Below are 42,984 nucleotides of genomic sequence, written 5' to 3'. Positions count from 1 at the left end.
CCTCCCCGCCGCCACCGGGCCCGTACCGCGCCGCGTCGCCGCCCTCCTGGCCCACCCCCCGACCACCCCCCACCTGCGCGCCCGCGCCCCCCGCGCCATAGCCCTCGTCCTCGCCTCCTGCCTCGCCCTCTCCGCCGCCAGCGCCTTCCAGGCCGCCCACGACCTCCACGGCTCGATCGAGGTCGCCCAGGGCGAGCGCTGACCGCGCCCCGCCGGGGAACGGCGTTGGCGGGGGCCGGAGTTGGTGCCGGAGCCGGTCGAGCACCTACGCCGCACGCCACCGACAGCGCGTACCCGGACGCGAGGCACGAGGCGTGTTCCCCTACCAGAGCCTCCCGGACATCTACGAGTTCTGCTGTGAGCGGCTTGACGAGGTCCGCGCTGAAGGCGGCCAGGAAGATGCCCACGCTCGCGAGCGCCTGGAGAGCGGCGTGCACGCTCTCCGTGCCCTGGACCCCGACGCCTGGTGGCAAGCCGAGGCTGACATCCGAGAGATAGCCGGTCGCTTCGAGGCCCACCCCGAGTACGCGGCGCTTGGACTCGACGGTGACGAGGAGGGTGAGTGGGACGAGGACGAAGGGGATGAGTGAGCGGGCGCGAACCGGTCACCGCTCACCGGATTAATGAAGTGTGCACTTCGGTCCGGTCAGTTGGGCGGTCGCCATGGCCGCAGCCCCATCGCAGCTACCAACAGCAGTACGGCGGCGCCCCACATCGGTGCGCGCAGGCCAGCTTCGCGGGCGACGAGGCCGCCTGTCAGGGCGCCCAGCCCCGCGGCTCCGACGCCGAAGAGGCGGAATGCGGAAACCACCCGTCCGAGGAGATCGTCGGGTGTGAGCGCCTGCCGTGCGGAGCCCGCCGCGACGCTGGTGAGGGTGGAGGCGGCGCCCAGTATCGCGAGGAAGCCTCCTGCGGCGAAGGCGTTGGGGACGGCGGCGATGCCGCTCCAGGCGAGGGCTTGCAACGCGCTGGCGATGGCCATCATCTGCCGGTAGCTGAGCGGGCGGGTCAGTGGGGCGGCACGCCAGCCCGCGGCGATTCCGCCGAGGGCCGCGACCGCGAGCAGGAGTCCGTAACCGGCCGTCGCGACATGCAGGTTGCTGGTCGCGTACAGCACGAACGTCGCCATGGAGAGGTTGTAGGCGAAGTTGTACGCAGCCATGCTCGCCGCGAGCGTGCGCAAGTCGGGGGTCGTGCGCAAGTGGTGGAGTCCGGCACGGATCGCCGTGATGAGCGACGCGGTCTGCTGCGTGCTGGGGGCCATCTTCGGTAGGCGGGTGATGCAAGCGGCCGAACACACGAAGGAAGCGGCATCGGCCGCGAAGGGCACGGCGGCGCTGAGCGCGAAGGCGCCGGAGCCGAGTGGCGGTCCGGCCAACGAACGCCCGACGGTGTCGATGGCCCAGTAGCGCCCGTTCACTTTGGTGAGTGATTCCTTGTTGCGGCCGACCAGAAGCGGGATGACGGCTTGTGAGGAGGCGTCGAAGAAACACTGCGCGACACCGACGATCAGGATCGTCGCGGCGAGCAGCGGCAGCCTGGCGTGACCACTCACCACGACCACGGCGAGAGCACCCAGGACCACGGCGCGCAGAAGGTCGGCCGTGATCATGACGGTCCGGCGCGGCCAGCGGTCGGCGAGTGCCCCGGCGGGCAGGCCGACGAGCAGCCAGGGGAGGTAGAAGGCGGCCGTGACCGTAGAAATCGCCAGCGGGTTACGGGTGAGGGAAGCCGCCAACAGCGGGGCTGCGGCCATGAAGGCACCGTCACCGGTGACGGAGATTCCGGTGGAGGCAAGCAGCGGACCGACCCGGCCGACTGTGGTCACGGGTGAATCCGCTACGCTGGTCGCACGGTCCTGCGGGCTCGCGCTCAGGTCGTGCTCTCCTCGGCCTCGAAATCGCCCCCGCGCACACCGTCCAGAAAGGAAGTCCATGCCGAGCGGCTGAAGGAGAGTATGGGCCCGGTGCCGCGTTGCTTGGTGTCGCGGACGCCGATCGAGGGGGTGTTCAGCGCGACTTCAACGCATCCTGTGTCACCGCTGTTGTTGCTCTTGCGCCACAGGGCGGTCTCGAAGTTCATGTCGGCCACAACTGCCTCCGCCTTGGGGTGATGGCGAGCTTCACCACACAACCCGACCGGGCCGCGGCACGCAAGGTAGTCAATAGGGCGATTGTGAGCCAATATCGCCAGGCGCCCGGTCCAGGACATCGCGAACTGGTGGACTGGGTGCAGCGGAGTCACGTCGCAGTGGAGGGTTGGATGGATCCGGAGATCGCTGCGCTGGCCGGCACGGCGGGAACCACGGTGGTCACGCTGATGGCTAGCGATGCCTGGCAGCGCACCCGCGAGGGACTTGTCGCCATGTGGCGGCGGGTCCACCCCGATCGCGCGGATGCCGTCGACGCCGAACTGGAGGCAACGCGAGCGGACCTGATTGCGGCCCGTGCCGCCCACGACGACCAATCCGAAGACGAGCTGCGCGCTGAATGGCAGGGACGGCTCCGCAGGCTGCTGGCCGCCGACCCTGCCGTGGCCGATCAACTGCGGCTCTTGCTGGAGGATGTCAGCCCGCAGGTTCCGGCCGATGTCCCGGGGGTTCGGATGAGGGCGACCGCGACCGGACACGGCCGGGTGTATCAGGCGGCCCGCGATCAGCACATCACCGAGGCGTGAACCCGGCAGGCTCGGACGACTTCCCGGCGTCCAGCACCTCCGTCGAAGGCCAGGCGTCCGACCAGGGCCGCGTCTACCAGGCGGCCCGCGATCAGCTGATTACCGAGCATCATCACCACTACCCACAGCCCACCACAGGTGGCCGCTGGCCGGGGCCGGATTCCGTACGTGTCGCCCTGGCCGAAGGGGCCCCGAAGGTCCTCCGCAATCGATCGGGCCTGCGTGCCGCACTCACTGCGGCGATCGGCGAGGGCCACGGCATCCACGTCGTCCATGGCATGGGCGGCTGCGGAAAGACCACGCTTGCACACTGGGCCTTTCAGGAGGCCCTGAACCAGGACCGAGTGGCGCTATGGGTGAGCGCCTCGGACCGAACGACGCTACGCGCGGCGATGCTCGCTGTCGCCGCCGACCGTGGTGCGGCTCCGGGGGAGGTGGCCGCCGCCCAGCTCGGCCAGCGCGCCGCTGCCGACTTGGCGTGGCACTACTTGGACCGCTCCTCCCGACCCTGGCTGCTGGTCATCGACAACGCCGACGAGCCCGGTCTCCTGGAGGAAGGCGGTTGGCTGCGTGCGAGCGCGGCCGGAACAGTCCTGGTCACCTCCCGCCGCTCCACCGCCGCGCTGTGGCGCGACGCCAGGCTGCACCGGCTCGATGTCCTGCCGTTGGACGACGCCGCGCAGGTCTTGTGCGATCTCGCCCCGGACGCGGGAAGCCTCCAGGATGCGAAGTCCGTAGCCCGTCGGCTGGGCTGCCTTCCGCTGGCGTTGAGCCTCGCCGGTTCCTATCTGGCCCACCAACTCCTGGAGTCGTGGACGATGAGCGACTACCACGATCGCCTACAAGACGACGCCGCCGGCCTGATCGACCAAGGCGCACAGACTCGGGACTCCCGGCATCTGGTTTCCCGAACCTGGCAGCTCACTCTCGACAACCTCACTGCTCAAGGTGTGCCCGAGGCCACCACGTTGCTGAGACTCCTGTCCTGTTTCGCCGCGGATCCCCTGCCGTTGACGGTCTTCGCCCGCGGTGCCGTCAGCACAGCCGACCTGGAATCGCTCGAACCCCCTTTACAAGCAGCTCAGTTGGAATCAGCGCTACGAGGTCTGCTGGATCACTCCCTGGCATCCTTGTACGGGGGCTCCGGTGAGGTTCGCTGCATCCAAGTGCACGGCCTCCTGCTGGAAAGCGTGCACGGCGGCATCCCAGCGGCGCTGCGTCCCGGCTACCTACGCGTCGCCACCACCATGCTGCGAGCGGTCGCCCCGACGCAGGACGCCGCGCCCACCGATGTTGAGCAACTCAGGCTCATCACTCCGCACATCACCGCGCTACTGCGACACGTCGATGAGATCACCGTCTCCCCGGCTGTCGGCACTGCCGTGCAGGTCGCCCAATGCGTCCATGAAACAGGCGACTACGCCGCCGCGATCGCCCTCGCGACCCTCGCAGGCGACACCTCCCAACGCCTCCAGGGGGCGGCGCACCCCGACACCCTCACCGCCCGTCATCAGCAGGGTGATTCACTCCGCCGACTGGGCAGACTTTCCGAAGCCGAACAGCTCCTGCGCAGCGTCCACCACGAGCGTACGGCGGTCCTGGGCGGTGAACACCCCGACACCTTGCGCACGGCCGCGCTGCTGAGCCTGCCGCTCTTCCTCCTGGGTCGGCACGACGAAAGCCTGAGGTGCCTCAGCGGCGCTATTGACGGCCAGCGCCGAGTCCTGGGCGACGACCACGTCGACACCCTGAAGAGCCGCGCCCTGAATCTGGAATTCCTCGCCGAAACAGGCCACACCGACGCCTTCGCACGCGAAGGCCCCGACACTGTGGCCAGTTGCGAGCGCACCCTTGGCCACGAACACCCCGTAACCGTCATCGCTTACAGTAATTACGCCTTGGGCCTGCTCCACACTGCCACTCCTGAAGAAGCCGAGGCCGCAGCGTGCCGGGCCGTGGAGGCCCGCGTCCGCCTTCATGGCGCAGACCACCCACTGGTTTACTCCGCCAAGCTGGTCCTCAGTTGGGCCCTGATGCTGGGCGAGCGCTACGAGGAAGCGGTAATCATGATGCGCGAAGCCGTAGCGGGCCGCGAACGCCTCCTCGGACTCGAGCACCCCCTCACGACGAAGGCCCGCATCCTTCTCGCCGAACGCCTCGCCGCAGCCGGCGAACACTCCGAGGCGCAGCAGCTTCTACGCGAGAATCTCACTGCCGCAGAGGGCACGTACGGCGTGGCCGACCCGGACTTGATTCGGGTACGGGCGCTGTACGCCGACTGACCCGCTCCATGGAGGGATTGGGGGCTCTGGGACTTCCAGGCGCAGTCCAGATCCAGTGGCAAGCCCTGGGTTTCGTGGACAGTGGGCCACTTGGCTACCGGGCCCTTGACCACACTCCCGCCTCATCGGTCGGAAGCCGTCTTCGGCGCGCTGCGTGAGCGCGATGTGCACGGGCTCCGGCCCGGAGCCGACCGTGGTCTGCCGCCTGCCCGGATCACGTACCGGCAGCTCGTCCTCGACGAGGAACGGCGGCTGCGCCGGTTCCGTGAGCGTCAGTTCGGACCAGACGATCTTGCCGCCGACCGCGGGGCGGTGGACGCCCCACCGCGTGCTCAGCGACGCCACGAGAAAGAGGCCGCGTCCGCCCTCGGCGTCGAGGGTCTGCTCCGGAATGCCGGGCGTCCCGTCGCCCCCGTCCCACACCTCGATGTACAACGCGCGCTCCACGGAACGGAGTTGTACTCCAATGTCCCTGGCCATGGCGTCGGCGCTCTTGACCGCGTTGGTCGCCAGCTCCGAGACCACCAGCTCGGCGATGTCGATCTGATCCGCGACCTGCCAGTCCCCCAGCGTCTTCCGGACGAACTCCCGCGCCAGCCCGACCGACCCGAACGCCGCCTTCAGCGTGGCGCGGGCGACGCGTTGGCCTCGCGGCGCGGGTGGCGTTGGCGGCGTAGTCATCGCGGACCCACCGCCTCGAACACCTCGGCGTTGGCGGTGTGCACGACGTACGCCCACAGGTGCTCCTGGAGCAGAGAGCTGTCACCGAAGTGCTCGACGGACGGCACGACCACCATGCGGTCGCCGTTGCGCTTCAGCTCTTCGACCAGCTCGGTCAGCACGGCGATGCTGCCTTCCTCTAACTCCTGGTAGACGGCCGCCAGGTCGTAACCCTCCACCTGCGCCCACCGGAAGAGCCGCAGCTCGTCCCTCATGACCTCGTCCTCCGGCGTGCTGTCGTACGCCCGCATGTAGCCGTAGATGGGCGGCCTGCCCTTTACGTCTCGGGCAGGGGGAGCGAGTGGTTGCATGGCGAAGCCGCCTTCCCTGGTGCTGGAAACCGGGGGTGATCGGCATGCGGCTGAAGGCCCGTGCCACCAACCCGGCGTAGTACGAGCCAAACACCGGGGTCTCTCAATGTGCAAGGCTTCAGCTTGCGATCACCCCTGCGGGTGGCCACCATTGCGATGCCACGGCACAGGTGCTTGCATATCGAGGGAACGCGCACCATCAAAATGAGGGAGGGTGGATGGCGGACGGAATGGGCGGGTCAACCGTGCCCCGGCGTCAACTGGGGCGCTACCTGAGGGAATTGCGCGGCAAGGCGCGAATGACGGTCAAGGTGGCGGCGGAAGCCTTGGAGTGGTCGGAGGCGAAGATCTGGCGGATTGAGACGGGCCAGACATCGCTTCGTAGCCACGACGTTGAGACCATGGGCCGTGTCTACGGAGCGGGCGACGACCTCACGGCCGCGCTCATGGCGCTCGCCAAGGAGACGAAGGCCAAGGGGTGGTGGCACAGTTACGGCGACGTCATCCCGGCGTGGCTCGACGTGTACATCAGCTTGGAAGAGTCGGCTACCGCACTGTCCATCTACCACTCAGAGTTGGTGCCAGGGCTTCTTCAGACCGATGACTACGCCCGGACGCTGATTCAGACAGACCACCCGGAACTGACCGAGCAGGATATCGAGCGACGAGTTCAACTCCGCATCGAGCGGCAGGCACTCCTCACCCGGGTGACCGACCCGCCCGGTCTGGGGGTGGTGCTGAACGAAGCGGTGATCCGGCGGCCGATCGGCAGCGAGCAGATCATGGCTGACCAACTGGCCCACCTGCTTGAGGTGGGCGAACTGCCCAACCTGGCGGTGCGGGTGATGCCGTTTGCGCTCGGCATGCATCACGGCGTCACTTCCGGTCCCTTCATCATGCTGGAGTTCCCGATCAACGGCACTGGGATGCCGACCGAGCCGACCACCATCTACATCGAAGGGCATGTCGGAGCCCTTTACCTCGAGAAGCCGCACGAAGTGGAACGGTACGAGCAGGCGTTCAACCACATCCAGCGCACCTCGCTAAGCGAGGCCGCAAGTAAGAAGTTCATCGCTGACGCTGTTAGGGAGTGGCGCAAGTGAGTAACGGCGATCTGACCACGGCGACGTGGTTCAAGTCGAGCTATAGCAACGGCACCGGCGAGTGTGTCGAGATAGCGTTCGTCGGTGAGGCGGTCGCGATGCGCGACAGTAAGAACCCGACCGGTCCGGCGCTGGTGTTCGCGCCGGGTGAGTTCGGTGCGTTCGTGCGGGGCGTCATGGACGGCGAGTTCGGCGAGTAGTGGCGGCAGCACGCGTGCCGCATGGCATCAACAGCGTCCGACGTCCAAGTGGGCCGGGCGCTGTTGTGCTTCAGGGCAACTGGCCTACCAGTAAGGGGGTTACGGCAGTGAAGAGTTCAGAGCTGACGGGCGTGGTGTGGCGTAAGTCCAGCCGTTCGCAGAACAACGGTCAGTGTGTAGAGGTCGCCTTCCTGGGCGACCGCCGGGTCGCGATGCGCGACAGCAAGAACCCGACCGGTCCGGCGCTGGTGTTCGCGCCGGGTGAGTTCGGTGCGTTCGTGCAGGGCATCGCAGACGGCGAATTCGGCGAGTAGCGGCGCGCATGCCGTAAAAGGAGTGGTCCAAGTGAGCGACGGCGATCTGACCACGGCGACGTGGTTCAAGTCGAGCTACAGCAACGGCCAAGGCGAGTGCGTCGAGATAGCGTTCGTCGGTGAGGCTGTCGCCATGCGCGACAGTAAGAACCCGGCCGGTCCGGCGCTGGTGTTCGCGCCGGGTGAGTTCGGTGCGTTCGTGCGGGGCGTTATGGACGGCGAGTTCGGCGAGTAGTGGCGGTAGCACGCGTGCCGCACGGCATCAACAGCGTCTGACGTCCAAGTGGGTCGGGCGCTGTTGTGCTTCAGGTCACCCAAGTGGCAAGGGAGCTACAGCAATGATGAGTTCAGAGCTGACGGGCGTGGTGTGGCGTAAGTCCAGCCGTTCGCAGAACAACGGTCAGTGCGTAGAGGTCGCCCTCCTTGGCGACCGCCGGGTCGCGATGCGCGACAGTAAGAACCCGACCGGTCCGGCCTTGCTCTTCACGCCGGGTGAGTTCGGTGCGTTCGTGCGGGGCGTCGCGGACGGCGAGTTCGGCGGGCGGTAGAGAGTGAGCGCGGCACCCCGGTCGCAGAAAAGCGCGGATCGGGGTGCCGGGTGCTTGCGGGAGGTTCGGGTCAGGAGACTAGGGCCTGCCAGGTGTTGGGGCCGACGACGCCGTCCGCGGAGAGGCTGTGGGCGGACTGGAAGGAGCGGACGGCGGTGTTCGTGCCGGCGCCGAAGGAGCCGTCGACGGCCAGGGACGAGCCGTGGGCGTTGAGCTGGCTCTGGACGGCCTGGACCGCGGCGCCCGACGAGCCCTGCTGCACGGTGACGATCAGGGCCTGCCAGGTGTTGGGGCCGACGACGCCGTCGGCGGTGAGGCCGTGGGCGGACTGGAAGGAGCGGACGGCGGTGTTCGTACCGGCGCCGAAGGAGCCGTCGACGGCCAGCGACGAGCCGTGCGCGTTGAGCAGGTACTGGACCGTCTTGACGCGCTCGCCGCTCGCGCCCTGCTGGACGGTCGGCCAACTCGTGGTCGGCGGCGGGTTGTAGCCGCTGCCCTTGGCGAAGTTCTGGAGGTCGGCGAGGGAACCGTTGAAGGTGTCCTGGTCACCGGGGAAGGTGCCGGAGTCGGCGTACTGCCAGATCGTCTGGGCCGACCAGCCGGCCGGCAGCGCGCCGGGGCTGCTGGTGTAACGGGCCACCCACAGCGGATTGGTGGCGCCGAAGCCGCTGTTGTTGCCGGTGCACGAGGTCCACCAGTCGGTGGTGGTGTAGATCGTCGGGTAGCGCCCGGTCTTGGTGCGCACCTCGTTGCTGAAGTCCCGGATCCAGCTCACCATCGCGCTTTGGCTCAGCCCGTAGCAGGTGGCCCCGTACGGGTTGTACTCGATGTCCAGCGCGGGCGGCAGCGTCTTGCCGTCGGCGCTCCAGCCGCCTCCGTGGCCGACGAACCAGTCGGCCTGTGCCGTACCGCTCGAATTGTTCGGCAGCGCGAAGTGGTAGGCGCCGCGGATCAGCCCGGCGTTGGAGGAGCCGGTGTACTGCTGGGAGAAGTTCGGGCTCGTGTACGTGGTGCCTTCGGTGGCCTTGACGTAGGCGAAGGCGGCGCCCTTGCTCTTGACGGACGCCCAGTCGACGTTGCCCTGGTAGCCGCTGACGTCAAGACCGGCCGGACCCGTACTGACGGCCGCCTGCGCGGACGCCGACATCGTTCCCGTGCTCAGATGCGCAAGTCCTGATCCGGCGTGGTCCTGATCCGGGTGCGTCATACGGGTCGGGGTGCCGCGGCCGTCGGCGGCGGGGCTCGACGCCGAGGCGGTGCCCGGCAGCGCGAGCAGGGTCACGGCGGCGGCCAGCAGCCCGGCCGCGCGCGCGAGGGTGGATGCGGACATGATGCTCCCAGGGGTGTGGGTGTTGCGTGTGGGGGGGGGTGGGGGATGGGGGGACACGCTGTGGCGCGCTCGGGCCGGGTCGCCGCGGTGCGGTCGCCGCGGTGCGGTCATCGACGTTCGGCGGTGGGAGAACGTCAACTCCTCTGCGCGCAGGCTGTGTCAACGCGCGTAAACCTAGGGGCCTGTTGGCATGACCGCAACAGTTTCTGCCGCCTCGGCGCTCATGAGAAGGATCACGGCCCAGCCCGTGAACCGGCAGCCCGGGGAGGGCTGGCGAAGCGGCGCCCGGCCGCGTCGGCGACGATAGGTCCGTGGACGAGTTCGAGCGGGCGTATGCGGAGGCGGTGGCGTCCGGCGCGGGCGAGGCGGCCGGGGACGAGGCGGCCGTGGACGCGGCGGCGTCGGTGCTGGCCGCCGCCGGTGAGCGGTGGGAGAGCGCGGCCGGGACGCTGGCCGGGCGGGTGGTGCGCGAGTGCGGGGCGCGCGGGTGGGAGCCGCGGGACCTCGTACGGATGGCGGGGCGGGAACTCGACGCGCGGCACGAGCGGTTGGCGCGGGCGGTGGGCGACGGCGGCCAGCCCTTTCTGGCCGCCTTCGCCCGGACCGAGCGGCTCGACAGATTCAGTACGGCGACGGCTCTCGTGGAACTGCTCTGCCTCTACGGGCGGCTGCCCCGCATCACCCCCTTGACGCCGGGCCCCGCGTCGGCGCCCCCGGCCGGCGGCCCGCACTCCAAGATGCTCGCCCGCATCCGCGCGCTGCTGGCGAAGGCCGAGTCCACCGGCTTCCCCGAGGAGGCCGAGGCGCTGTCGGCGAAGGCCCAGCACCTGATGGCCAGGCACAGCATCGACGAGGCGCTGGTCGCCGTGTCCGGTGGCGTACCCGGCGACGGCCCCGGCGCGTGCCGGATCGGGGTGGACCGCCCCTACGAGGGCGCGAAGGCCCTGCTGCTGGACGCCGTCGCGGCGGCGAACCGCTGCCAGGCGGTGTGGGCGGCCGACTTCGGCTTCTCGACTGTGGTCGGTTTCGCGACCGACCTGGAGGCCGTCGAACTCCTCTACACCTCGCTGCTCGTCCAGGCCGACCACGCCCTGCGCGGCGGCACCTCGCGCTCGCGTGACTTCCGGGAGTCCTTCCTGATCGGTTACGCGGGCCGCGTCCGCGAACGGCTGGCCGCCGCCACCCGCGACGCCCAGGCCGAGACCGCCACCCCGTCCGCCGACCTGCTGCCCGTCCTCGCCGCCCGCGAGGTCGACGTACGCGACGCGACCCGCCGCATGTTCCCCTCCACCACCACCTCGCGCCTCAAGGGCCGCGACGCCGAGGGCTGGCGCCACGGCGAGGCAGCGGCCGACCGCGCCCGCTTCTGACCCGGCCCCGCGTGCGGGGTTACGCGGAGACGGTCCGCCGCTGACCGCTGACGGGCCGGCCGGTGCAACTGGCCGGGGGGCGGGGGGCGTCTTGGGGTGAGAGGGCGGGCGGGATCACCGGGGGGTGGCATGAGCGGGTGGGTGCCGGACGGGGTGGCGGACTGGCTGCGGGGGAGGGACCCGGCGCCGGGCGGGTCGAGGACGACAGGGCCGAAGCCTTGGCTGCGGGCCGACGCACCGGGAGCGTGTCCCGTACCGGAGAAACAGCGGGCCTGGACCGAGCGGTGGCTGCGGTGGTGTGCCGAGGAGTTCGGGCCCGCGACGCCGCGCCGTGAGATCGCGCTCCCGGGCTTCGTCCCCGCGGACTTCACCGGTACGCGGGAGCGGGTCGAGCCGCTGGTGCGACGGATCGGTGCGGTGATGGGCGCGGACGTCTCCGGTATCCGTGTGCTGCTGGTGGACTCCCCGGAGCAGGCCCCGGGCGGGCGGCACACGGTTGGTGAGTACCGCAAGGTGCTCGGCCGGGCGGTGATCGAACTCGACCGTGGTGTGGCCGCGCGGCCCGACGCGTTCGCGGGGCTCGTCGCCCACGAGCTGGCGCACGCCCGGCTGGTCGGCGAGCGGCGCACGGTCGCGCTGGGCATCTCCCACGCCGAGGAGGAACGGCTCACCGACCTGGTGACCGTCCACCTCGGCATGGGCGTCCTGACGGCCAACGCCGCGGACGACTACGTGAAGGCGGCCGGGTACTCGGTGCTGCCGGTCGGCGATCTCACCGACCGGATGCTCACCGGCCGCAGGGACGAGCCCTGGCAGCGGATGGGATACCTGAGCCCGGGGGAGTACGGCTACGCCCTCGCCTGCTGGAGCACGATGCGCGGCGAGACCGACCCGCCCTGGACCCGGCATCTGAGGGCGAGCGTGCGGGACACCCTCGTACGGGGTCTGGCGTACCGGACCGCGCGCTGACCCCCGGCGCCTCCGGAGAGGGCACCCCCCGTGGGGGAGGGCACCCCGGAGCAGAGGGTGCCCTCGCGCGCGGCCTAGACCGTCAGGGGGTCCAGGACCATGGGGCGGACGCGGCCCTCGATCATGGCGCCGAGGCCCTGGACGGCGACCGTGTCGGGGCGGGGGGCGATGTGGACGGGCATGCCGGTGGCCTGGCCGAGCATGAGGTCGAGGCCGGGCATGAGGGCGCTGCCGCCGGCCAGCATGATGCCCCGGTCGGCGAGGTCGGCGACCAGGTCGGGCGGGCAGGCGCGCAGCACGGTGGTGATGGCGTCGAGCACGGAGGTGAGCGGGGTGCGCATCGCGTGGCGCACGCCCTCGGTCTCGACGAGGACGGAGCGGGCGAGGCCGCTGACGACGTCGCGGCCGTGGACCTCGGTGGTGACGGTCCCGCCGGTGCCGGGGGAGCCGAGCATCTGGTGCAGCGGCCGTACCGACTGGCTGGGCAGCATCAGCTCGTGGTGGTTGCGCAGGTGCTGGACGACGGCGCGGTCGATGGCGTCACCGCCGACCGGCACCGTCTCCGCGGCCACGATGGACCCCAGCGACAGGACGGCGACCTGCGTCGTACCGGCGCCGCACACCACGATCATCGTGGCCTCGGGGTGTTCGACGGGCAGCCCGCAGCCGACCGCCGCGGCGATCAGCGTGTCCACCAGCTCGACCTTGCGCGCGCCGAGCCCGTACAGCGTCTCGATGGCCGCGCGCCGCGCGATCGGCTCGCTGCCGTGCGGCATGCACACCGCGGCGCGCAGCACCGGCATCCGCCGCCACCGCCTGCCGAGCTTGTCGCCGAGCACGTGCTTGAGCATGCGCCGCGCCATCTCGATGTCGACGACCGCGCCGCCCGCGACCGGCCTGGCCACCCGGATGTGCCCGGGGGTGCGCCCGGCCATCTGCTCGGCGCGCTCGCCGACCGCGATCAGGGCGCCGGTGCGCACGTCGACCGCGGCCACGCTCGGCTCGTCGGCGACGACGCCGACGTTGCGGACGTAGACGCGGGTACGGGCGGCGCCGATGTCGACGGCGACCGTGCAGCGGCGGAGCTGTTCCAGCGTGGGACTCGTGTACGTCACAGCCGCCCCCCGGCGCTCGTCGGGGCGCCGTGCCGCCCGCTGCCGTGGTGGGCCGGTTCGTACGTGGCCAGCGCCCAGATGATGAAGATGTCGATGGCGATCATGACCACGGCCCAGACCGGCTGGTACGGCAGGAACATGAAATTCGCCACCAGGTTGAGCCCGGCGATCAGGATGCCGCCCCAGCGCGCCCAGGCGGAACCGGCCAGCAGGCCGAAGCCGACGAGGACGGCGACCACGCCGAGCGCCAGGTGGATCCAGCCCCAGGACGTGACGTCGAACTGGTAGACGTAGTCCCGCGTGGAGACGTACACCGAGTTCTTCCTGATGCCGACGATCCCCTCCAGGATCGCCAGCGCGCCGCCGAACACCAGCATCATCCCGGCGAAGACGGTGCCCCCGGCGGCCCACGCGGACTCCCGGGGGGTGGGCGGCGGGGGTGTGTACCCCGGCGGGGGCGACGGCGGGGTGGGCGTCTCCTGGCTCATGCGGGCTCCCGAGAATGCGTCAGCGTCCACGGCGGGGGCCGAATCCGGCTATGACCCGCCTTAATGACAAAAGGATCTGACGCTCTGTCGGATACGGCGACCGGTGATACGCCGAACGGGGTGCCCGGGGAGAAAACAAAAAAGGAAAGAAGCCGCCCGCTCCTTTCCACTCTCAACTTATAGCGCACAGGGGGCCTTGCGGCAAGGCCCCCCTCGTGCCGCACAATCGCTCACCGAAGCCCACCACCTGGGGAAACGGGAGATTCACGCAGTGCGTACGACCAGTAAGGCCACCCCTGGAACCAGCGGCGGGAGCCGCCGCGCCTTCGACCTTCCCGACCGCCTTTCCGCCAAAGCCGACCCGGCCCTGATCGCCGCCGACGAAAAGCACTTCGCCGCCATCGCGGAGAGCCTGGAGCGGACCGTCGCGGAGATCTCCGCCCGCCTGGACGACGTCCGCAGGGCGCCCGGCGGCATCGGCCGGGCCGCGATGGACCGCGACCAGGAGGTGCACCGGCTCACCGCCCGTCTGCGCGCGCTGCGCCGCTTCGGCCTCGACCTGTGCCTCGGGCACATCGTCGAAGCGGACGGCGCGGACAGCGCGGACGGCGCGGGAGCTACGTACATCGGCCGCCTCGGCCTGACCGACAGCACCGGCCGCAGGCTGCTGCTCGACTGGCGCGCCCCGGCCGCCGAGCCCTTCTTCGCCGCGACGCACGCCCGGCCGATGGGCCTGGCGAGCCGCCGCCGCTACCGCTGGACCGGCGGCCGGATCAGCGACTACTGGGACGAGGTCTTCACCGCGGACGGCCTGGAGGTCACCGCCGACGGGCTCAGGCACCGCGCGGCCCTGGACGACCAGTCCGCCTTCATCGCCAGCCTCGGCGCCAATCGCTCGGCCCGGATGCGCGACGTGCTCGGCACCATCCAGGCCGACCAGGACGCCGTCATCCGCGCGGGCTCGCGCGGCGCCCTCGTGGTCGACGGCGGCCCCGGTACGGGCAAGACCGTCGTCGCGCTGCACCGCTCGGCGTACCTGCTCTACTCCGACCCGCGCCTGGGCCACCGCCGCGGCGGTGTGCTCTTCGTCGGCCCGCACGAGCCGTACCTGGGATACGTCGCCGACGTGCTGCCCAGCCTCGGCGAGGAGGGCGTGCGGACCTGCACCCTGCGCGACCTGGTCGCCGAGGGCGCCGACGCGGCGCCCGAGGCCGACCCGGAGGTGGCCCGGCTGAAGTCCACGGCCGACATGGTGCGGGCGATCGAGAAGGCCGTCAGGTTCTACGAGGAGCCGCCCACCGAGGCCCTGACCGTCTCGACGGCCTGGTCGGAGGTACGGGTGAGCGCCGCCGACTGGGCGGAGGCGTTCCGCGCCCCCGGCCCCGGCACCCCGCACAACGAGGCCCGCGAGCAGGTCTGGGAGGAACTGGCCGCGATCCTCAGGGACAAGCAGGGCATGGGCGCGGACGGGGACGACGAGGAGGAGGGCGGTGTCTCGGCGGAGCGGTTTCTGCGCTCGCTGCGCCAGGACCGGGAGCTGGTCACCGCGCTGCACCGCGCGTGGCCGCTGCTCGAACCCACCGACCTCGTCTCCGATCTGTGGACCGTCCCCGCCTACCTGCGCCTGTGCGCGCCCTGGCTCGACGCCGACGAGGTGCGCGCGCTCCAGCGCGAGGACGCCCCGCGGGCCTGGACGGTCGCCGACCTGCCGCTGCTGGACGCGGCGCGGCAGCGGCTCGGCGACCCGGAGGCGGCGCGGCGCAAGCGGCGGCACGACGCCGCCGTGGCCGCGGAGCGCGAGCGGATGTCCCACGTCATCGACGACATCCTCACGGCGGCCGACTTCTCCTCCGCCGGTGACGAGAGCGAGGGCGCGGTACGGATGCTGCGCGGCAAGGACCTCCAGGACAGCCTGATCGACGAGGACGCGCTGCCCGCCGCCGACCCCGACCGGCTCGCGGGACCCTTCGCGCACGTCGTGGTGGACGAGGCGCAGGAGCTGACCGACGCGCAGTGGCAGATGCTGCTGCTGCGCTGCCCGTCCCGCAGCTTCACGATCGTCGGCGACCGTGCCCAGGCCCGGCACGGCTTCACCGAGTCGTGGCGGGAACGCCTGGAGCGCGTCGGCCTCGACCGGATCACCCTGGCCTCGCTGAGCGTCAACTACCGCACGCCCGAGGAGGTCATGGCGGAAGCCGAGCCGGTCATCCGGGCCGCCCTCCCGGACGCCAACGTGCCCACCTCGATCCGCGCCACCGGCGTCCCCGTCACCCACGGCCCGCTCGCCGACCTGGACGCCGTCCTCGACGGCTGGCTCTCCGAGCACGACGAGGGCGTGGCATGCGTCATCGCCGCCGCGGGCTCCGCCGGCTCCTTCCGGGGCTCGCCCCGCGTCCGCTCACTCACCCCCGAGCTGGCCAAGGGCCTCGAATTCGACCTCGTCGTCCTCATCGACCCGCAGTCCTACGGCGACGGCATCGAGGGCGCCGTCGACCGCTACGTGGCCATGACGCGCGCCACCCAGCGGCTCGTCATCCTGACGGGTGGGTGACGTGCCCTCGCGGACCCCACCGCCCCGGGCGGCACGCCGATCTTTTAAGGGGCGCGGGGAACTGCGCGACCAGCCACGTCCGTGGCGCGGGTAAAGAAACCGGCCCAGCGGGGCAGACGCTGTTGTTCTTGGGCCGCAAGCCCGGACGTGGCTGGCCGCGCAGTTCCCCGCGCCCCTGACGGGGCGCTATCCGGCGGAGCCGTCCGTGTCGTCCAGGCGGAAGCCCACCTTCAGCCCCACCTGGTAGTGCTCGACCTCACCGTCCACGATGTGCCCGCGGACCTCGGTGATCTGGAACCAGTCGAGGCCGCGCAGCGTTTGCGCGGCCCGCTTGACGCCGTTGCGGACGGCGGCGTCCACGCCTTCGTGCGAGGTGCCGACGATCTCGGTGACCCGATAGGTGTGCTCGGCCATGACGGACCTTTCCTTCGGAGGTCCCTCCACCGTGCCGCAGACGGGCCCGCCGCGCATCACCGCGGGACGCGCCCGTCCCGTTCCGTCCCGGACGGCTCTTCCGGGGCGCCCCTCTCACCCCGAATCGGGCATATCATCCTCAAGTGGACGAAGTGCGGATGACGACCCCTTGGCCCAACGCGTTGGTGCGCTGGGTCCCGGCCGTCATGATCGTCGGCGGAGTCGTCTTCGACCTCGTCACGCCCAACCCGTACACCGGCGACACCATGCTGGCCGGTGCCTGCGTACTGGCCGGTGCGATCCAGTCCGCCCGGATCGCGATCCTCACCTGCCTGGTCTCGCTGGCGGGCGTCCTCGCGCTGACCATCCACAGCGGCATCATCCGGCAGGGCGCCGGCACCGCGGAGATCATCAATGTGGTGCTCTCCGGCGTCATCGGCCTCGCCGTCAACCAGGCGCTGACCCGTTCGGGGAGGCGGCTCGCCACCGTGAGGGACGTCGCCGAGTCGGCCCAGCGCGCCCTGCTGCCCGACCCGCCCCCCCCGGATCGGCCCGCTCGCCATCGCCGCCCGGTACGAGGCCGCGCAGAGCGGGGCGCGGATCGGCGGTGACGTGTACGCGGCCGAGCAGACCCGCTACGGCGTACGGCTGCTGATCGGCGACGTGCGCGGCAAGGGGATGGGCGCGGTCGCCAGCGTCGCGGTGCTGCTCGGCGCCTTCCGCGAGGCCGCCGACGAGGAACCCGACCTGCCGGGCCTCGCGCGGCGCCTGGACCGGGCGCTGGACCGGGACCGGGAGCGGCGGGACGGCGGCGGAGAGGAGTACCTGGAGGGCTTCACCACCGGGCTGCTGGCCGAGTTCGTCCACAACCCCGACGACCCCGACGAGGTGTGCGACACCCTGCGGCTGCTCAACCGCGGCCACCCGCCGCCGTACCTGCTCGACGGCGGCACCGTACGTACCCTCGAAGCCGCCGCCCCCGACGTGCCGTTCGGCATGAGCGACCTCGGCGGTGTGCGCACGGTGCCCGACGAGGTGGCCTTCCCGCCGGGCGCCACGCTGCTGCTGGTCACCGACGGCGTGACCGAGACCCGCGACCGCGAAGGCGTCTTCTACGACCCCGAGGTCCGGCTCTCCGGCCTCGGCCCGGTGACCGGCCCGCAGCAGGCCGTCGACGTCCTGCTGCGGGACCTGGTCACCTGGACCGGCGGCGCGCCCGTCGCCGACGACCGCGCGGTGCTGGCGGTGAGCCTCAGCCAGCGGTGAGGCCAACGGGCAGGTGCTCGTGCCCGGCCCAGGGCCTGTCCGCCCATGATCCGCCGGACACGCTCTAGTGGTGGAAGGCGGTCGCCACGTTCTCCGGGCGGTTCAGCGGGCGCGGCTGGTGGCGCAGCTCCGGCAGCAGGCGGCCCAGGTCGTCCATCAGCAGGTCCGCCAGGTCCTCGGAGAAACCGTTGCGGCACACGATGCGCAGCACCGCGAGATCCGTGCGGTCGGCCGGATAGGTGTACGCCGGGACCAGCCAGCCGCGTTCGCGCAGCCGCCGCGACACGTCGAAGACGTCGAAGTTCTCCACCCCCGGCGCGGTGGTGAAGGCGAAGACCGGCAACTGGTCACCCGCGCTGACCAGCGTGAAGTCCTCCAGCTCCGCGATCCGCGCCGCCAGCGACATCGCCACGTCCCGGCTGGCCTGCTGCACCGCGCGGTAGCCGTCCCAGCCCAGCCGCAGGAAGGAGTAGTACTGCGCCACGACCTGCGCGCCCGGCCGCGAGAAGTTCAGCGCGAAGGTCGGCATGTCACCGCCGAGGTAGTTCACCCGGAAGACCAGCTCCTCCGGCAGCGCCTCGGCGTCCCGCCACAGGGCCCAGCCCACGCCCGGGTACACCAGACCGTACTTGTGGCCCGAGGTGTTGATCGACGCCACCCGCGGCAGCCGGAAGTCCCACACCAGGTCCTCGTCGAGGAACGGCGCGATCATGGCGCCGGACGCGCCGTCGACGTGCACCGGGATGTGCGTACCGGTCCGCTCCTCGTACGCGTCCAGCGCCGCGCAGATCTCCGCGACCGGCTCGTACGACCCGTCGAAGGTCGAGCCCAGCACGGCCACCACACCGATGGTGTTCTCGTCGCACAGCGCGAGCGCCGACTCCGCGTCCAGGTGCAGCCGGTCGCCCTCCATCGGCGCCAGCCGCGCCTCGACCTCCCAGAACGCGCAGAACTTCTCCCAGCAGACCTGCACGTTCGCGCCCATCACCAGATTGGGCCGCGCGGTCGCCGGGTAGCCGGGCGTGCGCTTCATCCAGCGGCGCTTGAGCGCCATCCCCGCGAGCATGCACGCCTCGGACGAGCCGGTGGTCGAACAGCCGACGACGGAGCCGGGGTCCGGCGCGTTCCACAGGTCGGCGAGGATCGCCACGCAGCGGCGCTCCAGCTCCGCCGTGCGCGGGTACTCGTCCTTGTCGATCATGTTCTTGTCGGCGCACTCCGCCATCAGCACACCGGCCTGCGGCTCCATCCACGTCGTGACGAACGTCGCCAGATTCAGGCGCGAATTGCCGTCCAGCATCAGCTCGTCGTGCACGATCTGGTACGCGGTGTGCGGCGGCATGGGGCCGTCCGCCAGTTTGTGCGTGGGCGGAGCCGTCAATCGGCCGTTGACCGGGTCCGCCTCGCCGAAGAAGGGGTTGACGGCGATGTTGCGGGCGGAGTCCGTGCCTTTGTGCAGTGACATGTCAGCCTTCCGTGGCGAGCCCGGTCCTGCGTGGGCGGGCGTCTTTTCCGACGCCCCCAGCCTGCACCTGGCTGCTCGATCTTTCTCGCCCGCCCGCCCACCCGTGCGGGTGTTTTCTTCGTCTGCGGGTGCCGCTTGTGCCTGGTCGGTGCCGGGCCGGGGTACCTCCTCGAAATGCGTCCACCGCGCCTTGCGCATGCGTCAACTTCTTGTCGACGCATTTCTGCGGGGGCACCCCGGCCCGTCCCCTCCCGGTCCGTCGGCGTCCGCCTGCCCGTGGGGGTGGGCGGGAGGGGGTGGGTGGGGGTGAGGCCGTCGGCGTCCGCCTGCCCGTGGGGGTGGGCGGAAGGGGGGTGGGTGGGGGTGAGGCCGTCGGCGTCCGCCTGTCCGGTGGGGGTGGCGGAGGGGGGTGGGTGGGTTTGGGGGCGTCGGTGTTCGACGGTTTGGTGGGGGACCGGGTTGCCGGCTATTCGCGGGTGAGGACCACGGCGGTGCCGTAGGCGCAGACCTCGGTGCCGAGGTCGGCGGCGTCGGTGACGTCGAAGCGCATCATCAGGACGGCGTTGGCGCCGCGCGCCTTGGCTTGTTCGACGAGGCGTTCCATGGCCTGGTTGCGGGTCTGGACCAGGGTCTTGGTCAGGCCCTTGAGCTCGCCGCCGACCATGGACTTCAGCCCGGCGCCGATCTGACTGCCCAGGTGCCGCGAGCGGACGGTGAGGCCGAAGACCTCACCGATGACCTGCTCGACCCGGAAGCCGGGCACGTCGTTCGTCGTGACGACAATGATCTCGGCGCCCTGCTGCTGGCCGCCGCCGTACTCTTCGATACCCATACCGGCAGCCTGCCCCGCACCTCCCCGCCCCGCACCCGCGAATACGCCGATGCGGCTATTCCAGGCGGGGGGCCTGGACCGGGGCGGGGCAGATGCGCTGGCCCTCGTGGTCGAAGACGTACAGGTGGGCGATGTCCACCAGCAGGGGCACGCGGTCGCCGCGGCGGACGCGGATGTCGGGGCCGGTGCGGACCACGAGGTCGCCGGTCTGGGTCTCGGGCGCGCCCAGGGGGCGGTCCATCACCGTCACCGGAGCGCGGCCGGGCGCGTGGCTGGGCCGCGGCGGGACGCCGCCACCGCCGTTGGAGCCGCCGTCCCGGGCCGGCACCGACGCCTGGATGCGCCGGGCGGCCTTCTGCGCGAGCTTGCCGAGGCTGGTGCCCGAGCCGTTCGCCGCGCGCCGGGCGCCCGAGCGGGACGGCGCCTGCGCGGGCCGCGGGGCCTCCAGTTCGGGGACGACGGCGGGCCGCGACCCGGTGTTGAGGTGCACCAGAGACTCGTGGCCCTGGTACTCCACGTGCTCGACGATCCCGCTCAGCACGACCTCGCCCGCGTGCGCCTGACTCGGCTGCGCGATGCGTACGGCCTCCGAGCGCAGCCCGACGATGATGCGGCGCCCCTGCTGGATGCGGAGCATCTGGTGGTCGAGGCTGAGCGGTTCCGGCATGCCGAGCCGCTGGCGGCCGAAGTCGATCCACATGCCGCCGCCGAGCGGGGCCAGGACCGTCGCCTGGAGGAGGTTGATCCGGGGCGTGCCGACGAAAGCGGCGACGAACACGTTCTCCGGCAGGTGATACGCCTCACGCGGAGTGCTGATCTGCTGGAGGACGCCGCTGCGCATGATCGCGACGCGGTCGCCGAGCGACATGGCCTCGGCCTGGTCGTGGGTCACGTACACCGTCGTGACGCCCATGCCGTGGGTCAGCCGGGCGATCTCGGCGCGCAGATGCGCGCGCAGCTTCGCGTCGAGGTTGGACAGCGGCTCGTCCATGAGGAAGACCGAGGGGTGCCGGGAGATCGCCCGGCCCATCGCGACCCGCTGCCGCTCGCCGCCGGAGAGCTGCCCGGGGTAGCGGTCCAGGATCTCCTCGATGCCGAGGATGCGGGCGGTCTCGTCGACCCGCGGCCCGTGCTCCTCACCGGGCATCTCGAAGCGCAGCGGGAACCCGATGTTCTCCCGGCTGGTCATGCTGGGGTACAGCGCGAAGTTCTGGAACACCATCGCCATCCGGCGGTCGCCGGGTGCGAGGTCGTTGGAGTACTCCCCGTCGAGCAGCAGCTCGCCGGTGGTGATGTCCTCCAGACCCGCGATCATGCGCAGGACCGTGGACTTGCCGCAGCCGGACGGGCCGAGCAGCACCAGGAACTCTCCGGGCGCGATGTCGAGCGAGAACCGGTCCACAGCAGGCGACGGCTGCTTCGGGTAGTACTTGGAAACTTCGTGCAGTGCGATGGCGCGAGTCATAACGGGAGCCGCCAGGTGGTCGGACGCGGTGACGGGGCACGTGGGGGGAGAGATGCCAGACTTGCGAAACTTAGGGTGGTGCGTGGGTGACGCTGCGGAGAAGGTAGTGCACCGACCGCAGGTTGCGGAACGTTTGTATCAACACTGGATTGATAGTTTTGGTCCGTGACGACCATCGCGCTCGGCCCGAGCTGGCTCGACCCGGACCATCTGATCAACACGTACGGCCTGTGGGGCGTACTGCTGATCGTGTTCGCCGAGTCCGGGCTCCTCATCGGTTTCTTCCTGCCCGGAGACTCACTGCTGTTCACGACCGGTCTGCTGGTGGCGACCGGCACACTGCACCAGCCGCTCGCGCTGGTGGCCGCGTTGATCGCGGTGGCGGCGGTGCTCGGCGAACAGGCGGGATATCTGTTCGGCCGCAAGGTCGGACCCTCGCTGTTCAACAGGCCCGACTCCCGCTTGTTCAAGATGGAGAATATCGAGAAGGCACATGCCTTTTTCGAGCGCCATGGACCCAAGGCGATCGTGATGGCCTGCTTCGTGCCCATCGTACGAACGTTCACCCCAATCGTCGCAGGCGTCAGCCGAATGAACTACCGCACCTTTGTCACCTTCAACCTCATCGGCGCGACGCTGTGGGGTGCGGGTGTCACCGTACTCGGATACTGGCTCGGCCAGATCGAATTCGTGAACAAGAACATCGAAGCGATGCTCGTCCTGGTCGTGCTGCTCTCGGTGGTGCCGATCGGCATCGAATACCTGCGGTCGCGCGGCAAGGCGAAAAAGGAATCCGCGATTCCGGGTGCGGGCGACGGTACGGGTGCCGGTACGGGTCCGGCCGCGGGCGGCCCCGAGCCGGTGCCCGCCGCGCCGCGCAGCGCCGGAAGGCACCGCGCACAGAAGCGCTGACCTGCGGGGACCGACGCCACAACGGGGGAACGGGGGGCGTCGGCGGGATTCCCGCGACGCCCAGATTTCACAGGATTCACAGAAACGCGGATTGCGGAAAGGAGAGCACGACCGGTGTCCGACGACGGAAAACCTGAGTCGGACGAGGTCCGCTCCGAATTCACACCCCCCACAGGCACCACATTCCCCCCGGTCGTCACGGGCAGCGCATTCGCCCCGCCGACGGGCACGACAAGCCACACCAGCACCACCGGGAGCATTCCGATGGTCGTCCTGCCGCCCACCGACGCGCGGTGGCAGGACCGGATGCGGGCCATGGTCCGCATCCCCGTCACCGAGCGCCCCGCGCCCGAAACACCCGCGGACCGCCAGGAAACCGCGCACCTGGTCCCCGTACCGCGCGTCCTCGACCTGACCCTGCGCATCGGCGAACTGCTGCTCGCGGGCGGCGAGGGCGCCGAGGACGTCGAGGCGGCGATGCTCGGCGTCAGCTACGCGTACGGACTGGCCCGCGTCGAGCCGAACGTCACCTTCACGCTGCTGGGCATCTCCTTCCAGCCCTCGCTCACCGACCCGCCGCTGACCATGAGCCGCACGGTGCGCCGCCGCGGCACCGACTACACCCGGCTCGCCGCGGTCTTCCAGCTCGTCGAGGAGATCACCGCGCACGAGGCGACGCTGGAGGACGCGTACCGCCGGCTCGCCGAGATCCGCCGCAACCGGCACCCGTACAGCTCCTGGGCGCTCACCGGCGCCGCCGGGCTGCTCGCGGGCGCGGCCAGCGTCCTGGTCGGCGGCGGTCCGGTCATCTTCGCCGCCGCCGCGCTGGCCGCGATGCTCGGCGACCGGCTCGCGTGGCTGCTCGCCGGGCGCGGGCTGCCGGAGTTCTACCAGTTCGCGGCGGCGGCGATGCCCGCCGCCGCGATGGGCGTCCTCATCGACCGGTACGCGCACTGGATTCCCGGCGCCAACGGCGTCCAGGCGTCGGCGGTGATCACCGGCGGGCTCTTCGCGCTGCTGCCGGGCCGCGCGCTGGTCGCCGCCGTCCAGGACGGCCTCACCGGCTTCTACATCACCGCGTCCGCCCGGCTGCTGGAGGTGATGTACCTCGTCGTCGGCATCGTCATCGGCGTCACCGTCATCCTCTACGCGGGCTTCACCACCCTCGGCGCCGACCTCAACCCCGACCAGGCGCTGCGCGCGTACGACCACCCGTGGGTGCAACTGCTGGCCGCGATGGTGCTGACCCTCGCCTTCGCGGTGCTGCTCCAGTGCGAGCGCGGTGTGCTGCCGCTGGTCACCCTCAACGGCGGCATCGCCTGGACGGTCTACGGCGTCCTGCACCAGCAGGCGGGCGGGAACCAGGTCGCGGCCACCGCCGCCGCGGCCGGACTCGTCGGCCTGTTCGGCCAGTTGATGGCCCGCTACCGGTACGTGTCCGTGCTGCCCTACGTCACCGCCGCGATCGGCCCGCTGCTGCCCGGGTCCGCCACGTACTTCGGGCTGCTCGCCCTCACCCACAACCACTCCGACCAGGCGTTCACCCTGCTCACCCGGGCCGCCGCCCTCGCCCTGGCCATCGCCGTCGGCGTCAACCTCGGCGGCGAGCTGGCCCGCCTGGTCCTCAAGCCGCCGGGCCCGGCCGCCCCGCGCGGCGCGGCCAAACGCACCCGCGGCTTCTGACCCCACGCGGACAGGGCGCGGACGGAAAACGCCGGGCGGCCGGCACGTCATCAGCGACGTGCCGGCCGCCCGGCGTTCAGGGGCGGCGGGGCTTCAGTGGCCCGGCCCCTGCTCCTTCAGACGGCGGAAGGACTCCTCGATCTCCGTCTCGGCCTCGGTGCGGCCGACCCAGTTGGCGCCCTCGACGGACTTGCCGGGCTCAAGGTCCTTGTAGACCTCGAAGAAGTGCTGGATCTCCAGCCGGTCGAACTCGCTGACGTGGTGAATGTCACGCAGGTGCTCCACGCGCGGGTCCGACGCGGGCACGCACAGCACCTTGTCGTCGCCGCCGGCCTCGTCCGTCATACGGAACATGCCGATCGCCCGGCACGTGATGAGGCAGCCGGGGAAGGTCGGCTCGTCCAGGATGACCAGCGCGTCCAGCGGGTCGCCGTCCTGGCCGAGGGTGTTCTCGATGAAGCCGTAGTCGGCCGGGTAACTGGTCGAGGTGAAGAGCCTGCGGTCCAGGCGGATACGACCGGTCTCGTGGTCCACCTCGTACTTGTTCCGCGAACCCTTCGGGATCTCGATCGTGACGTCGAACTCCAAGGCCCTACTCCTCCATGATCAGCGCATACTGCGGGTGATTAAGTGTCTCCCACGCATGTGGGTGGTCGCGAAAGGGGCTGGTCGGGGGTGCCGCACGGCAGGACGTGGCAGGTCGTGGCGGGGTCGGCCGCGATAGGTCTGGCGGTGGCGGCCGGGGCGGTGGCCGCGGCGGGCCCGTGGGACGCAGGCCAGCGTACGGCCGAGCGCGGGCACGCGGCCGACCGGGACCGTGTGCTCTCCGCCACCGGACCGCACTCCGCGCCGCGTTCGCCCGCGCCGACGCCGACCGTCACCCCGCCCGCGCCGTCCGCCGCGCCCGTACTGGCCCCGGTGCCCGCCGCCGCACCCGGTACGGGCAAGGGCTCGACCGCCGGTACGCCGCCGGACCCGGCCGCCCTCAAGGCCCTCCTCGACCCCCTGATGAACGCCGACGGGCTCGGCGCCGTACGCACCGGGACCGTCATCGACGTGGCCACCGGGACCGTCCTGTACGACCACCGGGCCGGCACGCCGTCCACCCCCGCCTCCACCACCAAGCTCGCCACCGCGACGGCCGCGCTCGGCACGCTCGGGCCCGGCCGCCGCCTGACCACGACCGTGGTGGTCACCGCGGCCGGCCGGGTCGTCCTGGTCGGCGGCGGCGACCCGACCCTCGAACTCGGCGGGCTCGCCGACGACACCGCCGCCGCGCTCACGGCGCGCGGCACGACGTCCGTACGGCTCGGCTACGACACGTCGCTCTTCAGCGGCACCGCGCTCCACCCCATCGGGCCCAACGAGAACCTCGCGCCGGTCACCGCGCTCATGGTCCGCGAGGGGCGGCTCGACCGCAGTACGAGCGGGCCCTCGCAGCGCGCCGACGACCCGGCCGAGTCGGCCGCCGACGCCTTCGCGGACCTGCTGCGGGACCGGGGGATCAGGGTCAAGGGCGAGGCGGCGCCGGCCAGCGGGCGCGGGGGCACGCGACTGGCGGCCCATCAGTCCGCGCCGCTGTCGGAACTGGTGGAGCGGATGCTGACCGACAGCGACAACGACGTGGCCGAGGCGCTGGCCCGGCATGTGGCCCGCGCGCTCGGGCGGCCCGCCAGCTTCGCCGGGGCGGCGGGCGCCATTCCCGACGCCCTGCGGCGGCTCGGGGTGCCGCTCGCCGGTGCGGCCTTCCACGACGGGAGCGGGCTCGACGGGGACGACGCGCTGTCGGCCACCACGCTGGCGCGGATCCTCGCGCTCGCGGCGAGTCCCGCGCATCCCGAGATGCGGTCCGTTCTGACCGGGCTGCCGGTCGCCGGATTCACCGGCACGCTCGCCGACCGCTTCCGGGGCGGTGCGGGTGCCGGGGTGGTCCACGCCAAGACCGGGACGCTCACCGGGACCAACACGATCGCCGGCACCGCCGTGTCCCCCACGGGGCGGCTCCTCGCCTTCGCGTTCCTCACCCACGGCACCGATTCGCCTGACGGCGCGCAGAAAGCCCTCGACCACCTCGCCGCCGCCCTCACCACCCACCCCTAGCCCGCGTCCCCGATGTCCTCAAACGCCGGACGGGCTGAATCGGTGCTTCCAGAGGCAAAACCAGAGGCAGAAACAGCTCCGCTGGCGTGTGAGGCGGCGTGAGCCGGAGGGGAACCTGTTGGCGGGGGAGCCCAAAGCGGGAGCGGCAACGTACCGTGAAGGCATGACGAGCATCGGTGGAAGCGAGATGGTCGACTGGAACCTCGCCGTGGCGACCGCGCAGCGGTTGACGCGGCCGGGGCCTGAGGTGAGCCGGGACGAGGCTCGGGCCATCGTGGCGGAGCTGCGGGCGCACGCGCAGGAGTCGGAGGCGCACGTCAGGGAGTTCACCCGGATGTACGGGGACGCGGAGGCGCCACCGCACGGCACGCCGGTGCTCATCGTGGACCGGGCGGGCTGGGTGAAGGCCAACGTGGCCGGGTTCCGGGAGGTGATGAAGCCCCTGCTCGGGAAGATGCAGGCGCGCCGCCCCGGCGGCCCCGGCGGTGTCGTGCTCGGCACGGTCGGCGGCAAGGTGACCGGCGTCGAGGTCGGCATGCTGCTGAGCTTCCTGTCCTCGCGGGTGCTCGGCCAGTACGAGACCTTCGCGCCGCCGAGCCGCGACATGCCCGCGGGACCGGTCAAGCCGGGCCCCGGCGAGTCCCGCGCCGGACGGCTGCTGCTGGTCGCGCCGAACATCGTGCACGTCGAGCGCGAGCTGGACGTCGATCCGCACGACTTCCGCCTGTGGGTGTGTCTGCACGAGGAGACGCACCGCACCCAGTTCTCCGCGGTGCCGTGGCTGCGCGACCACATCGAGGGCGAGATCCAGGCGTTCCTCGGCGAGACCGAACTGGACGCCTCGACGGTGATCGAGCGGGTCAGGGAGGCGGTGCAGTCCTTCACCGGCTCCGGCGGCGGCAAGGAGACCGACGCGGCCGACGCGGCGGACGACGACCGCAGCCTGGTCGACCTGGTGCAGACCCCGTCCCAGCGGGAGATCCTGGCCCGGCTGACCGCCGTGATGTCGCTGCTCGAAGGCCACGCGGATTACGTGATGGACGGTGTGGGGCCCGAGGTCGTGGCGACCGTCGCCGAGATCCGGGAGAAGTTCAGCCAGCGCAGGGCGAGCGGCGCGGGCCGCCTGGACCAGGCGCTGCGCAAGCTCCTCGGCCTGGACGCCAAGCTCCGCCAGTACCGCGACGGCGAGCGCTTCGTCCGGGCGGTCGTCGACGAGGTCGGCATGGACGGCTTCAACCGGGTGTGGACCTCGCCCAACACGCTGCCCACCAAGGCGGAGATCGCCAAACCCGCCGAGTGGGTCGCGCGGGTGCACAGCCGTAGCGAATCGTGAGGCCGTAACCGCTCATGAAGGCCGTGTCCGCCCTCGGGTTCACCCGTCCGAGGGACCGTAGGCGCAGGGTAGCGCGTGCGATGCTCGGGTAAGCCCCGAGCTTCTGTCACCATCTGGATACCCTGCGTCACTTCGGCGCTTTCCCCATAGCCTCCTCAGGAGGGAAACCGGACATGGGACCCCACCCCACGGTCGCGGCGATACGCCTGGCGGTCCGCCGCGTCCTGCACGACGTCCTCACCGCGTCCACCGACCCGCACCCGTTGGTGCTCGCCGCGTGCAGCGGCGGAGCCGACTCCATGGCGCTGGCCGCCGCCCTCGCTTTCGAAGCACCCCGGCTCGGCGTGCGCGCCGGAGCCGTCACCGTCGACCACGGCCTCCAGGCGGGCTCCGCCGGCCGCGCCCAAGAGGTCGCCGGGCGGCTGCGCGGCCTCGGCCTCGACCCGGTCGACGCGATCGGCGTCACCGTCGGCCGCCAGGGCGGGCCCGAAGCCGCCGCCAGAGACGCCCGGTACGCGGCGCTCGACTCCGCCGCCGAATCGCACGCCGCCGCCGCCGTCCTGCTCGGCCACACACGTGACGACCAGGCAGAAACGGTGCTCCTGGGCCTCGCCCGCGGCTCCGGCACCCGCTCACTGGCCGGGATGGCCGCGGTCTCCGGCACCGGCGGCCGCTACCGGCGCCCCTTCCTGCTGCTGGACCGCGACACCGTACGCAAGGGCTGCCTCGCCCAGGGCATCACCGTGTGGGAGGACCCGCACAACCACGACCCCGCGTACACCCGCTCCCGCGTCAGACACGAAGCCCTGCCCGTCCTGGAGAAGTCCCTCGGCAAAGGCGTCGTCGAGGCGCTGGCCCGCACCGCGCAGCTCTCCAGGGACGACGCCGACGCGCTGGACCAGTGGGCCGCGGACGCCGAGGCCGGCGCGGCGGGCGACGACGGCAGCCTGGACGCGCTGCGGCTGCACGGCCTGCCCGCCGCCGTACGCCGCCGCGTCCTGCGCCGCGCGGCCATCGCCGCGGGCTCGCCCCCCGGCTTCCTCTTCGCCCGGCACATCGAGGAGGTCGACCGCCTGGTCACCGGGTGGCACGGGCAGAAAGCCCTCAACCTGCCGGGCGGCGTCGCCGTTCTCAGGGCCAATGGCAGACTGGTGTTCTCGCCGTCGTAGAGCTGCCGTCGCCCAGCGACCCGGGAGCCGACTACTTGAGGGACATACCGCGCAGTGAACGAGAACGACATGGGCGCCGATCTTGAGAAAGTGCTCATCTCCAAGCCAGAGATCGACGCGAAGCTCACCGAGCTCGCCGCGCAGATCGACCGGGACTACGCGGGCAAGGACCTGCTGATCGTCGGTGTCCTCAAGGGCGCCGTGATGGTGATGGCGGACCTCGCACGGGCGCTGTCGAGCAACGTGACGATGGACTGGATGGCGGTGTCCTCCTACGGCGCCGGCACCAAGTCCTCGGGTGTGGTGCGCATCCTCAAGGACCTGGACACCGACATCGCGGGCCGTGACGTCCTGATCGTCGAGGACATCATCGACTCCGGGCTGACGCTGTCCTGGCTGATCAGCAACCTGGGCTCGCGCGGCCCTGCCTCCCTGGAGGTCTGCACGCTGCTGCGCAAGCCCGAGGCGGCCAAGGTCCAGCTCGACGTGAAGTACACCGGGTTCGACATCCCCAACGAGTTCGTGGTCGGATACGGCCTGGACTATGCGGAGAAGTACCGCAATCTCCCGTTCGTGGGCACACTCGCCCCGCACGTATACGGTGGCTGACTCCCGTCGGCCCGCCGCCGGTGGTCCGGCACGGCACACTCATGACGTCGGCCACACCCCGTTCGGCCCCGGGAACCCCAGTCGGATTCCCGCCGTTGGAGCAGGGGAAGGCGGGATTGTTAACGGTCGGCGGCAACCTCGGGTGACAATGCTGGGGTACCGTCCGAAGGTCGGGTCATACACCGGCATGCACGCGCGGCCAGCAGGCGGCGGTGCCTCACTGTGGCAGGAGGGACGGGGCGACTTCGCCCCGCATGGATGGACGTGAAGCGCTATTTCCGTGGGCCAGTCATGTGGATCGTGCTGGCTGTCCTCGCCGTGGTCGTGTTGATGCAGGTCGTCGGGTCCGGCGGCGGCTACAAGACGGTGGATACCGGCGAGGTTCTACATGCGATCGAATCAAACCAGGCCAAGTCCGCCGAGCTGACGACAGGCGACGACAACTCCATCAAGATCCAGCTCAGGGACGGATCCAAGGTCGAGGGCAGTTCCAAGGTCCGGGCCAGCTACATCGGCAACCAGGGCTCGGCCATCGCCGCGGAGCTGCAGAACATCGTCGACGGCAAGGTGAAGGGGACCACCCTTCCCGACGGTTACACCGTCTCGCCGTCGAAGCAGAACGCTTTCGTCGGCATTCTGCTGTCGCTGCTCCCGTTCGTCCTCATCGTCGTGGTCTTCCTGTTCCTGATGAACCAGATGCAGGGCGGCGGCTCGCGCGTCATGCAGTTCGGCAAGTCCAAGGCGAAGCTGATCACCAAGGACACGCCGAAGACGACGTTCGCCGACGTGGCCGGCTGTGACGAGGCGGTGGAGGAGCTCCAGGAGATCAAGGAATTCCTCCAGGAGCCCGCGAAGTTCCAGGCCGTCGGCGCCAAGATCCCCAAGGGCGTGCTGCTGTACGGCCGTCCGGGTACCGGCAAGACCCTGCTGGCCCGCGCTGTCGCGGGTGAGGCGGGCGTGCCGTTCTACTCGATCTCCGGCTCCGACTTCGTCGAGATGTTCGTGGGTGTCGGCGCCAGCCGCGTCCGCGACCTGTTCGAGCAGGCCAAGGCGAACGCCCCGGCCATCGTCTTCGTCGACGAGATCGACGCCGTCGGCCGGCACCGCGGCGCGGGTCTGGGCGGCGGTCACGACGAGCGCGAGCAGACCCTCAACCAGCTCCTGGTCGAGATGGACGGCTTCGACGTGAAGGGCGGCGTGATCCTCATCGCCGCCACGAACCGGCCCGACATCCTGGACCCGGCGCTGCTGCGTCCCGGCCGTTTCGACCGGCAGATCGCGGTCGACCCGCCGGACCTCCAGGGCCGCGCGCAGATCCTCAGCGTGCACCAGAAGGGCAAGCCGGTCGCACCGGACGTCGACCTCATGGCCGTCGCCCGCCGCACTCCCGGCTTCACCGGCGCCGACCTGAGCAATGTGCTCAACGAGGCGGCGCTGCTGACCGCGCGCAGCAACAAGAAGGTGATCGACAACCTCATCCTCGACGAGGCCATCGACCGCGTCGTGGCCGGTCCGCAGAAGCGCACCCGGATCATGTCGGACAAGGAGAAGAAGATCACCGCGTACCACGAGGGCGGACACGCCCTGGTCGCGGCGGCTTCACCGAATTCCGACCCGGTCCACAAGGTGACGATCCTGTCCCGCGGCCGTGCGCTGGGCTACACGATGGTGCTGCCCGACGAGGACAAGTACTCCACGACGCGCAATGAGATGCTCGACCAGCTCGCCTACATGATGGGCGGCCGGGCGGCGGAGGAACTGGTCTTCCACGACCCGACCACCGGCGCGTCGAACGACATCGAGAAGGCCACCGCGACCGCCCGTGCCATGGTCACGCAGTACGGCATGACCGAGCGGCTGGGCGCGATCAAGTTCGGTTCCAGCGACTCGGAGCCGTTCCTCGGCCGTGAGATGGGTCACCAGCGCGACTACTCGGAAGAGGTCGCCGGGCTGGTGGACGAGGAAGTGAAGAAGCTCATCGAGACGGCGCACAACGAGGCGTGGGAGATCCTGGTCGAGAACCGGGACGTCCTGGACAACCTCGTTCTGAACCTGCTGGAGAAGGAGACCCTGAACAAGGAGCAGATCGCCGAGATCTTCGCTCCGATCGTCAGGCGTCCCCCGCGTCCGGCCTGGACGGGCTCCGCCCGTCGTACGCCGTCCACCCGTCCGCCGGTGCTCTCTCCCAAGGAGCTGGCACTGACCAACGGCTCGCAGCCGGCCAACGGCATCACGACGGGTTCGGTCAGCACGACCAAGCCCGTCGCGGAGCCGGTCGACCGTCCCGAGGACGGCACGCCGGAGAGCTGACCGGCGCGAGCCGGTCAGGTACGAGAACAGGCAGTCCGGGCCTGGCCCGGAATGCAGGCAGTGGCCCCAGGGTTTTAACCTTGGGGCCATTGCCGTTTTTGGACCGGCTTTCCCACTTCGCCGAACGTCGGCCGAACTTCGGAGGAACGAGGCATCATGACCGACCCCGTGACGATCGACGGCGAGGGTTCGATCGGCGAGTTCGACGAGAAGCGGGCCGAGGCCGCGGTGCGCGAGCTGCTGTACGCGGTCGGCGAGGACCCCGACCGGGAGGGCCTGCGGGAGACCCCGGCGCGGGTGGCGCGCGCGTACAAGGAGATATTCGCCGGGCTCTGGCAGACGCCGGAGGACGTGCTGACCACCACCTTCGACCTCGGGCACGACGAGATGGTGCTGGTGAAGGACATCGAGGTGATGTCGTCCTGCGAACACCACCTGGTGCCGTTCGTCGGCGTCGCGCACGTCGGCTACATCCCGGCCGTCAGCGGCAAGATCACCGGCCTGTCCAAGCTGGCCCGGCTGGTCGACGTGTACGCCCGCCGCCCGCAGGTGCAGGAGCGGCTGACCACGCAGGTCGCCGACGCCCTGATGCGCATCCTGGAGCCGCGCGGAGTGATCGTGGTCATCGAGTGCGAGCACATGTGCATGACGATGCGCGGGGTCCGCAAGCAGGGCGCCAAGACCATCACCTCCGCCGTGCGCGGCCAGCTCCGCGACCCCGCGACCCGCGCGGAGGCGATGAGCCTGATCCTCGGCCGCGGCTGACGGGCGGAGGCACGCACGGGGGCACGCGGGCACCGGCGTGGGTACGGGTACGGGCGCGGGTACGGGTACGGGCCTCGCGGGCCCGGTAGGCACGGTGAGGTACGGAGCCGCCGTAGCTGTTACGTAGACGCGCCGTAGCTGTCACAGTTGCGTTGCCCGCGAAGGAACCCATAGACAGGGTTTCGCGTCCTACTGGGCGCCACTCACTCGCTCGTACTGGACCCTGGTGAAGCATGTCCGCTGACCGTGCCTGTGCCCCGCGTTCGCGCCGCTGGCGGCTGCGACCTTCCGCCGTCCCGGGGATCATCGGCAGCGCCGCCGCGGTCATCGGGCTGCTGGACGTGGTCTCCGCGGTCTTCCCGGCCTTCCGCAACGGCCGGATGCACCACATGGCCGCGGTCTTCCCCGGCACCGTCAGCTCGCTCGCCGCCGCCACCGCGGTCGTCACCGGCGTCCTGCTGCTGATGCTCGCGCACGCGCTCAAGCGCGGCAAGGTCCGCGCCTGGTGGGCGGCCGTCGTGCTGCTGCCGGTCGGCGCGGCCACCCAGCTCGTCTACCGGCACTCGATCTTCGGCGCGCTGGTCTCGCTCGGCCTGCTGTGGGTGCTGATCTCCTACCGCGACGAGTTCACCGCGCTGTCCGACCCGCGCACCCGCTGGCGGGCCCTGCTGAACTTCGTCGGCCTCAGCACCGTCGCCTTCTCCCTCGGTCTGGTCATCACCAGCGCCCACCCGTCCTCCGAGCGCGGCGACCCCGGCTTCCTCGACCGCTGCGAGCACGTCCTGCTCGGCCTGTTCGGCTTCGAGGGGCCCGTCACGTACACCAGCGACCGGGTCAACGACCTGGTCGGCTACTCGCTGGGCGGCCTCGGCCTGCTCATCGCGATCTCCACCGCCTACCTCGCGCTGCGCCCCGGACGCCCGGTCGCCGAGCTGAGCGAGGCCGACGAGGACCGGCTGCGCGCGCTGCTGGCCCGGCACGGCGCCCGCGACTCGCTCGGCCACTTCGCGCTGCGCCGCGACAAGTCCGTGGTCTTCTCGCCCAGCGGCAAGGCCGCCGTCTGCTACCGCGTGGTGTCCGGCGTCATGCTCGCCAGCGGCGACCCGATCGGCGACGTCGAGGCGTGGCCCGGCGCCATCGAGCAGTACATGGAACTGGCCCGCGCGCACGCCTGGCTGCCCGCCGTCGTCGGGTGCAGCGAGACCGGCGGCGAGGTGTGGACCCGCGAGACCGGCCTGGACGCCCTGGAGCTGGGCGACGAGGCGATCGTCACCACCTCCGCCTTCACCCTCCAGGGCCGCGCCATGCGCAATGTCCGCCAGATGGTCAAGCGCATCGAGCGGTCCGGATACGTGTGCCGGGTACGCCGGGTGCGGGACCTCGACGAGGACGAGAAGCACCGGGTACGGCTGGCCGCGGACGCCTGGCGCGGCACCGACACCGAGCGCGGCTTCTCCATGGCGCTCGGGCGTTTCGGCGAGGAGCTGGACGGGGACTGCGTGGTCGTCACCGCGCACAAGGACCGCGAGCCCGGCGCCCCGCACCCCGAACTGGGCGACCTGCGGGCCGTGCTGCACTTCGTGCCCTGGGGAGCGGACGGCATGTCCCTGGAGCTGATGCGCCGCGACCGGGCCGCCGACCCCGGCCTGAACGAACTGCTGATCGTCGCCGCGCTCCAGGAGGCGCCCGCCCTCGGGATCGCCCGCGTGTCGCTGAACTTCGCGATGTTCCGCTCCGCGCTGGCCCGCGGCGAGCGGATCGGCGCGGGCCCGGTGCTGCGCGGCTGGCGCGGTCTGCTGGTCTTCCTGTCCCGCTGGTTCCAGATCGAGTCGCTGTACAAGTTCAACGCGAAGTTCCAGCCCGAGTGGGTGCCGCGCTTCCTGGTCTTCCCCAACTCCCGTGACCTGCCCAGGATCGGCTTCGCCATCATGCAGGCCGAGGGCTTCGTCACGCTGTCCCTGCCGCTGCCCGACGCCGTCCAGCGTTTCCTGCCCGGTCGCGCCACCCGCCCCCCGCACCGGCACAAGCCCGGCTACGCGACGGCGGTGGACGCGACCGAGCGGAGTGCGGTCGCTTGACGCGTAGCCCCTACGCTGGGCGCATGAGTACGTTGCTGGGCCGCGTCAGGCCCGTCGGACTGCCGGAGTGGGACCGCTGCGCGGTCATGGGCGTGGTGAACGTCACGCCCGACTCGTTCTCCGACGGCGGGCGGTGGTTCGACCCGGAACTGGCTGTCAAGCACGGCCTCGATCTCGTGGCGCAGGGCGCCGACATGGTCGACGTGGGCGGCGAGTCCACCCGGCCCGGCGCCAAGCGGGTCGACGAGGCGGAGGAGCTGCGCCGGGTCGTGCCGGTGGTGCGGGAGCTGGCCGCGGCCGGGGTGCTGGTGAGCGTCGACACGATGCGCGGCTCGGTCGCCGAGCAGGCGGTCGCCGCGGGCGCCCGGCTGGTCAACGACGTGAGCGGCGGCCTCGCCGACCCCGCGATGGTCCCCGCGGTCGCCGCCGCCGGAGTGCCGTTCGTCGTCATGCACTGGCGCGGCCAGAGCATCGACATGAACAACCGGGCCGTCTACACCAACGTGCTCGGCGAGGTCGTCACCGAACTGCGCGCGGGCCTGGACCGGGCGGTGGCCGGCGGTATCGACCCCGGCCTGGTGATCCTCGACCCGGGCCTGGGCTTCGCGAAGACCGCGGACCACGACCTGACGCTGCTGGCCCACCTGCGCGCGCTGCGCGAACTGGGCCGCCCGCTGCTGGTCGCCGCCTCCCGCAAGCGGTTCCTGGGCCGCATCCTGGCCGGTGACAACGGCGAACCGCCGCCCGCCAGGGAACGCGACGCGGCCACCGCGGCCGTCACCGCCATCGCCGCCCGCGAGGGCGCCTGGGCGGTCCGCGTCCACGAGGTGCACGCCAGCGCCGACGCCGTCCGCGTCGCCCACGCCATCGAGACCGCGGGGGCCCGCGCATGACGCCGCGCACCGCGGAGGCCCGCGCCGTCGAGCGGGCCAACCAGGCGTTCTACGACGCCGTGGAGACCTCGGACCTGGACGCGCTGGAGGCGGTGGTCCTGGACGGGCCGCTGGCCGAGTCGGTGGCCGTCGTGCACCCGGGCTGGCCGGTGCTGCGCGGACGGCGTGAGGTCATGCGGTCGTACGCGCTGATCATGGCCAACACGGACTACATCCAGTTCTTCCTGACCGATGTGGAGGTCGCCGTCGACGGCGACAGCGCGGTGGTCACCTGCACCGAGAACATCCTGACCGGCGGCCCCGCCGAGGAGGACGGCTCCGCGGGCTCGCTCGTCGGCGGCCTGGTGGTGGCCACCAACGTCTTCCGCCGCACCGCCGACGGCTGGCGGATGTGGGTCCACCACGGCTCGCCGGTACTCGCCGAGGAAGACGACGAGGACGGTGCGGACGACGAGGACGGCGAGGGCCCCGGCGGATCTGGCGGTCCTGGCGGTCCTGGCGAGGATCTGCTGGACGACGAGGGCTTCGACGGGACGGCGGGAGCGTGACCGCGGGCCGCCCGTGACCGGCCCTGTCGGTGACCGACGGTAGATTCGGAGCAGACGACGGGGCGGTACGCCCCGTCCGCCGCCGTCCCGGACACCCCGGACGGCGGCCGTCCGACCGACCGGCGGGAGAGAAGTTCGTGGATCGTGTCACGCTGCGGGGCCTGAAGGCCCTGGGCCACCACGGTGTGTTCGAGCACGAGCGCGAGGACGGCCAGGTCTTCGTCGTGGATCTCGTGCTGGGCCTCGACACGGCCCCCGCGGCGGCCGGTGACGACCTCACCAGAACCGTGCATTACGGTGTGGTCGCCGAAGAGGTCACGGCCGTCGTCTCCGGCGAACCGGTCGACCTCATCGAAACCCTCGCCCAGCGCATCGCCGACACGTGCCTGGCGCACGACGTCGTGCAAGAGGTCGAGGTGACCGTGCACAAACCGGACGCGCCGATCACCGTGCCCTTCGACGACGTGACCGTGACCATCACCCGGAGGCGCCCGTGAACTCCCCCCGTCAGGAGCACGTCCACCCGCCCGCGTCCGACCCGACCGTGCAGCCCGTACCGGCCGCCGTGGTCGCGCAGGTCGACGCGGCGGACTTCACCCTGAACAACCCCAAGACCGCGGTGATCGCCCTCGGCGGCAACCTCGGCAACCGGCTGGAGACCCTGCAAGGCGCGGTCGACGCGCTGGAGGACACCCCCGGCGTCCGGGTCAAGGCCGTCTCGCACGTGTACGAGACCGAGCCCTGGGGCGTCCCCGAGGGCTCCCAGGCCACGTACTTCAACGCGGTGGCGCTGGTGCGCACCACGCTGCCGCCCGAGTCGCTGCTGGAGCGCGCCCAGGCCATCGAGGAGGCGTACCTGCGGGTGCGCACCGAGCGCTGGGGGCCGCGCACCATCGACGTCGACATCATCGCGTACCAGGACGCGGCCTCCGACGACCCGGCGCTGACACTTCCGCACCCGCGCGCCCACGAGCGTGCCTTCGTGCTCGTGCCGTGGTACGACGTGGACCCGGCGGCCGAACTGCCGGGGCAGGGCACGGTCGCGGAACTGATCGAGGCGGTCGGTTCCGCGGGGGTGCGACGGCGCACGGACGTGGAACTCCGGCTGCCCGAATAAACGTTGGGACCTGCGTACCGCGCATCCGCCACAGGCGGGCGCGGGAGCGCTTACAGGCGGACTGCACAGAAAGTGGAGGCGGGCACTCGGTGAGGACGCTGCGGATCAGGACGCTGGCGGGGCTCTTCGCGGTGGCGGGCGTGCTCTCATGGGCCGCCGCGCGGCTGTGGGACCACGTCGGGACGCTGCCGGGCGTGCCGGTCGCCGCGCCGATCGTGCTCGCGCTGATCGCCGTCGCGCTCCTGGCCACCGCGCTGTCGCTGCGCGCCCGGCTCAAGGCGCAGCGCGAACGGCACCCCGGCGCCAAGGGCGTAGACCCGCTGGCCGCCGCCCGCGCGGTCGTCTTCGGCCAGGCCAGCGCCCTGGTCGCGGCCCTCGTCGTCGGCATGTACGCGGGCACCGGGCTCTACCTGGTGATGTACGACCTCGACATGGACCCGCGCCGCCAGCAGGCCATCTACGCGGGCCTGGCCGCCGTCGCCGGGGTCGCGGTGATCGCCGCCGCGATCTTCCTGGAGCGGGTCTGCCGCCTCCCCGAGGACGACGACACGGTGCCGCACGGGACGACCCCGCACCGCCGCTGACCGGCCCCCGGGCCGCCGCCCGGCCGCAAATCCCGCATCCTGAGACGTATCCGACACCCGTGGTCCCTGCCGTTCCGGGGCCGACACCACCCCTCGGACGTTCCGCTTGACCGGTGGGCGGGTGGCATGGTTCAGTCCGCTACGTGAGCGAACCCGGATGGCATCTGCACCGGAAGGTCCACCTGGACCTCGTCCGGTACGCGGGCTGCATCTGTACGACCGCGCGCTGACGCGCGCCTCCGACGTCCTTCGTTCATCTTTCGCGTCGTAGCCGCAGCCCCGGCCTGATTTTCGTACGAACCCGGCACGCTTCATCCTCAAGGGATCTCTCGTACGCACGCCCCCGCTGCCCGCTGACGCGGCGTATCCCCGGGTGGTGTCCCTTGAATTCCGCTGCTCCCTCGTCCGAACCCGCCGCCGCTGCCTCCTCTGCCTCTACTGCCTCCTCTACTGGTTACTCCGGCGTCGTCTCCACCGCGCCCTCGACCGCTCCCGCCGCGCCCACCGCCGCCGATCTGCTCGACTTCGCCCGCAAGGTGGCCGCCGACCCCGCCGTCGTCGGCGATCTGCCGCTCGACCCCGAAGGCCGCACCTGGGTACGGCTGGAGGGCCCCGGCGGCGCGGAGGCGTGGCTGATCGGCTGGCCGCCCGGCGCCGAGACCGGCTGGCACGACCACGGCGGCTCGTACGGCGTCTTCGTCACCGCCGCCGGTGAGCTGACCGAACAGTCGCTGTCCGTGCCGCTGCCCTCCGAGGGCTGGCGCTCCCTGGAACTGGCCGAGGGCCTGGACCGCAAGCGCGTGCTGCCGGAAGGCGTCGGCCGCGCCTTCGGCCGCAACCACGTCCACCAGGTCACCAACGGCTCCCCGTCCTCGCACGCCGTCTCCGTGCACGCCTACTACCCGCCGCTGCCGCTGATCCGCCGCTACAGCCGCAAGGGCAGCACGCTGCGCCTGGAGCTGGTCGAGCGCCCGGAGGAGTGGTGACCTCGCTCGACGCGCGCCTGGCGGCCGTACGGGCCCGGCTGGCCCGGCTGGACCCCGAGGCCGCCGCCCGCGCCGCCGAGCACGACGGCGCCCTGCTGGTCGACATCCGCTACGGCGCGCTGCGCGACCGCGACGGCACGATCCCCGGCGCCGTCATCGTCGAGCGCAACGAACTCGAATGGCGGCTGGACCCCGAGGGCACCCACCGCCTCCCGCAGGCCACGGGCCCCGGCCTGACCGTCGTCGTGATCTGCAACGAGGGGTACGCGTCCTCGCTCGCCGCCGCCTCCCTCCAGGACCTCGGGCTGCGCGCGGCCACCGACCTGGACGGCGGTTTCCAGGCGTGGCGCGCGGCGGGCCTGCCCGTCACCGCGCCGAACGGCACCCCGACGGTCCCCACCGCGCACATCGCGCACATCGCGGCGCCGGAGTCGTCGTCCTCACGAGCCGAAGGCGCTTTCTGATCCCGGTACCGATCGCGGCTCGATCGCGGCACTGATCCCGTCGCGGGGAAGCTCAAGATCAAATTCCCGGAGTGTGCCGGGGAATACCCCGACAACCCCTTCAGCGAACCGGAGTTGACGTCGGACCCAGGTGCTCGACCCTGGGTATCGGCGTCGCCGTAATCGCCTGCGCGGGCCCGGCACGGGTCTCGCCGCCGGGCCCAACGGGGGCGGCCGCAGGGCCCGGTGCGGCGGCCCGCGCGGCCCTCGGCGCCGCCGCCGCGGCACATGAGGACGGCATTGGCCAACGGCACATTGGGGGACACATCGTGCAGCGCCGAATGCCCTCCGTATTCGCCGGACGAATCGCCGTGAGAATCCGCCCAGATATTCGGGACCCGCCTCCCCACGATCCCTTCACACACGCTAAATTTCTGGCCATGCCCCGTGGACGTCACCGCCATTCGCAGCCGCTGCACCGGATGCTGCCGCCGCTGACCGTCGCCGGCAGCGCCGCGGTCCTCGCCGCCGCCGCCCTGTTCTCCGGCGATACGGGCGTGATCCGGGTGCTCACCGTCGCCACCGCGCTGACCGCGTGCGCGGGCGCCGCACTCGCCCGCACCTGGGACCGCTCCGCCGGCCGTACGGTCGCCGAACTCGAAGCGGCGCGCGTCCGCGAGGAGTGGCGGACCGACGAGCGGGCCGCCGAGTTGGAGACGGACCTGGAGGAGTCCCGCGAGATACGCGGGCGCCTGGAGAAGAAACTCCGGGCCAAGCGCGGTGAATTGGCCAGGCTCCGCACCGAGCACGCCGATCTGCTCCGCCGGTACGCCACCGCCGAGAGCGACCGCGCCCAGGTGCTGGAGAGCCGCCGCCAGCTCCAACTGGACTCCGTCCCGCGCCAGCTCGCCCTCACCGGCGGTGCCTCGCCGGTCGGCCCCGCCGCCTTCCTCAAGGCCGAGCAGGCGCTGAAGGACCTCGGCCGCAACGCCGCCCGCCAGCAGGCCAGGCGCACCGTCGAGGACGCCCGCCGCCGCGACACCGCGGGCCCCGGGGACGAGCCGCAGGGCCGCCACGCGGCGGAGGACGAGAGCCACACCCGTACCGCCGCGCCCGCCACGTCACCGGCCGGTCTGCCGGTCCGCGAACACCGCCTCATCCCGGCCGTCGCCGCCGCCGTCCTGCCCTACGCGCAGCCCCAGCGCTCGCCGGGCGCCCCCGGCGGCAACGGCAGCCGGGCCATCGGCGGCTTCGACTTCTTCGGCACGCAGAAGCCCGCGTCGGACGTGGACCAGGAGGACGCCTCCGAGGCGGACGCGCTGGACGATGTGGCCGGCCTCGACGACCTGGACGACCTGGACGACGTCGTGGGTGACGAGGCCGTCGCGGAACACGCCCAGGCCGTCGCGGAGTCGGGCCCCGAGGTCATCGACCTCACGGCCCACGACGAGACCGAACAGCTCGACATGTCGGAACTGCGCGCCCAGGCCTGACGGCGCGGGGGATTCACGCGAGCGGGCGCACGTCCAGCGCGGCCAGCCGCCCCGGCTCGGTGACGATGTCGACGGCCGTGATCCGCCCGTCCGCCGCCGAGACCGCGAAGGTCAGGACCCGCGCGTCCGCGGTGTCCAGGTCCACCGCCGCCGCCACGAGCCCGTCGACCAGCACCAGCCGCGCCGTGGAGGCCATCGCGGCGTAACCGACCGCGCCGCGCGCGACGTTGGCCGCGCCCCGGCGGGTGGAGGTGACACCGGGCTGCCCGGGGACGTCGGAGCGGACGGTGACCTCGGGGTCGAGAACCGCGAGGAGCGCGTCGAAGTCCCCCTCGCGCGCCGCGGCGAGGAACGCCTCGACGGCCGCGCGCCGCAGCGCCGGGTCGGGGTCGCGGACCGCGGTGCCGCCCTGGACGCGGCGCCGGGCGCGGCTGGCGAGCTGGCGGGCGGCGGCGGGGGTGCGCTCCACGATGGGCGCGATGTCGTCGTAGGGCACGGCGAACATGTCGTGCAGCACGAAGGCGAGCCGTTCCGCCGGGTCCAGGGTCTCCAGGACGACGAGCAGGGCGAGCCCCACCGAGTCCGCCAGCAGGGCCTGTTGCTCGGGCCCCGGCGCGGGCAGCGTGACCGCGCCCACGTACCCGTACGCGTATCCGTGCTCGTATCCGTCCGGCGCGGTGATCGGCTCCTCGCGGCGGGCGCGGCGCGAGCGCAGCATGTCCAGGCAGACCCGGCCGACCACCGTGGTCAGCCAGCCGCCGAGGTTGCGGACCTCGGAGGCGTCGGTGCGGTTCAGCCGCAGCCACGCCTCCTGGACGGCGTCCTCCGCCTCGTCGGCCGAACCGAGCATCCGGTAGGCCACGGCCCGCAGATGGGCGCGGTTCGCCTCGAACCGCGCCGCCAGCAGCTCTCTGTCGTCGGCGCCGTCGCTGCTGCTGCCGTCGTGCGTGCCGTCGTCCATGGGCGCGTCCACGGGTGCGTTCATCGGTCGGTCCTCCGTCACGTGTCGTCACTCTCCTGACGGATCAGGGACCCCGGATGTGACGCGCGGACAGCCCGGCGGCGCTACTTGTCGACGTCGCCGACCACGAAGAACATCGACCCGAGGATCGCGACCATGTCCGACACCAGCGCGCCCGGCAGCAGCACCGCCAGCGCCTGGATGTTGTTGTACGACGCGGAGCGCAGCTTCAGCCGGTACGGCGTCTTCTCGCCCTTCGACACCAGGTAGTAGCCGTTGATGCCCAGCGGGTTCTCGGTCCACGCGTAGGTGTGCCCCTCGGGGGCCTTGAGCACCTTCGGCAGCCGCTGGTTGATCGGCCCCGGCGGCAGTTCCGCCAGCCGGTCCAGGCACGCGTCCGCGAGGTCCAGCGCGTTGTGCGTCTGCTCCAGCAGCACCTCGAAGCGCGCGAGGCAGTCGCCCTCGGTCCTGGTGACCACCTTCAGGGTGTCGCCCAGCTCCCCGTACGCCAGATACGGCTCGTCCCGCCGCAGGTCGAAGTCGACGCCGGAGCCGCGCGCGATCGGCCCGCTGACGCCGTACGCGTGCACGGCCTCGCGGGACAGGACGCCGACACCGCGGGTCCTGCCGCGGAAGATCTCGTTGCCGAGCACCAGGTCGTCGAACCGGCCCATCCGCGACCGCACCCCGGCGACCGCCTGGCGCGCCCGCCCCTGCCAGCCGTTGGGCAGGTCCTCCTTCAGACCGCCGACCCGGTTGAACATGTAGTGCATCCGGCCGCCGGAGACCTCCTCCATCACGTGCTGGAGGTTCTCCCGCTCGGAGAAGGCGTAGAAGATCGGCGTGATCCCGCCCAGCTCCAGCGGATACGAGCCCAGGAACATCAGGTGGTTCAGCACCCGGTTCAGCTCCGCGAGCAGCGTCCGCGTCCACACCGCGCGCTCCGGCACCTCCATGCCGAGCATCCGCTCGACCGACAGCACCACACCCAGCTCGTTCGCGAACGCCGACAGCCAGTCGTGCCGGTTCGCCAGCATCACGATCTGCCGGTAGTCCCGCGCCTCGAACAGCTTCTCCGCGCCCCGGTGCATGTACCCGACGATCGGCTCCGCGCTGCGGATCCGCTCCCCGTCCAGCACCAGCCGCAAGCGCAGCACCCCATGCGTGGACGGGTGCTGCGGCCCGATGTTCAGCACCATGTCGGTGCCCTCGGCTGCCCCGCCCACCCCGATCGTGGTCTCCGTCATACCGCCCATCCTCTCAGGACTCCCCGCCGGTATCCCACGGGCGGTCCCGGGCCCGCGGGCTCAGCGCGCTTCCGGCGGCTCCCGTGCGTCCGCCGAGTCCTCAGCCGCCGCCAGGACGCCGGTCACGCCGACCTCCGTCACCAGCCAGGTGAAGTCGCCGAGGCCGCCGGGGGCGGTCAGTTCGGCGGCCTCGCCCGCGGCGGCGAGGCCGCGGAGGTAGGCGGCCGGGTCGGTGGCGGCCAGGGCGAGCGGGGGGCGGGCGGGGGAGAGGCCGAGGGAGCGGAGGGCGGCGCGCTGGGGGAGGGGGGTGCCGGGGAGGGCGTCGAGGGCGACG

The 42,984-nt window shown here is 71.5% G+C and carries 44 protein-coding genes and 2 pseudogenes; 31 read left to right on the top strand and 15 right to left on the bottom strand.

Going from position 1 to position 42,984, the window contains the following annotated elements:
* Positions 1–202, top strand: a pseudogene (locus BGM09_RS22595) (M56 family peptidase); the annotation flags it as partial.
* Between the two features lie 112 nt (positions 203–314).
* On the top strand, positions 315–590 hold the full coding sequence (locus tag BGM09_RS22590) for a hypothetical protein (RefSeq protein ID WP_188283496.1): 276 nt from the start codon (positions 315–317) through the stop codon (positions 588–590).
* Between the two features lie 56 nt (positions 591–646).
* Here the strand turns inward: BGM09_RS22590 and BGM09_RS22585 are convergent, their stop codons facing one another.
* Positions 647–1,828: an MFS transporter gene (locus BGM09_RS22585; RefSeq protein ID WP_188283495.1), complete on the bottom strand. Its 1,182-nt coding sequence runs from the start codon at positions 1,826–1,828 to the stop codon at positions 647–649.
* 44 nt (positions 1,829–1,872) lie between these two features.
* On the bottom strand, positions 1,873–2,082 hold the full coding sequence (locus BGM09_RS22580; RefSeq protein ID WP_188283500.1) for a DUF397 domain-containing protein: 210 nt from the start codon (positions 2,080–2,082) through the stop codon (positions 1,873–1,875).
* A gap of 180 nt (positions 2,083–2,262) precedes the next feature.
* Here BGM09_RS22580 and BGM09_RS22575 point away from each other — a divergent pair, with 180 nt between their 5' ends.
* Positions 2,263–2,676 (top strand): hypothetical protein, encoded by a 414-nt coding sequence (locus tag BGM09_RS22575; RefSeq protein WP_188283494.1) that lies wholly within the window; start codon positions 2,263–2,265, stop codon positions 2,674–2,676.
* On the top strand, positions 2,673–4,958 hold the full coding sequence (locus BGM09_RS22570; RefSeq protein ID WP_188283493.1) for a tetratricopeptide repeat protein: 2,286 nt from the start codon (positions 2,673–2,675) through the stop codon (positions 4,956–4,958). Before BGM09_RS22575 ends, BGM09_RS22570 begins: the two co-directional genes overlap by 4 nt.
* Here the strand turns inward: BGM09_RS22570 and BGM09_RS22565 are convergent.
* Together BGM09_RS22565 and BGM09_RS22560 are read right to left on the bottom strand one after the other, a co-directional pair.
* Complete coding sequence (locus tag BGM09_RS22565; RefSeq protein ID WP_188283492.1) at positions 4,872–5,639, bottom strand: ATP-binding protein; 768 nt, start codon at positions 5,637–5,639, stop codon at positions 4,872–4,874. The genes BGM09_RS22570 and BGM09_RS22565 overlap by 87 nt on opposite strands.
* Positions 5,636–5,989 (bottom strand): hypothetical protein, encoded by a 354-nt coding sequence (locus BGM09_RS22560; RefSeq protein WP_188283491.1) that lies wholly within the window; start codon positions 5,987–5,989, stop codon positions 5,636–5,638. The genes BGM09_RS22565 and BGM09_RS22560 overlap by 4 nt, the downstream gene beginning before the upstream one ends.
* A gap of 218 nt (positions 5,990–6,207) precedes the next feature.
* Here BGM09_RS22560 and BGM09_RS22555 point away from each other — a divergent pair, with 218 nt between their 5' ends.
* From BGM09_RS22555 to BGM09_RS22535, 5 genes are all read left to right on the top strand, one after another.
* Positions 6,208–7,092, top strand: coding sequence for a helix-turn-helix domain-containing protein (locus BGM09_RS22555; RefSeq protein WP_188283490.1), 885 nt, complete (start codon positions 6,208–6,210; stop codon positions 7,090–7,092).
* A complete protein-coding gene (locus tag BGM09_RS22550; protein ID WP_188283489.1) occupies positions 7,089–7,292 on the top strand; it encodes a DUF397 domain-containing protein in 204 nt (67 codons plus the stop codon). The genes BGM09_RS22555 and BGM09_RS22550 overlap by 4 nt, the downstream gene beginning before the upstream one ends.
* A 107-nt stretch (positions 7,293–7,399) precedes the next feature.
* Positions 7,400–7,606 carry a DUF397 domain-containing protein gene (locus BGM09_RS22545; RefSeq protein ID WP_188283488.1) on the top strand — a complete coding sequence of 69 codons (207 nt, stop codon included), beginning with the start codon at positions 7,400–7,402 and terminating at the stop codon, positions 7,604–7,606.
* Between the two features lie 31 nt (positions 7,607–7,637).
* Complete coding sequence (locus tag BGM09_RS22540; protein WP_188283487.1) at positions 7,638–7,841, top strand: DUF397 domain-containing protein; 204 nt, start codon at positions 7,638–7,640, stop codon at positions 7,839–7,841.
* 106 nt (positions 7,842–7,947) lie between these two features.
* Complete coding sequence (locus BGM09_RS22535) at positions 7,948–8,154, top strand: DUF397 domain-containing protein (protein ID WP_188283486.1); 207 nt, start codon at positions 7,948–7,950, stop codon at positions 8,152–8,154.
* 70 nt (positions 8,155–8,224) lie between these two features.
* Here BGM09_RS22535 and BGM09_RS22530 read toward each other — a convergent pair whose 3' ends face one another.
* Positions 8,225–9,484, bottom strand: a complete 1,260-nt coding sequence (locus tag BGM09_RS22530) for a GH25 family lysozyme (RefSeq protein ID WP_188283485.1) — start codon at positions 9,482–9,484, stop codon at positions 8,225–8,227.
* Positions 9,485–9,795: 311 nt separating this feature from the next.
* On the opposite strand from BGM09_RS22530, the gene BGM09_RS22525 reads away from it, so the two are divergent.
* Positions 9,796–10,854 carry a DUF2786 domain-containing protein gene (locus BGM09_RS22525; protein ID WP_188283484.1) on the top strand — a complete coding sequence of 353 codons (1,059 nt, stop codon included), beginning with the start codon at positions 9,796–9,798 and terminating at the stop codon, positions 10,852–10,854.
* 129 nt (positions 10,855–10,983) lie between these two features.
* Positions 10,984–11,823 carry a hypothetical protein gene (locus tag BGM09_RS22520; RefSeq protein ID WP_188283483.1) on the top strand — a complete coding sequence of 280 codons (840 nt, stop codon included), beginning with the start codon at positions 10,984–10,986 and terminating at the stop codon, positions 11,821–11,823.
* 74 nt (positions 11,824–11,897) lie between these two features.
* Here BGM09_RS22520 and BGM09_RS22515 read toward each other — a convergent pair whose 3' ends face one another.
* Positions 11,898–12,938 carry a rod shape-determining protein gene (locus tag BGM09_RS22515; RefSeq protein ID WP_188283482.1) on the bottom strand — a complete coding sequence of 347 codons (1,041 nt, stop codon included), beginning with the start codon at positions 12,936–12,938 and terminating at the stop codon, positions 11,898–11,900.
* Positions 12,935–13,426, bottom strand: a complete 492-nt coding sequence (locus BGM09_RS22510; RefSeq protein WP_188283481.1) for a hypothetical protein — start codon at positions 13,424–13,426, stop codon at positions 12,935–12,937. The genes BGM09_RS22515 and BGM09_RS22510 overlap by 4 nt, the downstream gene beginning before the upstream one ends.
* Positions 13,427–13,697: 271 nt before the next feature.
* On the opposite strand from BGM09_RS22510, the gene helR reads away from it, so the two are divergent.
* Entirely contained in the window at positions 13,698–15,977 is a 2,280-nt protein-coding gene (gene helR, locus BGM09_RS22505; protein WP_188283480.1) for an RNA polymerase recycling motor ATPase HelR, read from the top strand.
* Positions 15,978–16,163: 186 nt separating this feature from the next.
* Here the strand turns inward: helR and BGM09_RS22500 are convergent, their stop codons facing one another.
* The gene (locus BGM09_RS22500; protein WP_188283479.1) at positions 16,164–16,391 is read right to left on the bottom strand and encodes a dodecin; all 228 of its coding nucleotides are present in this window, start codon (positions 16,389–16,391) and stop codon (positions 16,164–16,166) included.
* A 143-nt stretch (positions 16,392–16,534) separates the two neighbouring features.
* On the opposite strand from BGM09_RS22500, the gene BGM09_RS37935 reads away from it, so the two are divergent.
* Together BGM09_RS37935 and BGM09_RS37930 are read left to right on the top strand one after the other, a co-directional pair.
* Positions 16,535–17,002, top strand: a complete 468-nt coding sequence (locus BGM09_RS37935; RefSeq protein WP_223187430.1) for a hypothetical protein — start codon at positions 16,535–16,537, stop codon at positions 17,000–17,002.
* 1 nt (position 17,003) lies between these two features.
* A complete protein-coding gene (locus BGM09_RS37930; protein ID WP_317452838.1) occupies positions 17,004–17,657 on the top strand; it encodes a PP2C family protein-serine/threonine phosphatase in 654 nt (217 codons plus the stop codon).
* 64 nt (positions 17,658–17,721) lie between these two features.
* Here the strand turns inward: BGM09_RS37930 and BGM09_RS22490 are convergent, their stop codons facing one another.
* The 3 genes from BGM09_RS22490 to BGM09_RS22480 form a co-directional block, all read right to left on the bottom strand.
* On the bottom strand, positions 17,722–19,122 hold the full coding sequence (locus tag BGM09_RS22490; RefSeq protein WP_188283478.1) for a glutamate decarboxylase: 1,401 nt from the start codon (positions 19,120–19,122) through the stop codon (positions 17,722–17,724).
* 466 nt (positions 19,123–19,588) lie between these two features.
* On the bottom strand, positions 19,589–19,954 hold the full coding sequence (locus tag BGM09_RS22485; RefSeq protein WP_188283477.1) for a YbjQ family protein: 366 nt from the start codon (positions 19,952–19,954) through the stop codon (positions 19,589–19,591).
* Positions 19,955–20,009: 55 nt separating this feature from the next.
* Positions 20,010–21,419, bottom strand: a complete 1,410-nt coding sequence (locus BGM09_RS22480) for an ABC transporter ATP-binding protein (protein WP_188283476.1) — start codon at positions 21,417–21,419, stop codon at positions 20,010–20,012.
* A 165-nt stretch (positions 21,420–21,584) separates the two neighbouring features.
* On the opposite strand from BGM09_RS22480, the gene BGM09_RS22475 reads away from it, so the two are divergent.
* Together BGM09_RS22475 and BGM09_RS22470 are read left to right on the top strand one after the other, a co-directional pair.
* Positions 21,585–22,331 carry a DedA family protein gene (locus BGM09_RS22475; protein WP_188283475.1) on the top strand — a complete coding sequence of 249 codons (747 nt, stop codon included), beginning with the start codon at positions 21,585–21,587 and terminating at the stop codon, positions 22,329–22,331.
* 114 nt (positions 22,332–22,445) lie between these two features.
* Complete coding sequence (locus BGM09_RS22470) at positions 22,446–24,014, top strand: threonine/serine exporter family protein (RefSeq protein ID WP_317452837.1); 1,569 nt, start codon at positions 22,446–22,448, stop codon at positions 24,012–24,014.
* A gap of 93 nt (positions 24,015–24,107) precedes the next feature.
* On the opposite strand, the gene BGM09_RS22465 is transcribed toward BGM09_RS22470, so the two are convergent.
* Positions 24,108–24,602 (bottom strand): inorganic diphosphatase, encoded by a 495-nt coding sequence (locus tag BGM09_RS22465; protein WP_188283474.1) that lies wholly within the window; start codon positions 24,600–24,602, stop codon positions 24,108–24,110.
* 87 nt (positions 24,603–24,689) lie between these two features.
* On the opposite strand from BGM09_RS22465, the gene dacB reads away from it, so the two are divergent.
* From dacB to BGM09_RS22390, 15 genes are all read left to right on the top strand, one after another.
* A complete protein-coding gene (gene dacB / locus BGM09_RS22460; protein WP_188283473.1) occupies positions 24,690–26,114 on the top strand; it encodes a D-alanyl-D-alanine carboxypeptidase/D-alanyl-D-alanine-endopeptidase in 1,425 nt (474 codons plus the stop codon).
* Between the two features lie 163 nt (positions 26,115–26,277).
* Positions 26,278–27,447: a zinc-dependent metalloprotease gene (locus tag BGM09_RS22455; protein WP_188283472.1), complete on the top strand. Its 1,170-nt coding sequence runs from the start codon at positions 26,278–26,280 to the stop codon at positions 27,445–27,447.
* 173 nt (positions 27,448–27,620) lie between these two features.
* Entirely contained in the window at positions 27,621–28,616 is a 996-nt protein-coding gene (gene tilS, locus BGM09_RS22450; protein WP_188283471.1) for a tRNA lysidine(34) synthetase TilS, read from the top strand.
* Between the two features lie 54 nt (positions 28,617–28,670).
* Positions 28,671–29,225 carry a hypoxanthine phosphoribosyltransferase gene (gene hpt, locus BGM09_RS22445; protein ID WP_317452836.1) on the top strand — a complete coding sequence of 185 codons (555 nt, stop codon included), beginning with the start codon at positions 28,671–28,673 and terminating at the stop codon, positions 29,223–29,225.
* 258 nt (positions 29,226–29,483) lie between these two features.
* A complete protein-coding gene (gene ftsH, locus BGM09_RS22440; protein ID WP_188283470.1) occupies positions 29,484–31,535 on the top strand; it encodes an ATP-dependent zinc metalloprotease FtsH in 2,052 nt (683 codons plus the stop codon).
* Positions 31,536–31,691: 156 nt separating this feature from the next.
* Entirely contained in the window at positions 31,692–32,300 is a 609-nt protein-coding gene (folE, locus tag BGM09_RS22435) for a GTP cyclohydrolase I FolE (RefSeq protein WP_188283469.1), read from the top strand.
* A gap of 233 nt (positions 32,301–32,533) precedes the next feature.
* The gene (locus BGM09_RS22430; protein ID WP_188283468.1) at positions 32,534–34,378 is read left to right on the top strand and encodes a phosphatidylglycerol lysyltransferase domain-containing protein; all 1,845 of its coding nucleotides are present in this window, start codon (positions 32,534–32,536) and stop codon (positions 34,376–34,378) included.
* A gap of 23 nt (positions 34,379–34,401) precedes the next feature.
* A complete protein-coding gene (folP, locus tag BGM09_RS22425; protein ID WP_188283467.1) occupies positions 34,402–35,271 on the top strand; it encodes a dihydropteroate synthase in 870 nt (289 codons plus the stop codon).
* On the top strand, positions 35,268–35,819 hold the full coding sequence (locus BGM09_RS22420) for a nuclear transport factor 2 family protein (protein ID WP_188283466.1): 552 nt from the start codon (positions 35,268–35,270) through the stop codon (positions 35,817–35,819). The genes folP and BGM09_RS22420 overlap by 4 nt, the downstream gene beginning before the upstream one ends.
* A 137-nt stretch (positions 35,820–35,956) precedes the next feature.
* On the top strand, positions 35,957–36,316 hold the full coding sequence (folB, locus tag BGM09_RS22415) for a dihydroneopterin aldolase (RefSeq protein WP_188283465.1): 360 nt from the start codon (positions 35,957–35,959) through the stop codon (positions 36,314–36,316).
* Positions 36,313–36,936, top strand: a complete 624-nt coding sequence (folK, locus tag BGM09_RS22410; protein WP_317452835.1) for a 2-amino-4-hydroxy-6-hydroxymethyldihydropteridine diphosphokinase — start codon at positions 36,313–36,315, stop codon at positions 36,934–36,936. The genes folB and folK overlap by 4 nt, the downstream gene beginning before the upstream one ends.
* 89 nt (positions 36,937–37,025) lie before the next feature.
* The gene (locus tag BGM09_RS22405; RefSeq protein WP_188283463.1) at positions 37,026–37,520 is read left to right on the top strand and encodes a DUF3180 domain-containing protein; all 495 of its coding nucleotides are present in this window, start codon (positions 37,026–37,028) and stop codon (positions 37,518–37,520) included.
* A 515-nt stretch (positions 37,521–38,035) separates the two neighbouring features.
* Positions 38,036–38,506, top strand: coding sequence for a cysteine dioxygenase (locus tag BGM09_RS22400; RefSeq protein WP_411158356.1), 471 nt, complete (start codon positions 38,036–38,038; stop codon positions 38,504–38,506).
* Complete coding sequence (locus tag BGM09_RS22395; RefSeq protein ID WP_188283461.1) at positions 38,500–38,970, top strand: rhodanese-like domain-containing protein; 471 nt, start codon at positions 38,500–38,502, stop codon at positions 38,968–38,970. The genes BGM09_RS22400 and BGM09_RS22395 overlap by 7 nt, the downstream gene beginning before the upstream one ends.
* A gap of 419 nt (positions 38,971–39,389) precedes the next feature.
* Complete coding sequence (locus BGM09_RS22390) at positions 39,390–40,442, top strand: hypothetical protein (protein WP_188283460.1); 1,053 nt, start codon at positions 39,390–39,392, stop codon at positions 40,440–40,442.
* Between the two features lie 13 nt (positions 40,443–40,455).
* On the opposite strand, the gene BGM09_RS22385 is transcribed toward BGM09_RS22390, so the two are convergent.
* The 3 genes and pseudogenes from BGM09_RS22385 to BGM09_RS22375 all read right to left on the bottom strand — a co-directional run.
* Positions 40,456–41,403: a sigma-70 family RNA polymerase sigma factor gene (locus tag BGM09_RS22385; RefSeq protein ID WP_188283497.1), complete on the bottom strand. Its 948-nt coding sequence runs from the start codon at positions 41,401–41,403 to the stop codon at positions 40,456–40,458.
* 104 nt (positions 41,404–41,507) lie between these two features.
* Positions 41,508–42,650, bottom strand: a complete 1,143-nt coding sequence (locus BGM09_RS22380) for an NADH-quinone oxidoreductase subunit D (RefSeq protein ID WP_411158355.1) — start codon at positions 42,648–42,650, stop codon at positions 41,508–41,510.
* Positions 42,651–42,710: 60 nt separating this feature from the next.
* A pseudogene (locus BGM09_RS22375) lies at positions 42,711–42,984 on the bottom strand (hypothetical protein); the annotation flags it as partial.

The sequence above is a fragment of the Streptomyces sp. CBMA29 genome (assembly GCF_014596445.1).
Classification (GTDB): Bacteria; Actinomycetota; Actinomycetes; order Streptomycetales; family Streptomycetaceae; genus Actinacidiphila.
The sequence above is the reverse complement of the archived record's forward strand: the minus strand, read 5'-3'. Positions and strand labels throughout refer to the sequence as shown.

Bases quoted from the DNA above. Each gene is read 5' to 3' on its own strand.
- BGM09_RS22580 (WP_188283500.1), bottom strand. From the start codon at position 2,082: ATGAACTTCGAGACCGCCCTGTGGCGCAAGAGCAACAACAGCGGTGAC.
- BGM09_RS22555 (WP_188283490.1), top strand. From the start codon at position 6,208: ATGGCGGACGGAATGGGCGGGTCAACCGTGCCCCGGCGTCAACTGGGG.
- BGM09_RS22420 (WP_188283466.1), top strand. From the start codon at position 35,268: ATGACGCCGCGCACCGCGGAGGCCCGCGCCGTCGAGCGGGCCAACCAG.
- BGM09_RS22385 (WP_188283497.1), bottom strand. From the start codon at position 41,403: ATGGACGACGGCACGCACGACGGCAGCAGCAGCGACGGCGCCGACGAC.
- BGM09_RS22565 (WP_188283492.1), bottom strand. From the start codon at position 5,639: ATGACTACGCCGCCAACGCCACCCGCGCCGCGAGGCCAACGCGTCGCC.
- BGM09_RS22575 (WP_188283494.1), top strand. From the start codon at position 2,263: ATGGATCCGGAGATCGCTGCGCTGGCCGGCACGGCGGGAACCACGGTG.
- BGM09_RS22535 (WP_188283486.1), top strand. From the start codon at position 7,948: ATGAGTTCAGAGCTGACGGGCGTGGTGTGGCGTAAGTCCAGCCGTTCG.
- BGM09_RS22490 (WP_188283478.1), bottom strand. From the start codon at position 19,122: ATGTCACTGCACAAAGGCACGGACTCCGCCCGCAACATCGCCGTCAAC.
- BGM09_RS22390 (WP_188283460.1), top strand. From the start codon at position 39,390: ATGCCCCGTGGACGTCACCGCCATTCGCAGCCGCTGCACCGGATGCTG.
- folP (WP_188283467.1), top strand. From the start codon at position 34,402: ATGAGTACGTTGCTGGGCCGCGTCAGGCCCGTCGGACTGCCGGAGTGG.
- BGM09_RS22455 (WP_188283472.1), top strand. From the start codon at position 26,278: ATGACGAGCATCGGTGGAAGCGAGATGGTCGACTGGAACCTCGCCGTG.
- BGM09_RS22560 (WP_188283491.1), bottom strand. From the start codon at position 5,989: ATGCAACCACTCGCTCCCCCTGCCCGAGACGTAAAGGGCAGGCCGCCC.
- folE (WP_188283469.1), top strand. From the start codon at position 31,692: ATGACCGACCCCGTGACGATCGACGGCGAGGGTTCGATCGGCGAGTTC.
- BGM09_RS22380 (WP_411158355.1), bottom strand. From the start codon at position 42,650: ATGACGGAGACCACGATCGGGGTGGGCGGGGCAGCCGAGGGCACCGAC.
- ftsH (WP_188283470.1), top strand. From the start codon at position 29,484: ATGGACGTGAAGCGCTATTTCCGTGGGCCAGTCATGTGGATCGTGCTG.
- BGM09_RS22510 (WP_188283481.1), bottom strand. From the start codon at position 13,426: ATGAGCCAGGAGACGCCCACCCCGCCGTCGCCCCCGCCGGGGTACACA.
- BGM09_RS22530 (WP_188283485.1), bottom strand. From the start codon at position 9,484: ATGTCCGCATCCACCCTCGCGCGCGCGGCCGGGCTGCTGGCCGCCGCC.
- BGM09_RS22500 (WP_188283479.1), bottom strand. From the start codon at position 16,391: ATGGCCGAGCACACCTATCGGGTCACCGAGATCGTCGGCACCTCGCAC.
- BGM09_RS22480 (WP_188283476.1), bottom strand. From the start codon at position 21,419: ATGACTCGCGCCATCGCACTGCACGAAGTTTCCAAGTACTACCCGAAG.
- BGM09_RS22430 (WP_188283468.1), top strand. From the start codon at position 32,534: ATGTCCGCTGACCGTGCCTGTGCCCCGCGTTCGCGCCGCTGGCGGCTG.
- BGM09_RS22485 (WP_188283477.1), bottom strand. From the start codon at position 19,954: ATGGGTATCGAAGAGTACGGCGGCGGCCAGCAGCAGGGCGCCGAGATC.
- tilS (WP_188283471.1), top strand. From the start codon at position 27,621: ATGGGACCCCACCCCACGGTCGCGGCGATACGCCTGGCGGTCCGCCGC.
- BGM09_RS22520 (WP_188283483.1), top strand. From the start codon at position 10,984: ATGAGCGGGTGGGTGCCGGACGGGGTGGCGGACTGGCTGCGGGGGAGG.